We start from the raw sequence: 55,224 nt of genomic DNA, 5'->3' as shown, positions 1-55,224 counted from the left end.
CAGCGAATCGCCTGGCCAGCCCGGGTCCAGGCGTTTGAGCAGGGCATCGGCCTCGGCCACGATTGCGCCCATTGCCGCATAAAGTTCCGGCTCGTCCACGAGTCGGCCGTTGGGCACATCGTAAAGCGCGGTCAGCGGGTTGATCGCCGCATTGGCAACGAGCTTGCGCCACTGGGGACGGCGAATATCGTGCGCCCAGTGCAGGCCCGGCCAGCAGCGGGCCAGGCTTTCGAACCAGGCCGGCGCGGCGCCGCCATCGCCCATCCAGCTTTGGTTTTCGGCTACCACCCGATGCACGCCTGCATCGCCCGTCACGGCGTTGGTGGTCACCGCTTCGATAAGCCGTGCGTCGGCGGGCAAGTGTCCGTCGAGGCTGCCCATGCCGTTTTGCAGCCGTACGACCGTCGCCCTCGGCGCAAGGACCACATTGGCGAGCGCGGCGGCGGTATAGGGCGTCTTGCAGGCCACGATCAGATGGCTGATGGGTGGGCCGTCGGCCGAGGGTGTCTGCACCGGCAGCCTCATGCGCTGTTCGCGACCATCGCCTGCGAACGCGATGCGGGCCTCGCGCACCGGTGCTGCGTTTGGCTTGAGCACGGTCACGCCGTGGCCGGCGCGCTGGAGATACCAGGCGGCGAGCGTGCCGATATGGCCGGCGCCGGTCAGGAACCAGTGGGGTGTGTCCATATCGATGTGGGGCACGGCGTTTGCGTGTTGGCGGATCGGGTAGGCGGGATGGCCATTATCGCGGCATCGGCGGGCTGGCATGAAACCACGGCGTGGTCGTTTGCCCGATGCGGCTGAGCGTAAAAGACTTTTGCAAAAAAAGCAGTAATGAATGGCAAGCCAATTGCTGTATCCCCAGCGCCTGTCCCTCGTTGCGCTCGGGGGCGTGAAAAACCGTTTCACGCAGCGCATCGCGCGGGTGCAGGCCCAACTTTTTGTACCTTTTTGGGGACCCAAACATGAAAAACATCTGGCCGCATGCGGCCGGCCGTTGGTTCGGCTTGCTCTTGCTCGTTGTGCTGTTCGGTTTGACCGGTTGCAACGATTCCTCGGACGACGACAGCGTGGGCGACGCGCCCGCCGCCGAACGTACCACGCCCGATGCCGTGCCCACGCAAGTCGCGGCCGATCCCGCGGACGAGGGGCCATATACGGTGGCCGAAAACGAATACAACTTCGGCCGTATGACGGTCATGGACTGGAAGAACGGCGACTCCTACGGTTCCGATATCCATGGCTATATCCAGTACCCGCAGGATGCCGAGGGGCCATTTCCGGTGCTGCTGTTCCTGCACGGGCGCCACGGCACCTGTTACGACGGACGTGGTATCGATGACGACGACTGCGAAAACCCCATTCCCAGCTTTCGTGGCTATGAATATATTTCGCGCAATCTGGCATCGCACGGTTATGCGGTGATCTCGGTCGACGCCAACGATATCAACGATAACGACTCGGGCCCCAGCAACGGCGATACCGGCAGCCTGGCCCGCGCCCAGTTGGTGGTGCGTCATCTCGATGCGTTTCGGGATATCAACCAGGTCGGCGGGCAGGGGTTGTCGCAGCTGATGGGCAAGCTCGACATGAGCGAGATCGGCATCATGGGGCATTCGCGTGGCGGCGAAGGCGTGAACATGACCGTGCGCTACAACCGCGAACAGCTGAACCCGCACAACATCACGGCCGTCTATTCGCTGGCACCTACCGATTACAACACCCAGGGCGTGAACAACGTCACCCTGGCATCGGTGGCGGGCTATTGCGATGGCGACGTGGAAGACATGATGGGCAATTTCGCCTACGACACCAGTCGCTATGCCCTGGCCAGCGATCCCTATCCGAAGTTCCAGCTGATCCCGATGGGCGCGAACCACAACTACTTCAATACGGTGTGGGCGAGCGATACACGGCCCGACGACTGGACCTATATCGATCCCGAAGGCGACGACCCCTGGTGCGGCGAGAACGCCGAAGGCAATGGTCGCGACACCCCGGCGCTACAGCAGGCCCACGGGTTGTTCTTCATCGCCTCGTTCTTTCGCTACTTCATCGGTCATGAGCAGGCATTCGGCCCGCTCTGGTCAGGCCAGGCGCCGGTGCCTTCGAGCATTTGCCCGAACGGTGAACAATCCTGCGACGATCGCTACCTGCTCAGCGTCATGGCGCCGGCCAGGGACCGGCTGATCATCGACGACACGCTCGACCCGGCGAGTCTGACCATCAACAACCTGGGTGGTTCGAACTACTTCTACAACATGTCGACCTTCGGCACCTGTCAGACCAATGGCCGGCCCGGCGAAGGCTGTGCCGTGGCGGTACCGACGTTCAACATCGCCGAAATGCTCTATATGTCGTGGGATATCCCGGCCTTCTATCGCACCCAGCTGCTGGATACCGATGTCACCGCCTATCAGGTGGTGTCCATGCGCGTCGGTATTTCGCACGGCGATGCAGATAACGAAGGCGGCCAGGACTTCGATATCGTGCTCGAGGACATGGACGGCAACCGCGCAAGCGTGACCGCCAGTGACTATAGCGATGCGCTGTTCTACCCGCCGGGTGGCGATTTCTACGACGACACCAACCGCGGTTCGCAAAAGACCACGCTCAACGCCGTGGATATCCCGCTGACCGCGTTCGAAGGCATCGACTTCCGGCATCTCAAGGCGCTGGAAATCGAGTTCAACCGGTCGCAGGCCGGCACGATCCAGCTCACCGATCTGGTCTTCCAGCGTGTCGACGCATAACGCACGCTAGCCTCACGACAAGGGCTTGCGCCTGCGTAAGCCCTTGTCATTGGTCGGCCGTAGCTGCCGATGCACGCTGCGGTTGGCCGATCTGCGACAATACGTTTTCTTGATTTACTGTGGCAGAACGCCTGTATGGCCGTGGATTGTTCGTCGACCGTCGCCGCCCTGCTCGAACGTCACGGGCAAACTTTTGCCGACGAGCTGGGCGTGAACATCACACGCAATACGCCCTCGCCGTTGTTCCGGCTTTTGTGTCTGGCCATGCTCACCAGCGCGCCGGTACAGGCCGATATCGCCATGCGTGCGGCCCAGGCCATGGCCCGGGCCGGCTGGACGACAGCCGACAAGCTGGCCAAAAGCCGCTGGTCGCAGCGTGTGGCGGTACTCAACGGCGCCGGCTATGCACGCGTGGACGAAAAGACCGCGACCCAGTTGCAGGACTTCAACGACACGCTGTTGCACGACTATCGCGGCGATCTAGGCCGGCTGCGCGCGGCAGCTGACGGCGACACCGACCGCGCGTTGAAAAAGCTCAGGGTATTCAAGGGGATCGGCAAGGTGGGTGCAGCGATCTTTCTGCGCGAGGCCCAGGCTGCCTGGCCCGAGTTCTACCCGTTCGCCGACAAGGCGACATTGAAGGCAGCGAGCGCGCTTGAGCTGGGCGACGATGCAGGCACGCTGGCACAGCATGTGTCGCAGGCCGATTTCACACGGCTGGTTGCCGCACTCGTACGCACCCAGCTGAACAACGATTTCGACGACGTACGTGCCGCAGCCCGCGAAACGGGTTCGCGTTAAGGCGCGTGCTTGAGCGAACGCCCGCTGTTTTACAGCCGCGCGAGCAACTCCTGCTTCTTGGCAGCGAATTCCTCGTCGCTGAGCAGGCCCTTGGCCTTGAGATCGCCCAGACGTTCGATCGCGTCGAACACCTGGCTGTCGCGGGGGGCTGCGTCGGCGCTTTCGCGCGCGCAGGGCGCGCCTTGCCCGCCCGGTTGATCGCTGGCGGGGGCGCTGCGTTCAACCACCGGCAGGCTGGCAAGCGCCACCGGGCCATGCTGGCTGGTAAAGCGTAGGCTTGCCAGATCGTTGCCCTGTTGTTGCGAGATACCGGTGATACGGTGCTCGCCGGTATCGTGGATGGTCAGCTGATTACCCTTGCGCAGAGCCAGACGCCGGGGGCCGGCGAAATAGGCATAGTGCAGGTCGTTCTGTTGGCCGGTGGCATTCGGTGAGCCCAGCTCAGTCGGCCACCAGTCTGCGCTGTCGGCCCACGACGCGTAGGCGAAATCGTCGCCGCCCGTGTCATGACTGGACTGAAACTGGTGTTGGCTGGCGAATGCGCCGGCGGGAGCACGGACGTCGCGATGCTCGCCCAGGGCATGGCAAAGCGCATCGATACGGGCCTTGAGCTCGTGGTTGAAGGCGTCTTCGATCATCAACAGACCGCCACGCATCCATTGGCCTGCGCCACCGAGTTCGGGGTGGTTGAAACTGGCCATGCTGCCATGGCCTTGCGCCAGGGCCCGCTTGAGCACGCCGACGGCCTCGCGACTGAAGCCATAGCGCTCGGCCAGTTCGTCCAGGCTCGGTTCGTTGTGGGTTTGTGTGGACATGAGATCGCTCCAACCAAGGGGAGATCGAGTCTATGCCCGGGCCAACGGGGCGCCTATCCGTAGCAGCGCGGAGCCCGAAACCGAACCCGAACCCGGTGTTCGGTGAGGAAGTTCGGCATCGGCCATGCCGAGCCTGGTTCGGCCGCGTGTGTGACGCTAGTTGTCGTCCACGAAGTCGGCGATCAGCGCCGCCACCTCGCGTGGGCACTCTTCCTGGACGAAATGGGCCGCGTCGAGTGTTTCCAGGCGGATATCGTCGAACACGTCGTCCAGATGATGGGTAAAGGCGTCGATGATCACCGGGTCGTGGCGACCGTAGATATACAGCCCCGGCATGGCGAAGCGGGTTCCGGCGATTTCGGCCCAGCGCGCGGTATCGGGTTTATAGCAGCGATAGTAGGCTGCGCCCGTGGCCGGGGTATCGGCGATGGCATAGCAGCGCACATATTCGGCAAACGCATCGGCCGGGAATGGGCCGCGCGTCCAGGTCTTGAGGAAATGCCCGAGCCAGGCCGCCTCGTTGCCGGGGATCATCGCTTCGGCAAGATGCGGCTCGGTCTGGAAGAACTGGTACCAGAACGAGCGGCCCCCCGACTTGCGCAGCCGGGCCTGGGCCTCGGCGTTGCCGCGGGCGTTGGTGAGCACATGGATATTGAGCAGCGTGAGCCGGCGTACCCGCGTAGGGGCTGCCAGTGCCATTTCCTGGGCCACGGCGCCGCCCCAGTCGTGGCCGACGAGATTGAATTGCTGAATATCGAGCGCGTCCAGCAGGCCGAGCATATCCGCGGCCAGTGCCTGTTTGGTGTAGGCGCGCTCGTCGAGCGTGCGCTCGGAATCGCCCAGACCGCGCAGGTCCGGCATGATCAAACGGTAGTGCGTCGGTAGATGCGCGGCCACGCCCTGCCAGCAGTAGCTGCTTTGCGGCCAGCCGTGCAGCATGACGATCGCCGGCCCGTCGGGTGGGCCCGCGAAACGCACATGAAAACGTCCGCGTTCGGTTTCGATCATCCGGTTGTCGGCGCCAGCCATGCAAAAATCCTTGTTGTCGTGATCGGTCGACGCGCTTACGCGACGGCCGGTGTTGCGTTGTAGCCGTTTATTCGTAGCGCCGGCCGTCGTATTCCAGCCAGCCGCCAGCGTGTCGGCCCTGCGGATCGTGGTGGGTCCAGTGCACGACGCCGCCCTGGGGGTTGTATTCGTAAATGCCGTGAAAGCGTACGCGATCACCGGCGGCAAGGTGCGCGATCCGCGGGGCGATATCGATATTGTGGGCAATCAGTAGCGTCTGGCCACTGGCCAGTTCCAGGATGAAACGCTGGTGACGACTGCCACGCTCGTCGTCGGCGAGCACGGTCTTGACCCGGCCTTCGCCGGTAACCGGCACGTCGTTGGCTTGCTGGGCAAAGGCACGCGCGATTGCATCCGAGCGGGTCTGCGCGCGCTCGGGCGTGGCCGTGGTCCCACGCGGGGCGTCGGGCAGCAGCTGTTCGCCGCCCGCAATCAGGGCAACCGCCACGGCGATCGTGAACAGGAGTCGTTTCATGGTCACACTCGGTGCCGGGTCAAGCAGGGCGTCGCGCGGTCGATAGCAATAGTAACGACGCCAGATATCGCAGCCATGGGATTATGCCGTGCGTCGTTTTCTGCCACCACGCGATTGCATGCCATGATCAAGCCTCGTCATCGCCGACCCGTGTCGAGCCCGTTGCGACTGGTGATACAGGTCATGGTCGCGGTTGTGTTGTGCGTCGGCATCACCGCGGCCAGCCATGCAGCGCAATACTATGTGTCCCCGCAGGGCGACGATGGCAACACCGGCAGCCGGCATTCGCCGTGGCGCAGTATCGCTGTTGCCCTGCGTCATGCCCGGGCGGGCGATACGGTCTATCTGCGTGCCGGGCGCTACCACGAAACCGTGCACATGCCGCGCTCCGGTTCGCGTCGCCACGGCATGATTACGCTACGCAACTATCCATTCGAAACCGCCGTCATCGACGGCAGCCGCTCACGTGTGACCCACGGCGAACAGGGGCTGGTGAGCATTGCCGATCGCAGTTATATCCGTATTCAGGGGCTGCATCTCACTGCGTTTCATGCCGACGACGAATCCGTGCCGATGGGGGTGTTGGTGACCGGGGCGGGCGAACATATCGAACTCATCGACAATCACATCAGCGCGATCGAAACACGCCAGTCCGGCTGCGAGGGCAACGCGCTGGGCATTGCCATCTATGGGCGGCGCTCGGACGCGGCGCTGCACCATATCCGTATCGCGGGCAACGAAGTCACCCAGCTCAAGACCGGTTGCAGCGAGTCGATCTCGGTCAACGGTAACGTGACCGATTTCGAAATCGTCGGCAACACGGTGCACGACAACAACAATATCGGCATCGACGTGATCGGCCACGAAGGCATGGCCGCCGATCCGGCGGTCGATATCGCCCGCAACGGTCTGATTGCCGATAACATCGTCTACAACATCAGCTCGCGTACGAACAGCGCCTATCCGGACGGCGAAATGGCCGCCGGCGGTATTTATGTCGATGGCGGGCGCGATATCGTGATCGAGCGCAACCGGGTGTTCGCCAACGATATCGGCATCGAGCTGGCCAGCGAAAACGCCGGCCATGCCACGCGCGACGTACTGGTGCGCAATAACCTCATCTACCACAACCACCGCGTGGGGCTGTCGATCGGCGGTTATGACCCTGAGGTGGGCACGACCGCGGACTGCCGTATCGAATACAACACCTTCTACAAGAACGATACCGCCATGAGCTGGGGCGGCGAGGTGGTCATCCAGTACAACGCCCGCGACAATGTCTTCGAGAACAATATCGTCTACGCCAACGCCCAGGCGGTATTCATCAATTACTACGTCGACTCCAGCGCCAGCCCGCTGCAAAGCGATCACAACCTGTTCTATACCGAGGCCGGGCGCCGGGCCGGCCAGTGGCAATGGCGCGGCAAGCACTACGACGGCATGGGCGGTTATTCGCGCGCCTCGGGTAACGACCGCAACTCGTTGTTCGGTCATCCGCGTTTCGTATCCGCGCGCTATGTGCCGGATTTCGCCCAGCGCCTGCCGCGGTCCCCGGCCGTGGTGGCGCGAGCCGAGCCCGATCGCGCCGTCCGGCGTGAGGGTGAGCGCGCCCGCGTCGGTGGCGCCGATGTAGGTGCCTACGAATACTATTGAAGCGTTACCGACACGGCGTTTCGCGCCGACTGCCGATACGCAGCAAGGGCGAAGATCGCATAGCTGACGAACCAGCACAGGGCCAGACTCACCAGGTCGTGGGAGAGGAAATGCGCCCCGCGCAGCTGTTGGGTCAGGCCATAGACGGGGCCGATGATAGCGGCCGGCCACAGCCATAAGCCGGGCCGACGTAGACCCTGGTAACGGGCAAAGAAATACAGTGCGACCAGGCAATAGCCGCCAGCGGCATGGCCGGCCGGAAAACAGCCGCTGACTTCGCCTGGGTAGAGCGTGTAGGCACTGCCGGTCAGATCGCCGCCGTAGCGTTGCAGATCCCAGGGGCAGGGCAGCGCCAGCCAGTGCTTGCCCAGCGATACCAGCAGCAGGCTGGCGGTGACCGCCGTACACAGACACACCAGACCTCGGCGCAAGTGCCGCGTGCGTGCGGTGAAAAAGCAGCCCGCGGTGAACGCGAGCAGGCCCACGCCCCAGGCAATCGAGAACTGTTGTCCGTATTTATGTAGCAGTTGCGATGTCAGCCAGGCATTGCGCCATGCCCAGTGATCGCCTTCCAGGTAATACAGCGCATCGGCCCAGAGCGTATCGAGGCCGAATATGCGAGTCAGCACAAGGCCGATGACGACTCCGGCCAGGGGGTACAACAGTAACGGGGCGTCGCCAACGAAATCGCGGCGATAGAGGGTGGCCGAGCAGGGCGCAGTCATGGGCATACCTGACGAATATCCGCTTATGCGCAGCAGCCTGGCCGAGCGGGCGTTCGATGTATGTCGGCTCAATGTGCGTAATTCGTGTCCCAATAGGGACAAACGAAAAACTAACGGAAACTGAACGACGCGGTTATCAGGCGTATCGATAATGCGCGGATGCATACAGGCACCGCGATAGGCCCTTGCTAGCGGCCCGTGGTCTGTCTTTCCCCCGGCGAGTAGACGAGTCTCATGATCGACGAACGCGCTGTAACCCGGCCCTCTCTTGCCGTGGTTATTCCCTTTTATAACGAACAGGACAACGTCGCCCATGTCATCGGCGAAGTACGCGATGCGTTGGGAACGAACGGCGATTATGAAGTGATCGCCGTGGACGACGGCTCCAGCGACGATACGGTCGCCATGCTCGAGCTGGTCGCCGCTCGTGTGCCGGCACTGCGTATCGTCACGCTCGCCCAGAATCGCGGCCAGAGCAGCGCGCTCGCCAATGGCGTACGCGCAGCCCGTGCCCCGCTGATTGCCACCCTCGACGGCGACGGTCAGAACCCGCCGAGGGATATCCCGCGTCTGGTACAGGCCTATCAAGACGAAGGCGCGGACGCCCCGGTACTGGTCATGGGCTGGCGTCAACAGCGTAACGACAACCTGCTGCGACGCTTGTCGTCGCGCTTTGCCAATCGTGTACGCAATGCCCTGCTCGGCGACGGCTGCCCGGATACCGGCTGCGGGCTCAAGGTGTTCGCGCGCGATGATTTTCTGCGCCTGCCGGCTTTCGATCATATGCATCGTTTTCTGCCGGCGTTGTTCGTGCGTGATGGCGGCCGGGTGATCAGTGTGGCCGTCACCCATCGGCCGCGTCGCAGCGGGCACTCCAAATACGGTGTGCATAACCGGCTGTGGGTCGGGCTGATCGATCTGGCCGGCGTGCTGTGGCTACAACGCCGCGCCTGTCGCGCCGAGCAGGAGAAATCCCGTGTTTGAAGCGTTGCAGACACAGGATTGGGCCTGGATCGCGCTCGGCTTGCTCGGCCAGGGGCTGTTTTCGGCGCGTTTTATCGTGCAGTGGATTGCCAGCGAGCGCCGGCGCACGAGCCATGTTCCGGTCGCCTTTTGGTATCTGAGTATTGCCGGCGGGCTGACCCTGCTCGGTTATGCCATTTATCGCGGCGATCCGGTATTCATTCTCGGGCAGAGCACCGGCGTGTTCATTTACGCGCGCAATCTGTATCTGATCCGCCACGGCCGCTCGCAGTCGGCCTCGGCGTAAACGGTGCCGCCCATGCAATCACAATCGCTGCGCCAGCTTGCCATCCTGTGTCTGATCGTCGTGCTGGGGCTGGCCGCGGCCGGTCGCGGCATGAGCGATATACCGCTCGACAGCCATGAAATCTATGTCGCCCAGACCGCCGAGAACATGCTTGCCAGCGGCGACTGGCTGGTGCCGCGGCTCAATGGCGAATACCGGCTGACCAAACCGCCGTTGAGCTACTGGCTGGTCGCCGGCGCCAGTGCCGTTGTCGGCCACAGCGAGGTCAGCCCCGCGATCGCGCGCCTGCCATCGGTGCTGGCCAGCGTCGGTATTGCGCTGCTGGCCGTGTGGCTGGGGACACGGCTGTTCGATCGGCGCGTGGGCCTGCTGGCCGGGCTTTTGTGTGTGGCCTCGTTTTCGGTGTTCAAATACGGACACAACGCGCGTCCGGACATGCTCTATGCCTTCTGGACCACGGCCGTGTTCGCCGCCTGGGTGGGGCTGTGCCAGGCCACACCGGCCCGCGAACGCCGGTGGGCATTCGGGCTGTGGACGCTGTTCGCCCTGGCCACCCTGACCAAGGGCCCGCAGGCGCCCGCGATCATGCTCGCCGGCGCGATCGTGTACGAGGGCTGCTTCGGTAGCGGTTGGCGTGCCCAGTGGCAGCGGCTGCACCCGATTGCGGGGGTCGTGATTCTGACCGTGTTGATTGTGCCCTGGTATCTGCTGCTGCGCGCGGCAATCGGGGCCGACACCCTGGGTAATTCACAGCTCTCCGGTAGTCTGCTGAGCGTGAGCCCGGGCCGGCTGCTGTCGCCGTTCTATTGGGTTCGCACGCCGATGTTATGGCTGCCCTGGGCCCTGTTGTTGCCGGCTGGCGCCATCCAGGTCTGGCGCGACCGGCGCGGGCCGTCCGGTCTGCTGGCCTTCGGCGTGCTGGTGGCCGTGGTGGTCTTTACGCTTGGCCCGCAATATCGCGAAATCTATATGCTGCCTTGGCTGGCGCCGGCGATGATCGTATTCGCGGCGGCGGTGGTGCATGTACCGATCGCCCGCGCCTGTCTGGTGGTGTTGTGCGCGCTGGTCGCCATTGCCCTGGGGTGGCTGCTCTACAAGGGCGGTTTGGCAGCGTTGGCCAGTGTCGTCGTCGCGGCCGGCGTGCTTGGCGCGGCTGCGTTTTCGCTGCGGCGTGGTCGGCTGCTGGGCTCGGCGGGGTTGATTGCGGCGGCGTTTGCCATCGGGCTGTTCCAGGCCGGGGCGATGCCCTCGCTGTGGAGCAGTTCGCGTTATGCGCAGCTGGCCTTCAGCAACCGCCTGGCCGCGACCATCGAGGCCGATACGCCGGTGGTGGTCTGGGATATCGATCCTGCGCACTATTCCTATTATCTGGATCGGCCCGCACGTGGTTACGAAGTTCTGGCGGCCGTCTGCGAATGGCTCGACAGGCCCCATCCCCGGAGCGTGCTCGTCTATCCACAACAGCGGCGCGACGAGCTCACCGCGCGCCTGCGCCTGACCCCCGTGCTGGGTGCGCGCGATTCCGAATTCCAGGCCAGTTGGGTGCCAGCGAATCAAGGCTGTCACCCGCCCGATACAGGAGCGTAAGCGGTGTATCTGCTCATAGTCGAAGACAACGATGATCTCGCCGCGAATATCGGCGAATACTGCGAGGAACGCGGCGATACCGTCGACTACGCCGGCGACGGCCTGACCGGCCTACACCTGGCCGCGGTCAATCGCTACGACGTGCTGGTGCTGGATCTGAGCCTGCCGGGCATGGACGGGTTGTCGCTATGCGAACGCCTGCGCCTGGATGCGGGCAACGACGTGCCGATTCTCATGCTCACTGCCCGGGATACCCTGCGCGACCGGCTCAGCGGCTTCGAAACCGGCGCCGACGACTATGTCACCAAGCCGTTTTCGTTGCCGGAGTTGTATATGCGTCTCAAGGCGCTGGTACGGCGTGCCTCCGGCGCCAGCGGTCATCTCACGGTGGCCGATCTGGTCTTCGATACGCGCAGTCTGATCGTGCGCCGGGGTGGCCGGCGACTGGAACTCACGCCCACGGGCCTGCGTATTCTCGAATTGCTCATGCGTGCCTCGCCCGCGGTCGTGCGCACCGCCACGGTCGAGCGTGCGGTCTGGGGCGACGACCCGCCCGATAGCGAGGCCGCCTTGCGGGGCCATATCCATCAGCTGCGCGGCATCATCGACAAGCCGTTTCCCGAAAAACTGCTCAAGACCGTACACGGCATAGGCTATCGACTGGCCGACGATGACAAGCTTTAGTTTCCGTCTCGGACTGCGTCCGCGTTTTCTGCTGGCCACCCTGGTGCCGGTACTGGTGGTGCTCGGCGGCATGATCTATGCCGTATCGTCGTTTCTGGACGTACTCGAACACGACATGACGCATGGTCAGCTCGCGCGCGAGCTCGATCGGGTGGATGCGCTGTACCGGCGCGACCCGCAGTTGCTGGACCTGCTCGGCCCGAACCTGCGGACTTATGTCACCCCCAAAGGGCAGACCGACGGTCTGCCGGAGAGTGTGAAATCGCTCGGCGCCGGTCAGTCGCATGAGGTCTGGCTGCCCGGCGCGGCCTATGAATACCAGGCCACGCGCCGCGATATCGGCGATCACAGCCTGTATGTGCTGCTGGATCTCACGCCGGAAGAACGTCTGGAAAAGGAATTGATCGGGGTCGCCTGGATTGCCGGGCTGGGCGCACTGTTTCTGGCCGTGCTCGTGGCGCTGTGGTTGTCGCAGGTGGTGATGCGTCCGGTGCGTCGGCTGGCTGCGCGCGCGGCGGCGATCGTGCCCGGCGAGCAACGCCCGGATCTGCGCCCGGCGACTGGCGATCGGTCGCTGGATATCATCGTCGAGGCATTTGATGGCGTGCTCGATCGCTTTGATGCCTTTGTTGCGCGTGAACAGGCTTTTACCGAAGACGCCAGCCACGAACTGCGCACGCCGCTGGCCACCGCGATCAGTTCGCTGGACCTGATCGCCGAGGATCGCCACCTGTCGGACAAGTCGCAGCTGCGCCTGGCCCGGGCACGCGCGGCCACCACGCGCATGCACGAGCTCATCGAGTCGCTTTTGCTATTCGCCCGCGAACAAACCGACGAAACCAGCAATACGCCGGTCAGCCCGGTGGTGCGTGAAGCGATCGCCATGCAGGCGCATCTGTTTTCGGCCGCGTCGGCGCCCGATATCGCATTCGAGGCGGATGCCGAAGTCCATGTTGCTGCGCCGTCGAGCATGCTGTTGTCGGTGATCAACAATCTGTTGCGCAACGCCATCGAGCATGGCGGTGGTGCGCGTATCGACGTACGCCTGACGCCCGATGCGCTGCATATTCGCGATCACGGCCGCGGGATTGCGCCCGCCGCCTTGTCGCGGCTGTTCGATCGGCGCTTCAAGGGCGAGCACAGTCGCGGCCAGGGCCTGGGGCTGTATCTGGTCAAACGCATCAGCGAGCGCTTTGGCTGGCAGGTGGATGTGGCCAGCACGCCTGGCCAGGGCACCGAGTTCGTGCTGCGCTTCGATCACGAAGCCCCGGCCTGAAGCCGGCGTGCACGCCCACGAAATACCAACGCCAACGCGATAAATCCGCCACGCCGTAAACGCCATGCTCGCCCGACTGGATGATACGAGCGGGAGTGGATGTCATGGCGTCGAGAATCTTGCAGGGCGTAGCGCGCTTGCGTGCCGCGGTTCGCGCGTTGCCGCGCCCAACGAGTGGCGTGGCCGGGCTGACGCTGGTCGTGGCCCTGTTCATCAGCCTCTTTCTCAATACCGTGTTCTGGAAGGCGGTAATCGCCGAGGCGGATATCGGTGTGGCGCGCAACCTCGGGTTCGGTCTGGCGCTGGCCGCGGCCATGGTCGGTTTCTTCGTACTGCTGATTTCGCTGTTCGGCGTGCGCTATGTGTTCAAGCCGGCGATCGTGGCGCTGCTGTTGATCGGCTCGGTGGCCAGCTATTTCATGTCGACCTATGGCGTGGTCATCGACGACACGATGATCCACAACATGCTCGAAACCGATCGCGGCGAAGCGTCCGGGCTTTTCAGCTTTTCACTGGTTTGGCATCTGCTGCTTACCGGCGTGCTGCCGGCGCTGGTGGTGTGTGTCTGGCGCGTGCGCTATCGGCCGTTCTGGCGCGAAGCCGGCCTGCGTATGCTCACCGTGGGGCTGGCCGTGGCCGTGCTGGGGGTGAGTGTCTACAGCCACTACAAGGATTTCTCCCTCGTGCTGCGCCAGAACCGCGAACTGCGGTATCTGGTCAACCCGACCTACCCGATTTATGCCGCGCTCGAAACCCTGACCCAGACCGCCGAGGCGGCGGATCGCAGCGTCACGCCGCTGGGTACGGATGCCCACCAGCAATTGCGCGCCGGCGCGCCGCGGCGGGTGGTGATCGTGGTGGTGGGCGAGACCGCGCGTGCCGCCAACTTTTCCCTCGATGGCTATGACCGCGATACCAATCCGCGCCTGAGTCAACGCGATCTGGTCAATTTCACCGACTTCAGTTCCTGCGGAACCTCCACGTCGGTGTCCGTGCCCTGCATGTTCTCGCGCCAGGATCGCCGCCATTACGACGGTACCGATGCCCGTTACAGTCAAGGTTTGCTCGATGTGCTCACGCATGCCGGGGTGAAGGTGCTCTGGCGCGACAACAATTCCGGTTGCAAGGGCGTATGCGACCGCGTGCCCAGCGAAGACCTCTCCCAGGCCGACGATCCCGAGCTATGCCGCGACGGCGAGTGTTTCGACGATATCCTCGCGCGCGGTCTGGCCAAACGCATTGCCGATACGCGCGGCGATCTGCTGGTGGTGTTGCATCAGAAAGGCAGTCACGGCCCGGAATACTACAAGCGTTATCCGGATGGTTTTGCCCGCTTCACGCCGGTGTGTGAAAGCAATCGGCCACAGGATTGCGATCGCCAGAGCATCATCAACGCCTACGACAACAGCATCGTCTATACCGATGCCGTGCTCGACAATCTGATCGCACTGCTCGCCCGTGATGCCAAGCAGCACGGCGACGCCACGGCGTTGTTCTATATGTCCGATCATGGCGAATCGCTGGGCGAGGACGGGCTGTATCTGCACGGTTTTCCCTATGCCCTGGCGCCGTCTTATCAGACCCACGTGCCGGCGCTGGCCTGGCTGTCGCCCGGCTTCGATATGGATCGCGCCTGCCTGGCGGGGCTGCAGGACAACGCCTATTCCCAGGACAACCTCTTCGATACCGTGCTCGGTCTGTTTGCCGTGAAGACCCGGGTCTATCAGCCCGATATGGATATCTTTCGCGCTTGTCGGCGTACCCCGGACGCGAGCAAGGCGACCCAGACAGCGCTCACGGCCGGGCCAGCGTCGCCGGGATGAGGTTGGGTTTGGGCGCGGCACGCAGCACACCGGCCGGCACCGCGAAGCCGTTGTCTTCGATCGCCGCGCTCGATTCCAGGGTGCGTTCCCAGGTACGCAGAAAATGCTCGGCCGAGTCGAACAGGTTGCGCATCTGTTCGGCGTTGCCTTCCTGGCGGATCTCTTCGACCATGCCGCTTAGCATGCCGTAGTGGGCGCTGCCGTCGATATCCAGCGACCAGGTGCGCCCGCGCCCATCCGGCGCGCGGGTGCGCGGGTGCGCGGCTGTTCGAAGACCACGCCGGCGATCGTGTCGAAATCGTCGATCTCGTCGAAGATTTTGCCGTCGAACAGGGTGTAGGGGTAGCGTACTTCCTGGCCGGTGGCGATCGTGCTGCGCCGGGCGGCCTGTTTGGACAGGCCATTGGTATCGGTCCCGAAACCAAAGCCGTAGAGCGGCTTGTCGGCGTCGGCCATGTCGGCGGTGGCAGCGTCGTAGATCAGGCGCAGTTCTTCCATCTTGTTGAGCATGTCGTGCCCGTTGTCCATGCTCGGGTAGATGAAACCGCCGCCGCGCAGCACCCGCCGGGCCTGATCGTTGGTGATGCCGCCGAAGGTGCCGTGGGTGGAGACCAGCGGATAGACCGGCGTCTGGGCCTCGGCCAGTTCCAGCAACTGGTTTTTCATTTCCAGTTCCATGTGGTCGAAATCGAAGATCATGCCGGCGCGCATGATCTGTTCGAATGCGTACTGGCCGATCGGTGTCAGCCAGCGCGCGTTGCACTGGTAGGTATCCGGGTAGAAGGGCACCAGCCCGCCGGGGCGCCCGCCCTGACCGGTGAAACTCGTCAGCGGGCCGAGCCCCGGAATGGTCTGCAATACGATGCCGCCGTGGTCGCTGAACAGATAGCCACTGAAATCGGCCGTGTTTTCGGCGTCGGGGCAGTCGTAGGTGGTCCAGAATTCGCCGGTGGGCAATTCCGGCGGATCGGAGAACAGGCGACCGAGATAATCGCTCAGGCTGAGTTTGCCCAGCGGCTCGAGATTGATGAGGCCGTCCTGATTGTTGCTGCTCGGATCCTGCAGCTGGCTGATCGCGTCGCTGTTGATGAAGGCGGTAATCGCGGCCAGATCGTCCGAGGGCAGGCCGCCGCTGTTCTCGCGGTTGCCTACATTGAGGATGAAATCGTTGAACAGGCCGTTGCCGCCGAAGGCGTTGTCGAATTCGTGGACGGTGATGATCTGGCGTACGCCCAGATCCTTGAGCCGGGTCAGCTGGGTGAGGATTTCGTTGTCTGCCCCGGTTTCGGTCATGGCACAGTCGTAGCTGTTTTCCAGCCCGCCTTCGCCGGTTTCCTCGAATGGCTCCTGGGTACGCAGCGGGCTGTAATTGAGCTTGCAGTCGAACAGATTGGAAATCTCGATGCCGAGCACCACAGCGAGCTTGCCGTCTTCGATGACCGTACGGGCCTGTTGCGGGTCGAGCACGATCCGGAACCAGCCCTTGCCCGGGCCCCCGTACTGGGCGTCGATATAATCCTGCATCGCATACATGGTGCCGATTTCGCGCTTGGCGCTGATCATCGAGTTGCAGTTGCGTAGCGGATTGGCGCCGTTGAGGTTGCGCAACAGCTCGCAGAGCGTCTGGTTTTCCACCAGGTCGTTGACGGCGACCCGAAGGCCGGCCTTCCAGGCGCGTTCCAGCCATTTCCAGTAGATCGCTTCGTGGGTGAGCGAATCCGCGGCCGGCCAGTCGGGAAAGGTGGGCCAGCCGGCGGTTTGGTGGCCATCGAAGTCGCCGACATAGAAGGCGCCGAGCACGTCCAGGCTGCCGTTCGGCCCGTGCCGCTCGGCGCCGTCGCCCAGGGCATCGGTCACACCGAACCGACTGAACGGCGCGCCCCATTCGGCGCCGCCCAGAAATTCGGTTGCACTGATATGCACATGGACATCCGCCATGCCCAGCACGCGCCCGTCGGCGGTGGTGCCCTTGAAGGTCTCGCCGATCGTGTTCGACTGGGCTTCCGGGAATTCGGCGCAGTCGCCTGCGGCGCGCCGCGCGAAGGTGAAGCTTTGCGACGGCGCCGAGGCGCTGGCCGCGGCCGTGGTCAGCTGGCCGTCACTGTCGATGGCCAGATTCGTATCGGCGCTGTCGGCTGCCAGCGTGAACGCCGGGTAGGTGGTCTGCGGATCGGCGAAGTTGCGATACCGATCGAGCGCGTCGACCTCGGGTTCGAGCCAGGCCACGGGCGTGGCCGGATAGGGTGTGGTATCGCCCACACCGAGCACGGTCCAGATATCGTCGTCGGTCGGCGCTTCCAGGGTATGCGTACCCACGGGCGCGGCTGCGGAGAGCAGCCGGCTCTGGCTGTCGAACAGCAGATACTGGCCCAGGGCGGCCGGCTTCATGAAAAAGGCTTCGCCGGCTTCGGCGGTCACGGCCGTGGCGCGATAGCCGCCGGTATCGTTGCGTACGAGGTAGGCATTGCGTCGGTTGGCGCGAATGGCAAAACACTGGTTGTTCAGTGCGTAGCGGCTGCGTACCACCGGTTCACCAATATCGGCGTCGTCGCCGCCATTGCCGCCGTTGTCGGGATCGCCGCCGTCGCCCCCATTGCCGCCCGGGCTGTTGCCGGTGGAGGTCGTCTCGAGGGTGATTGAATCATTGTCGTCCGGGCAGCCGGTGAGCATGAAAAGCGCCGTGATCAATACAACGATGAGCCCGATGTGCGTTCGCATGGCCTGTCCCCCGGCGCCTGGTGATACAGCCCGGCGCCCGGGCCGTGCTGTCGGGCCCGGCGTCTATACGCGCTTTCGGGCCGAATTTACCGTCATTCGAATCTAGCGCGCGGCCCGCGGGCGAGCTACGGTAAAAATCTACTGTTTCGCCTGGGCGCAGGGCGCAAAGGGGGCATCGATGCGGCGGTCCGTGATTTTCATTACTGCGAATGTCGTCGTGCTTGGCGGGCTTGCCTGGGTGCTCGCGCCCCGCTCGGCAAACGACGCGCCTGCGCCAGACAAAACGGTACACGCGGCCTTTGTGGTGCGCCAGGCAAAGCGCGTATCCGGCCCGCCGGTCATCCGCACGCAAACCGGCGCGCATCTGCAAATCGAAGTCGAAAGCGATCGCGACGACGAGTTGCACCTGCATGGTTACGATCGCAGCTGGCCGCTATCGGCCGGTGAGCTGGCGAGCGCCTCGCTCGTGCTCGATCGGGCCGGGCGCTTTGCCCTGGAGCTGCACCACGCGGATATCGAGCTGACGACGCTGGAAGTTCAACCGCAGTGAGCCGCCGGCAAGGCCTGGCCGGCTGGGGTACGGGCGTTGTCGCAAGCGCCGTTCTGCTGGTGGCGCAGCCGGCCTGCGCGCATTCCTTTGGTCAGGTGTATCGCCTGCCGGTGCCGGTCTGGCTGTATCTCTATGGGGCCTGTGCTGCGCTGGCGCTGTCGTTCGTGGTGATGGTGTTCTGCCTGACCGGCGAGCCCGCGCGTACGCCGGGCGGGCCAGCGCCCGGCCTCGAACTGAGCGGGCCGCGGCTGCCGCTCGCGCGCGGGGTGATCGGTCTGTGTGCCGGGGCGGTAGGCGTGGCCATGCTCGTGCTGTGTATCGCCAGTGGGCTGTTCGGCGTGCCCGGGGCCTATGCGAATTTCAGCATGACCGCATTCTGGATCGTGTTCCTGCTCGGTATTGGCTACACGGTCGCCCTGGTGGGCGATATCTATCGTTGGCTCAACCCCTGGCTGGCGCTTGTCGAACTGATCGAGCGTATCTGGCCGGGTTTTACGCGTGGTCGCTATACCTATCCGAGCGCGCTGGGTTATACGCCCGCGCTGGCGTTCTACATGGCGCTGGTATGGCTGGAACTCATGGGCCCCGGTACGCCGTTCTCGCTGGCGATCGCGCTGGGGCTCTACAGCGCCTTGAACCTCGCCGGCGTGGGCTTGATCGGCGCGCGCGACTGGTTTCGCTACGGCGAGCTGTTCAGCGTGCTGTTTGGACTGCTCGCGCGCATGGCGCCACTCGCCGGCCCGGACGGGCGGCCGGGGTGGTCGCATGCGCCGTGGCTGGCCCTGCGGAGGGTGCGTATCGAGCGTGTCAGCCTGTTGCTGTTCGTCATGTTCATGCTTTCATCGACCGCATTCGACGGCCTGCACGAAACCGCGGTGTGGCGGCGGCTGTTCTGGGTCGACATGTATGCGAACGTGTTCTCGCTGTGGCTGGGAAGCAATCCCATTGCGGCATTCCCCGCGTTGCTGCGCCTGTATCAGCACTGGCAAACGCTCTGCCTGCTGGCCTCGCCGTTCGTCTATCTGGGCGTGTACCTGTTGTTCGTGGCGTGCATGCGAGTCGCGGTGGCCAGCCGCCTGTCAGTAATGAGCCTGGCTTGTCGATTCGCGCCGGCGCTGCTGCCGATCGCGCTGGCCTATCACGTGAGCCACTATTACACCCTGCTGCAGACCCAGCTGCTCAAGATTGTGCCGCTGGCCTCCGATCCGTTTGGCTTTGGCTGGAATCTGTTCGCCACGGCCGAATGGTTCGCGCGGGTCAACGTGCCGGACCCGAGCACGGTCTGGCATGTTCAGGTGGCGGTGATCGTGTTCGGGCATATCGCGGGCGTGTATCTCAGCCACCGGATCGCGCTGACGGTGTTTAAAACCCGGGTGCGCGCCGCCATCAGCCAGCTGCCGATGCTGCTGCTGATGTTGGCGTTCACCGTAGCCGGCCTGTGGATTCTGGCCCAGCCGATCGCCGCCGGCTGAGCAGCGCGTCAGTCGATCAGTTCGAAGCTCACGCCGGCGCGTTCGTGCAGGCGTTCGATCAGCGCATCACCCATGAGCGTGGCCGGGGTCCAGAAGCCGCCGTCGGTTTCGCCGCGCTGGCTCAGACAGATCGCGGCCTCACTGAGCATCTTGGAGGTCGAGCCATAGCCGGGATCGCGATCGCCCACGACCTTGGCCTTGAGCTTTTCGCCGGCCGCAGTGGTGCCGAACAGGCGGATATCGTAGAAGCCCTTGGCCTGGGCCTCGGCGCTCGGGCCTTCGCCCGGCTCGGGCAACACGAAGCGTTGCAGCAACGCGCGCGTGGGCTTGATGGCCACGCCCATGAGAAAACCGCCCAGGCCCGCGGTCAGCCCGTAGGCGTTGAGCCGGCCCTTGGTGCCGCGTCCGGTCATCATCGCTTCGTCGTACTTGAAATCCGCCCCGTAGGCCTGGCCCGACAAGGCGTTGCTGCGCTGGACCACGCGCGTGTTGCAGCTGGCCATGATGAACGGCGCGATCCAGCTGTTGGCATCGGCATCGAAGGACGCGCCCTTGGGGTTGGGCTGGCGCACCTCGGGACGATAGCCCTCCGGGCAGATCGAATAGGGGTTGGCCAGTTGCTTGCGCAGCGCCGGATTGGCGCGGACTTCCTTGGCGAAATTCACCAGGCTGGCCACCGTACCGCCCGAGAACGTGCCGCGCATGGCTTTGACGCGCATCTTGACGCGCGTACAGGGCGCGCCGAAACGCTCGCGCGCGTTGCGCTGCAGAAAATGCACGCCCAGATCCGAGGGCAGGGAATCGAAACCACAGCAGTTGACGATACGCGCGCCGCTGGCCTTCGCCCGTGCCTCGTACTTGGCGAGCATGGCCGCGATCCAGTGCACCTCGCCGGTCAGATCGCAATAGTCGGTGCCGCTATCGGCACAGGTGGCCACCAGTTTTTCGCCGTAGAGCGCATAGGGCCCGACCGTGGATACGACCACGCGCGTCTGTGCGCACATCGATGCCAGCGAATCCGCGTCGTCGGCATCGGCCACGATCATGCCCACGTCGGGGGCGCCGATATCGCGGCGCACGGTATCGATCTTGTTTTGGGAGCGACCCGCCATCGCCCAGCGCACCTCGCCGTCGTCGCCGTAGCGTTCGGCCAGATAACGGCAGGTCAATTGTCCCACGAAGCTCGTTGCCCCGAAAACCACGATATCGAAAGCAGGCGTATCCATAGCTGACAGCACCGATGAACAGGATTGGAACAATCTACTAGACAATGCGGATTACCGGCGATCGGAGACGTTGCTTGGCCGCCTGCCGCGCCTCGCGTAAGCTTGCCGCAGCCTCAATCCAGGGTCCGCCATGGTCTCTCAAAACGACTCCTACGACCGCGCTGCCCGCAGCGCGGAAAATGCCGCCGCCGGCGACGACACCATCGATTTCGGCTACGAGCGCGTAGCCCGCGGCGAAAAGCAGCGCCGCGTGGGCGCGGTGTTCGATTCCGTCGCCGACAACTACGATCTGATGAATGACCTGATGTCCATGGGCATCCATCGGGCATGGAAGCGGTTTACCCTCGAACTGGCCGCAGTGCGCGAGGGCGAACACGTGCTCGACCTGGCTGGCGGTACCGGTGATCTGGCCGCGGGCTTCGCGCGCCGGGTGGGCCCGAGCGGGCGTGTGCTGTTGTCGGATATCAACGGCGCGATGATCGCCAACGGCCGGCGCCGGCTGCTTGATCGCGGCGTGGCCGGAAATATCGATTACTGTCTCGCCAATGCCGAGAAATTGCCATTTGCCGACAACAGCTTCGACTGCGTGTCGATCGGCTTTGGCCTGCGCAACGTCACCGACAAGCCGGCCGCGCTCGCCGAAATGCAGCGTGTAACCCGCCCCGGTGGGCGCGCCATCGTGCTCGAGTTCTCCAAACCGGCCGTGCCGGGCCTGGACAAGCTCTACGACATCTATTCGTTTTCGGTGCTGCCGTGGCTGGGCAAGACGGTCGCGCGCGATGAAGCCTCCTACCGCTATCTGGCCGAATCGATTCGCATGCACCCGGATCAGGCTACGCTCCAGTCGATGATGGAAACGGCCGGGCTGGTGCGTTGCGGCTATCACAATCTCACCGGCGGCATCGTCGCCGTGCACCGCGGCTATGCGCCCTAGACCATTGGCGGCACGCCTCAACTCACTACGCCCGGATCTGCCATGACGGAAACTGCCCTGCGGAGTCTGCCCACGCCTGCGCTGGGCGCGGCCGAAATCGCGCTCAATCGTTATCTCGGCAGCGATGCCCGCGCGCTGGAACACTGCGCCGAACTGGCCGGGCGTTCGCTTGAACTGCGCTTTGCCGATCTGGGCCTGCGGCTGGTGTTCGTGGCCGAACGCCACGGCATGCAGCTGCGCGGTGCGCCGCAAACCCAGGCCGATGTCTGTCTGACCGGCACTGCCGCTGCCTTCGGGCGGATCGTGTTTTCCGGCGGGCGCGAAGGTATTACCGGCGGCGGTCTGCGTATCGAAGGCGACGTGGGTGTGGCCCAGCGCTTTGCCGATCTGTTCGCCAGCGTGGATTTCGATATCACCGATATCATCGACGCGCGGCTGGGGCCGGTGCCGGCCTATTTCGTTGGTCAGGGCATCAAACAGGCACGGGCGCTTTTTTCGCGCGCGGCCCGCGAATTGCCGGAACAGACCGCCGAATATCTGCGCGAGGAAACCCGCGACGTAATCGGGCCCTTTGAGCACGAGAAGTTCGTGACCGAGATCGAAACCCTGCGCGACGACACCGAACGGCTTTCGGTACGTGTGACACGTTTGAGCCAGGGCAAGCCATGATGTTCGATCGCAGCCGGCGCATGCTCGAAATCATCCGGACCGCGCGCCGGTACGGGCTGGGCGAACTCGCCGGCGATACCGCGCCGACCTGGTTGCTGGGCAAGCCGCGCGATTTCGACGAGCCATTGAATGTGCGCCTGCGTCTGGCCCTGGAAGAACTCGGGCCGGTCTTCGTCAAATTCGGCCAGACGCTATCCACGCGCCGCGATCTGTTGCCGGACGGCATGGCCGAGGAACTGGCCAAGCTCCAGGACGAGGTACCGCCGTTCGAGGGCGCCGAGGCCCGGCGGCTGATCGAATCCGCCTACGGGCATTCGCTGGATCGATTCTTCGAATATTTCGAAACCGAGCCCATGGCGGCGGCCTCGATCGCGCAGGTGCATCGGGCACGTCTGCACGCTCGCGAAGGCGAAGCCGAGGGCCGTTCGGTGGTGGTCAAGGTGCTGCGCCCGGATGTGCACGAGCGCATCGAACGCGACGTAGCCGTGCTTTACCGGCTGGCCGGCCTGGCCGCGCGTTTTCATCCCGAGGCCAAGCGGCTGAGACCCGTCGAGATCGTGGCCGAATACGATCGCATCATCACCGACGAACTGGACCTGATGCGCGAGGGTGCCAACGCCAGCCAGCTGGGACGTAACTGGGCCGGTTCCGATCTGATCGTGCACCCGGAGATCCATTTCGACTACAGCACCGAAAGCGTGCTGGTCATGGAACATATGCACGGCGTGCCGATCGACGATGTCGATACGCTCAAAGCCGCCGGCGTGGATTTCAAGGTGCTCGCCGAGCGCGGCGTCGAAATCTTCTTCAAGCAGGTCTTTCGCGACAACTTCTTTCATGCCGACATGCACCCCGGCAATATCCTGGTGCAGCCCGAAGTACCGCATCGGCCGCGCTATGTCGGCCTGGACTTCGGCATCGTCGGTTCGCTGACCGCGGACGATCAGCGCTATCTGGCCGAGAACTTCCTGGCCTTTTTCAACCAGGACTATCGCAAGATCGCCGAGCTGCACGTGGAATCGGGCTGGATGCCGGCCGATACCAGCATCGAGGAATTCGAAGGCGCGATTCGGACCGTCTCCGAGCCGATCATGAACAAACCGCTGGCCGAGATTTCCTTCGGCCTGTTTCTGGTACGCCTGTTCAAGATCGCGCGGCGCTATCGCTATCAGGTCCAGCCGCAGCTGGTGCTGCTGCAAAAGACCGTGCTCAATGTCGAAGGTCTGGGCCGCGATCTCTACCCGCAGCTGGATCTGTGGGCCACGGCCAAGCCGGTGCTCGAGCAATGGATGCGCAATCGCGCCAGCCCCCGCGTGGCCGGCGAACGGCTGAAAAACCAGCTGCCACAGATCATGGACAGCCTGCCACGCATGCTGCCCACGCTCATGAAGCGCCTGGACGAGGGCACCAACCCGGCTGCCCGCGAACTCGAACGCGCGCTCACCGATATCACCCAGGAACTGCGCAGCGCGCGCCGGGCCATGCGCTGGACAGTGGTGGGCACGGGGCTGGTGGTCTCCGGCGTGTTGCTGGTGATCTATCCACCGGCGCCGGTCTGGGTCGGCATCGTCGGCGCGCTGGCCGGGTTCGGTTGCTGGGTACAGGCCTCGCGCGGCTAGCGCGCTAGCGCATGCGTGCATCGGCGCTCGAGCCCGGGCCGGTCGACGATCGGCTCTGGCTGCGAGCGGCGGATGCGCTCGACAAGCCGATTCTCTATCGCTGGCAGGTCGCGGCCTATCGCGAACATATCGAGACGCTGTGGGGCTGGGATGCCGAGTGGCAGGCACGCGACTTCGACAAGCTTTTCGCCGCACTCGGGCCGCTGGTCATCATGCAGCGTGATGCCGGCGAGCGCTGCGCGGCGGGCTATATCCAGACCCAACTTCGGCCTCGATCGCTGCATTTGGCCAATATCGTGCTGCGTGCCGAGATGCGCGGGCAGGGCATCGGCACGCGCGTGCTGCGCCATCTGCAATCGCAGGCGGCTGCCCGGGACATGGCGGTGACGCTCAAGGTGTTTTGCAGCAATACGCGCGCTCTGGCGTTCTACCGCCGGCTGAATTTCCAGGAAACCGGGCGCACGAAAACCCATGTCGAAATGCGTTGGTTACGCAATCTGCCCGAGGTATGACGCGATGACCTGGTTACCCGCGATCGAACGTCGTGGCCGGCATGTCATGCTCGAACCGCTCGTGCGCGATCATGTCGATGCCTTGTGTGCGGCCGTGCGCGATGGCGAGGCCTGGCGGCTCTGGGTGGCCGATGTGCCCAGCCCGCAACAGATGCGCCGCTATGTCGAAACGGCCCTGGCGGCGAGCGATCAGCGGGCCTTCGTGGTGCGTGAACGCAGCGGTGACATCGTGGGCACCACGCGTTTTTATGGCGTGGATGCAGTCAATCGGCGTGCCCTGATCGGCTTCACCTGGTATGCCGCACGCGTTCGTGGCACGGCGGTCAACAGCGAAAGCAAGTATCTGTTGTTGTCGACGCTGTTCGACGAGAACGATGCCATCGCGGCGGCGTTTCGCACCCACAGTCTGAATATCGCGTCGCGGCGTGCGATCGAGGCCCTCGGCGCCAAGCAGGATGGACTGTTGCGAAACCACCGGATCCGTGCCGACGGTACGCTGCGCGATACCGCGGTGTATTCCATCATCGCCGCCGAATGGCCGGCCGTACGCGCGAACCTGCGTTCTCGCCTGGCCGCCTACGCCTGACCGCGCCCGGCGGCGCACTCGTTACCGATTACGCAGAATATGCAGGCCCTTGAGCAGGTTCAGGGCCTCGTAGAGCGGGTAATCCGTCTGCGCGAGATCGGCGCTGCTGGTGGCCTCGTCGGACGGGCCGGGCACCCGCTTGCTATCGGCGGTGTCGTTGGACAGCGCACCGGCGAGATCCGCTTCGGAGAACGGCGTGACCTCGCTGGATTCGGCGGCGGTTACGTTGACGTTCTGAATGCCCACGTCCGGTTCGATGCCCTCGGCCTGGATCGAACGCCCGCTGGGCGTGTAATAGCGCGCCGTGGTGAGCTTCAGGGCCGCGCCGTTGGCGAGCGGCACGATGGTCTGCACCGAGCCCTTGCCGAAGGTGCGATTGCCCATGATCACCGCGCGGTTGTCGTCCTGGAGCGCGCCGGCCACGATTTCCGAGGCCGAAGCCGAGCCTTCGTTGACCAGCACCACGATCGGCGCGCCGTCGAGCATGTCGCCCGGCGTGGCGGTGAACTGCTGATCGGTATTGGGCGCACGCCCGCGAATGGACACGATATCGCCGCTGTTGATGAAGGTGTCGGCTACATCCACGGCCGAACTGAGCACCCCGCCGGGGTTGTTGCGCAGGTCGAGCACGATACCGCGCAGCGGCCCGTTCGCCTCGTCCTTGAGATCGGCGAGTTCGCGCTGCAGGCTGTCGCCGGTCTGGCTGGAAAACTGGGTGATACGTACATAGCCATAGCCGCGATCGAGCATGCGCGACTTCACGCTCTCGACCCGGATGACGGCGCGTTCCAGGGTCACCTTGAACGGCTCGTCGCGCTGTTCGCGCAGGATGGTGAGGGTGACTTCGCTGCCGGCATCGCCGCGCATGGCCTTGACCGCGTCCATCAGGCTCATGCCTTTGACCGCCTGATCGTCGATACGGATGATCAGATCGCCGGCCTGGATGTTGGCCTTGCTGGCCGGCGTGTCGTCGATGGGGGCGACGACCTTCACGAAGCCGTTGGACATCTGCACCTCGATCCCCAGGCCGCCGAACTTGCCCGAGGTCGAGATCGAGATTTCCTTGAACTCTTCGGCGTTCAGATACGCCGAATGCGGGTCCAGGCCGTCGAGCATGCCGCGAATGGAGTTTTCCAGCAGGGTCTGGTCGGAGACGTCCTCGACATAGCCCTGTTTAACGCGGTTGAGGATTTCGACGAACGTACGCAGTTCGTCGAGTGGCAGGCCCTGGCCCTCGCCCTGGGCCTCGGCGTTTTCGGCATTGCTGGCGTCGCTGCGCTCGGCCAGCCCGCCCTGGGCAACGCTCACGATCACGCCGATGACCACGCCCAGCGCAATCAGCAACGAGCTGCGGGTTTTCGATCGCATGAATCCTGACTCCCCTGGGACGGCCCCACCCGCACGCGCGCAATAACGCGCCGATAATCAACGACTGATGCGGGAATAATGCAGTCGAAAAGATAGCATATCGCGGCCGTTTTCCGATGCGGTTAGCCGGCCAGCCAACTGGCCGGATTGATCGGCGTACGTCCGCGGCGCAACTCGAAATAGGCGCCATTCTGGGTATGGCCGCCGCTATGGCCGGCCTTGGCCACCGCCTGACCGCGTTCCACGCGGTCGCCGACTTCCACATAGGTGCTCTCGGCGTGGCCGTAGAGCGTGTAGTAGTCGTTGCCGTGATCGATGACCACGATTAGCCCGTAGCGATGCATATAACCGACATACACCACCCGCCCGGCGGCGACCGCGCGTACCGGCGTGCCAGCATCGGCCCCCAGCCATTCGCCCTGCCATTTGAGCGGCCCGCCGGCCTTGGCCGTGCCGAAGCGGGCGAGCACGGGGCCGCTGACCGGCGGCTGCATGCGGCCCTTGAGCTGGCCGAAGGGCGTGTCGTCGGCAGGTTCGGGCGGCAGATCGGACAGCTGCGTACGCAGCCGGCCCATGAGACTGCGCAGGCGTTGCTCGTCGGCTCGCATTTCGGACAGGCTCGCCTGCTTGCCGGATAGCTGGCGGTCGAGCGCGGCGATTGCCTGTTCGCGCTGGGCCTGATTGGCCTTGAGGCTGGCCAGCGTGTCCTGGCGTGCCGCGCGCTGGCGGGCCAGCTCGGTCTGTTCGTTTTCCAGCGCGTTCTGGCGTACGGCCAGATCGGCCAGCGCGCTGCGCAGGGCGGTGACCTGTTCGCTGCGTGCATTGGCGAAATATTCGTAGTAGACCAGCATGCGACCGAGCTTTTCCGGCGACTGGCCGGACAACAGCAGGCGCATCTTGTCCATCTGACCGCTGGCATGGGCGGCGCGTACCTGTTCGCGCAGGCCGGCGAGCTGGTCGCCGAGTTTTTCGCGCTCGCGATCGCGGCGCCGGGTCAGTTCGGCCACGCGCTTGCGCGCATTGGCGATCGCGTCGTCGAGTTCGCGCAGGCGTTTGGATGCGGCACTGATATCGGCCTCGGCCTGGGTCAGCTGTTTGGACAGATCGCTGCGCTGGCTTTTGTCCTGGGCGATCTGCTGGCGCACGGTATCGATACGATCGCGCAACGCATCCAGCTCGGCGCGGGCGTGTTGCGAGCGCGCGTCGTCGCTCTGGGCCAGTGCAGGGCTGGCCACGCCGAAAGCGAGCAGGCAGAGGCCGGCAAAAACAACAACGCGCATGGCGCTAGTGTATGGCCCAAGCGCCGGATCGTCATGCCCGGTGTGCCCCTGTCGCGGCCGCTATGGCACGTGTTGTCGGCGAGCGGCATGCCCGGTATGCAATAATCGCGGCGCAACGCGCAGTCTGCGCATTTCTCGATCGTGAATTCACCGGCCCGCGCGGGCCGATTTGGACCGTACACGCCATGAATCTGGAGCAGATACAGGACTTCATCACCAATCACCCCTATCTGTGGAGTGCGCTGGTGCTGGCGCTGATCGCGCTGGCGGTCAACGAAGCGCTGCGCACGGTCAAGGGGCACAAGCCGATTCCGGCCAACGAGGCGGTTCGGTTGATGAATACCGAGGATGCGATCGTGGTGGATACGCGCTCGGCCGCGGATTTCAAGAAAAGCCATATCCTCAACGCCAAGCATGTGCCCATGGCCGGCATCGAGGAACGGGCCAAGGAAATCAGCAAGAACACCGATCGCACCATCATCTGCTACTGCGGTATCGGCAACGTCGCGCCCCAGGCGGTCGCGAAGCTGCGTAAGCTCGGCTATACGCGCGCCTATGCACTCAAGGGCGGTATCAATGCCTGGCAGGGCGACGGCATGCCGGTGACCAGCAAGTAGCGCGACGCCGCGCGACAGCGATTCCAGACAACGAGGAGGCGAAATGGCAGAAGACAACGGCCAGCAGGCCAGCGAAAACGGCCAGGCCCAGCGCCAGGTCGCGCTGCAGAAGATCTATATCCGTGATGCATCCATCGAGGTGCCCGACGGTCCGCGCGTGTTCACCGAGCAATATCAGCCCGAGGTCAATGTCGACCTGAACACGCGTATCGAAAACCTCAGCCGGGAAACCCATCAGGTCACGCTGACGGTGACGGTCACCGCCAAGCAGGCCGAGCGCACGGCCTATATCGTCGAGGTGCAGCAGGCTGGCGTGTTCCAGATCGACGGCTTCGACGACGATGCCGAGCGTGGCCATCTGCTGGGCGCGTACTGCCCCTCCATCCTGTTTCCCTATATTCGCGAGAGCGTGGGCGACATGGTTCAGCGCGCGGGTTTTCCGCATTTTCTGCTGCAGCCGGTCAATTTCGACCGTCTCTATGCCCAGCACCAGCGTAACGACGGCAGCCCGACCAACGTCGGCGACGCCACGCATTAACGCATCATGAGTGCCGCGGGCGAAAAGACCGATCGCTGTATCGCCGTATTGGGGGCAGGCTCGTGGGGCACGGCCCTGGCGATTCAGCTGGCCCGCAACGGCAACCGCGTGCCCCTGTGGGCGCGCGATACGGATGCCATCGCCGCGATGGCGGCCGATCGCGAAAACAAGCGCTATCTGCCCGGCTGTGCGCTGCCCGACTCGCTCACCCCCGAAGCCGATATGGCCGAGGCAGTCGGTACGGCCGACGATGTGCTGGTGGTGGTGCCGAGTCACGCGCTGCGTGAAACGCTGGAGCGGCTCGCGCCCCTGCTGGGCGAACAGCGGCGGGTGATCTGGGCCACCAAGGGCCTGGAGCCGGAATCGGCCCTGCTGCCCAACCAGGTCGCCGCCGAAGTGCTGGGCGCGGACCGGGTCACGGCGGTACTGTCCGGGCCGAGCTTTGCCGGCGAAGTCGGCCAGGGCATGCCTACGGCCGTCACTATCGCCTCCACCGACGATGCCTTTGCCCGCGATATGGCCGGTGCGTTTCACGACGGCGTGTTCCGTGTCTATACCAGCCGTGACGTCATCGGTGTCGGCGTGGGCGGCGCGGTCAAGAACGTGCTCGCGATCGCGGTGGGTATCTCCGACGGGCTCGGCTACGGCGCCAACGCCCGCGCACTGCTGATTACCCGCGGTCTGTCGGAAATGATGCGCCTGGGCGAGAAGATGGGCGGCGAGCGCACCACCTTCACCGGCATGGCCGGTTTGGGCGATCTGCTTCTGACCTGTACCGACGATCAGTCGCGCAACCGTCGCATGGGCCTGGCCCTGGCGGCCGGCAATGATGTGGAAGGCGCGCAGCGCGAAATCCAGCAGGTCGTGGAAGGCGTGCGCGTGGCGCGTGAGGTCTATCGCATTGCCCAGCAGCTGGGCGTGGAAATGCCGATCGCGACCCAGGCATTTCGCGTGCTCCACGAGGATGTCGCGCCGCGCGATGCGGTGCGTACATTGACGGATCGACCTTTTCGGTCCGAAAAAGACTAAAATATGACAGTCGGCGGTGGCTTTGTCCCGCCGCTGCGTGTTTGACGACCGCACCAAGAACCATTCAAAAGACGACCGCGCCATGGCGAACTGGGTAACTTTCGGCCGTTTTCTGCTGCTTTTCGTGCTGCTCGGGATTATTTATTCCGGCGTGCCCACGCTGCAGCTGATCAACGCGCCGCTGACCGTGCTCATCATTGCCCTCGATGGCGTCGATGGCTGGGTGGCACGCAAGTACAACGAGGAATCGCTGTTCGGCGCGACCTTCGATATCGCCATCGATCGAATCGTGGAAACCGTGCTCTGGGTCGTGCTCGCCCATCTGGGTTTCATTGGCGTATGGATTCCGCTGCTGTTCATCATTCGCGGTAATCTCGTCGACGCCATCCGCAGCAAGGGCGCGGCCTCGGGCACGGCCGCTTTCGACATGATGCAGTCGCCGATCGGGCGTTTTCTGGTCGCCGGGCGCTTCATGCGTGGTTTCTATGCCGTGCTCAAGGCCGTGACCTTTGCCTGGATTCTGTTCTGGCAGCCGTTCCCATTCCTCGCCATGGATTTCTGGGCCGACTATGGCTGGTTCTGTGTGGGCGTGGGGCTGGTGCTGGCCTGGGCGTCGGCCGCGATCTGTGTTGCCCGCGGTTTGCCGGTGATCATCGAATTCTGTGTCAACGAGCGCCCGGGCGCGCCGGCAGGGCGGGCCTGATGCGCCTGGTGTTGTTCGATATCGACGGCACGCTCGTGCCCGGTTCCAGCTCGGAAGCGCGCTTCGCGCGCTACCTGTGGGACCGCGGTGCGCTGGGCCCGCGCCAGCTGCTCGCCTTTGTCTGGTTCTGTGTGCGGTATTTCCCGCGTTACGGGCGCCATGTCATGCAGAAGAACAAGGCCTATCTGAGCGGGCGGGGCAAGGCCGAAATCGCCGCGCTTGCCCGCGATTTCGTGGCCGAGCGGCTCATGCCGGCGCTGTATGCGCCGGCGGTCGAGCGCCTGCGCATGCATCAGGCCGCCGGCGATCGGGTGGCCTTGCTGTCGGGCACGCCGCAGTTCATTGCCGATGCACTTGCCGACGCCCTGGGCGTGGACTACAGCCATGCCTCGCTGTGCGCGAGCCGCGCGGCGCTTTATACCGGCGCGCCGCCGATCCGTCATCCCTATGGGCCCACCAAGATCGATGCCGCGCAGGCGCTGGCCGAACAGACCGGCCTGCCGCTGGCCGGCGCGGTGGCCTTTGGCGACTCGATTACCGATGCGCATCTGTTTCGTGTGGTCGAGGAGGCGGTCGCGGTCCAGCCGGACAAGCGCCTGAGCGAAGAAGCCCAGGGCGCAGGCTGGGAAGTGCTGCTCGACCGCATGACCGCCCCGGGCAAGCCCGACGCCCACGAAGGCGAATCGCGCTACTGAAACGGCTGTACAAATAACGCCGGCACAGCGGTGCGCGGCGGTATACTTGCGCGTCGCGGTTCGCGGCTGCAAAGCCGGCAGGATGCGCTCGTGTTCTGCCGCGTAGCAGCGTTGCCCCGTCGCCTTTTTGGAACAGCTCAAACATGCAATTCCATTCTGATTCGCTCGCCGTCGTCGCGGTTGCGTTTTTCCTGACGGCGATCCTGCCGGTCAAGGTTTCGGCCAGTGTGTTCGGCGCGAGCAACGACTCATTCGGCGCCGCGTTCATTGCCTTGCTAGGGAATCTCTGCATAACCTCTCGCGGTTCGCGTTCGAGTCCTCAAATGCGTTGCGACAAGGCGTCCGAGCGCAGCGCCTGCCTGATTGGCAGGTCAAGCTCGGGAACGCAGTCGCGGCGCATTTGAGGCCGAACCCCTTCGGGGTCGGGGCTTTGCGCGCGCCTGGTCGGCGTCGAGGCAGACGCACCGTGCAACCAGCACGCTACGCCTACCTCTCCTTGCCAGCCACGCGCAAAGCACGCCGGCGCGACCACGATAGGTTGTGCAGAGATTCCCTAGTGAGCGTTCCGCTGGCTTATCTCGGCCAAGCCTATCTGGGCCTGGGCCTGTTTGGTGCTTATCTGGGCATGGCGCTGGCCTGCGCGCTGGTGCTGCGTACATTCATGATTGGCGCGCTCGTCGTTCCGGTTCTGGCCTGTATCATCCTGCTCGCCGTGGTTCAGCTGCTATCGCGTGCGGGTTTGCTCGGATTCAGCTGAAGCCAAGTTGTCGCCAGGCCTCGAAGGCAACCACCGCCACGCTGTTGGATAGATTGAGGCTGCGATTGTCCGGGCGCATGGGCAGATAGATTGCCGCGTCGGCGCGTTCTACGAGCGCGCGCGGCAGCCCGCGCGTTTCGCAGCCGAACAGCAGGGCATCGTCGTCGCGATAGGAAATGGCATCGTAGCGGGTGTTGCCGCGTTTGGTCGCAGCGAATACCCGTGTTTGCGGATAGGCCGTACGCCAGGCGTCGAAGTCGTCCCATTCGTGGATGATGGCGCGTTCGCGGTAATCCAGGCCCGCGCGGCGCATATGCTTGTCGTCGATGGCAAAACCCAGCGGGTGGATCAGATGCAGGGTCGCGCCGACGTTCACGCACAGGCGAATCACGTTACCGGTGTTGGGCGGGATTTCGGGCTGGTGCAGGACGATATGCATACGGGCGCGGTATTCAGTCGGTCGGTTTCAGGGTTTCGCAGTTCCAGCATTGCTGAAACTGGGCAGCGAGGTATTCGCCGCAGCTCGGGCATTGCCAGGGGCGGCCGTCGTTGAGCGTGCCGCGTTCGAAGGCGCGAATGAGCGCGCGGGCGGCATCGTAGTCGCGGCCTTGATCCACCCAGACGCTGGGATAGACGTTGGCGGGCAGCTCGCCCATGCCGCCCCATAGATGCTGGCTGCGCACATGCGCGGCAATGCCGTGATTGACGAGTACGTCCTTGGCGATTTCCGCGTTGACCGGGTCAGCGGCCAGATAGACTTCACGCGCGCTCATGGGGCCGTTCGTCGGGCCGCAGCTGCCGGTCGCGCGACATTAATTGACTTGGGCGCCGGCTTTGCTAATGTGATCCGACTGATTGTGATGGGGGTTTGGATCATGAGCGTTTTCTCTGCGCGCCGTGCGCTGATTGTTGTCGTGGCTGCGCTGGGTCTCGGCCTCGCCAATCCGGCGGCCGCCATTGATGATTATGCCGAGCCCGGCAAACCGTCTGCAGCTGCCATGGGCGTGGATGCGCTGCTCGTTCGCCCCGTGAGTCTGGCGGCCACCGTGGTGGGTACCGGTCTGTTCGTTGTCTCGCTGCCGTTTTCCCTGCTGGGTATGAATGCGGGCGATGCCGCCGACCGGCTGGTCAAGGAGCCGGGCAAATATACCTTCGTACGCCCGTTGGGCAATTTCCAGGAAAACAGCCCCGAGCGCTGATTCAATCGTCTGACCCGCCGTGTTCGCGAAAGCCGGTCTCTTTGTAGAGGCCGGCTTTTTTCGTGGTTGTCCTTGCGGGGTTCGGCGTGGCGTGGCACCGCTGCCGCTCTGCGCCGTCGTAGCACGTGCACGACGGGTGCCAATACGAACATCGCCGCGCGTAGCGATCGCGCGGCGATGTTGCCGGCTTAGTTCGGCGAAAACTCGTCGAGCAGAACGCCGGGCGCCACGCTGATCTGTACGCGCTGCCCATCGGCATCGTCGGCGCGCTCGCCGGCACGGATGTCGATCTTGTCATCGGGTACGCCGTGCGCGGCGAGGAAGTCGGATACGCGGGCCGCCTGGGCCACCGAGCCGCCGGTATCCCGGCTGTCGGTGAACGACGGGCCATGGATGATCACCTGCTGTACCCGGTCGCTGGCCAGCGCACCCGCTAACCGGCGTAATACGCGCTGGCCCTCGCCGGTGACCTGCGGCCGGCCGTTATCGAGCTCGACCACGTTCATGAGTTCCACGCTACGCGAGGACGCATCCGCTACGGTCGCGGTCGGCGGCTGGCTCGGTGCCTCGGACTCGGCCGAGGGCTCCGGCAGTTGCACCGGCGTGTTGTCGAAACTGCGCGATGGCGCGGTTTCGAGCTGGACCGGCGCCGGGTTCGGGCGTGCGCGTGGCGGCTGGGCCGGCTGTGCGGTGCTTGGACGGCGCTTGGCCGCCGGTGCTTCGGCAACGGTCGTGCTGCCCTGTGTCGGGTTTACCCGGTAACGGATCGTGAACGCGATATCGTTGACCTGTTTGCCGGTCCAGTTGAGCGTGTTTTCGCGTTTTTCCCAGGTGCCCTGGCGGTTGGCCTCGTAGGCGAGGATATCGATATTGCGCGGCAGCACCCAGGTATAGGAAAACGAGGCGAAATCGTCGGGGGCATTCCATTTGCCCAGATGGCCGTCCTCGCGCGTGACCCCGTCCCAGCTGTTGAAGACGTAGACGTTGTTGTCGTTGCGTTCGACTTCGGCATCGAAGGCGCCGGTATTCATCAGCGCGAAACTGCCACTTTTGAAGTGCAGCCGCGTGCCCCCGTCGTCGAGCGGGGTGGACTCGTAATCCGCCGGCACGATGAACACGGCATCGCCCGGCGCTTCGTCCGGGCCCAGATAGAGCACGCGCTCGGCAAGATCCGAACGCAGCGTCTTGTAGCTGGTGAAGTGCAGCCCGTCCGCGCCCAGTACGATGATGTCTTCGCGTTCGACGGCGGCCAGCGCCTGCGTGGCGCAGACAGCCAGCACCAGCATCGCGGTCAAGCGACTCCACATCAGCCTATTCATCCTTGTCCCCATCCCCCTGGACATCATCGGCGCCCGACATTTCCAGTGTCGTCGGGTCCACGATCCGGACTTTACCCCATCCGAGCCCGCGAATGGCGGTTTCGATCTGATCGAGATCGCCGACCACCACCCAGGTAAGCCCGTCGCTATCGATCATTGCCTTGGCTGCATCCGCTAACGCCGGGTCATCGAGCGCGCGGATACGGCGCACATAGTCCTCATAATAATCATCCGGCAGATTGAACACGACCGAGTCGGTCAGCGTCGAGGCCAGCGCCGAAGCGGTTTCGTTCTCGCCCGGCAGGCTGCGGGTAAGATTGGCCCGCGCGGCCGAGAGTTCGCTTTCGCTGATCGGGCGGGCGTCGCGCACGCCGGTAAGCTCCTGACGCATTTCCTGCATGGCCGGCGCGGTCTTGTCGATCTGCACGGCGGCGTAGGCCACGAACGGTTGCTGTGCGCGCGCGTCCATGAGCAGGCTGCGCGCGCCGTACGACCAGTGCTTGTCTTCGCGCAGGTTCAGGTTCAGGCGCGAATTGAACATGCCGCCGAGTACCGCGTTGACCGTTTCCATGGCGATCTCCTGATCGCTGGATTTGGGCGGCGCGACATTGCCGGCGATCACCGTGGCCTGATTGCTGCCGGGACGGTCGACCAGATAGATATGCGTCGCGTCGGGCGGGGTGATCTCGGGCAGACGTTTTGTCGGCAGCGGCGTGTCACTGGCCGCCTTCCAGTCGCCCAGATGCGCTTCGAGCATGGGCTTGAGCTCGGCCATGGTGGTATCGCCCACGACCACGAGCGTGGCGTTGTCCGGGCGCAGCCAGGTGTGGGCGAAGCGGCGTATATCGTCGACCTTCAGTTGTTCGATCGCCGCGCGCGTGCCACTGCCGGTCAGCGGGATGCCGTAGGCGTGGTCCTTGCCGTAGAGCAGCGGGCCGAGCGTGCGCAGGGCCAGGCTCGTGGGCTGGCGTTTTTCCTGGGCGATACTGGCCAGGCGCTGTTTTTGCAGACGATCGAACTCGTTGGCCGGAAACGCGGCGTTACGCAGCACATCGGCATAGATATCCAGCGATTGATCGAGCGTGGAGGTCAGCGTGGACAGGCTCAACGTGGCCGAATCCAGGGAGGTACTGGTGCCCAGTTCCGCGCCGAGCCGGTCGAGGTCGACGCTGATGGCCAGCGCATCGCGGCTGTTGGTGCCTTCGTCGAGCATGGCCATGGTCAGGCTGGCGGTGCCCGGTGCATCGGCCGGATCGCCCGCATAGCCGGCGTCGAAGACCATGCGCATTTCCACCATCGGCGTGCTGTGGCGCTCGGCCAGTCGGATCTTCAGGCCGTTGGATAGGGTGGCGTGCTGGACGTCGGGCAGATCCAGGGCCGGCGTATCGCCGATATCCGGCAGCTGCTGGCGGTCGACATCTTCGCCGCTGGCCTTGCGATCACCGAAGGGCTCGACCGAGAGCACGTACACACCGTCGGTCAGCCAGCGCGAGGCCGCCATGCGGATGTCGTCGGGCGTGGCCTTGCGCAGGATATCGAGTTCCTGCTTGTAGGCGCCCGGATCGTTTTCGTAGATCTCGCCCTGGGCCAGGATATCGGCCTTGCCGCCGATACCGCCCACGCTTTCCACGCCGCGAATGAACGAGGCGCCAAAGCGTGCCCGGGCACGTTCGACCGCGTCCTGCGGCGGGCCGTTCTGGACGAACGCGCGCAGGCGCGCATCGAGCATGGTTTCGATTTCATCCAGACTCACGCCCGGGCGTGCGGTGGCGCTGACGATGAATTGCGAACCGATTTCCTTGTCCCAGACGAAAGCGGATACGTCGGTGGCGATCTGCTTGTCGTAGACCAGGCTCTTGTAGAGCGGGCTGTTCTTGGAGCCGGCCAGCAGATCGGCGGCGATCTGCAGACGCGTGGTATCGGGCGCGCCCGCCGGCGGAATATTCCAGACCTTGTAGATACGCGGCTGCGGCACGCGGTCGTACATCACCTGGCGGTGCTCGCCGGTCATCTGTGCGACCCAGCGCTTTTGCTGGGATACCGGCGGGCCGGGTTCGATGCTGCCGAAATACTGTTCGACCTTGGCCTTGGCGGCTTCCGGTTCGATATCGCCGGCCAGTACCAGTACGGCGTTGGACGGGCCGTAATAGGTTTTGAACCACTGCTTGACGTCTTCCAGCGAGGCCGCGTTGAGATCGGCTTCGGAGCCGATCGTCGACCAGGAATAGGGGTGGCCGGCCGGGTAGGTGTTCGGCGGAATGGTGTCGAACACGCGTCCGTACGGCTGGTTTTCGCCCTGGCGTTTTTCGTTGAGCACGACGCCGCGCTGTTCTTCGAGCAGGTTCTGGTCGATTGCACCCAGGAAATGGCCCATGCGATCGGATTCCATCCACAGCGCCATGTCGAGCGCCGAGGTGGGCACACTGGCGAAATAGTTGGTGCGATCGGCGTTGGTGGTGCCGTTCATGTCGGTCGCGCCGGCCCGCTCGAAAGGCTCGAAATATTCGCCTTGCCAGTGCTCGCTGCCTTGGAACATCAGGTGTTCGAACAGATGCGCGAAACCGTGCTGGCCCTCGGCTTCGTTCTTGGAGCCGACGTGATACCAGATATTGACCGCCACGATCGGCGTCTTGTGATCGCTATGCACGATCAGCGTCAGGCCGTTGTCGAGCACGTATTTCTTGTAGGGGATATCCACCGGCGGGATATCGATACTGGCCTGGCCCGTGGCGTCTTTGCTCTGGTTGGCCGGGGTTTCGTCAGCCGTTGCCTGGGTGGGGGACGCTGCGTTGTCCTCGGCGGGCTGCGTCGGCGCGTCGGGTGGCGCCGGGGCCGCCTGCTCGGTGGTAGCGGGTGGCGGTGTTTGCGGCGCTGTCTTGGCGGTCGCTTGTTCGGCCTCGGCCGCGGGTTGTACGGGGGCGTCGGCGGGGGTGTCTTGCGCCGATTTCGTGTCTGCCGCATCGATTTTCGGCTGCGGGGCTGACGGCGTACCCGATGAGAAGCTATTCTCGATTCGGGTCCAGGCACGTTCGAACACGTTGGCCTCGTCGCTCGAGTCGCCGGCATTGCCATTGTCACAGCCAGCGAGCAGGCCAGCGGTCGCCAACGTCAGGCAGAGCAGGAATCGTATCCGCATGAAGAGTCAGTCCTTATGAGCCAGATGCTGCGCGAGCGCGCTGCCGCGAGCTTATCAGGGTGCCTGGGCGCTGGCATCCGAACGTCGTCAGGTCAGCAGCGATGAGTCTGATGAGTGCGCCCCATAGTCGCCGTCAGCTGACCCCGCGGGCCGTGGTACTGGGTCTGTTGCTGGCGATCGTGCTTTCGGCGGCGAATGCCTATCTGGGTTTGTTTGCCGGGCTGACGGTGTCGGCGTCGATCCCCGCCGCGGTGCTGTCGCTGGGTATTCTGCGCCTGTTTGCCGATGCCAACGTGCTCGAGAACAACATCGTGCAGACTGCGGCGAGCGCGGGCGAGGCCATCGCGGCCGGCGTGATCTTCACCCTGCCGGCGCTGGTCATGCTCGGCTACTGGAGCGATTTTCCCTATTTTCAGACCTTGCTGATCGCCGGCGTGGGCGGCCTGCTGGGCGTGCTCATGACGGTGCCGTTGCGGCGCGCGCTGGTCGACGATTCGTCGTTGGCCTTTCCGGAAGGTCAGGCCACTGCGGCGGTACTCAAGGCCGGCTACGGCGGCACCGCGGCCGCGGGGATCGGTACGCTTTTGAGCGGCGCCGCGCTCGGCGCGATCGCCAAGCTCGGCGATAGCGGCCTGCGGCTGTGGCAGGGCACGGTGGATACGGCGGTTGCCATCGGCCAGAACAGCAGCCTTTATGTGGGCAGCTATCTGTCCCCGGCCTTGCTCGCGGTGGGCTATATCGTGGGTATCAATATCGCCTTGCCCATTCTCATCGGCGGCCTGTTCGCATGGTGGGTCGCGATTCCGGCGGTCATGGCCTTTGGCGGCGTCGATGTGCCGGCCGGCGTGGCCGGCGCACAACAGATCTGGAGCGATCAGATTCGCTATCTGGGCGTGGGTGCGATGCTGGTGGGCGGGCTGGCCGCCTTGTGGACATTGCGCGGCCAGTTGTTCGGGGCGTTCAAGCAAACCAGCGATACCGTGTTGCCCAGCGAAAAGGACTTGCCGCGGGCGTTGTTGCTGGGACTGCTGGTCGCGCTTGCGATTCCGATGAGCGCGCTCTATAGCGTCCTGCTGGGTTCGGTGGTCGCCGGGGTGCTGGTCGCCCTGGTCATGCTCGGCGCGGCCTTTTTGTTTTCCGCGGTCGCGGCGTATATGGCCGGTCTGGTCGGCTCAAGCAACAACCCCGTCTCTGGCGTGACCATTGCCACCATCCTGATCACCGCACTGGGCTTGTACTTGCTATTCGGCGATGAACAGGCAGGTCCGGCCAGCGCGCTCATCGTGGGCGCCGTGGTCTGTTGTGCAGCCGCGATCGGCGGCGACAACATGCAGGATCTCAAGGCGGGCGCGATCCTCGGTGCCTCGCCCGCGGCCCAGCAGATCGCCCAGATGCTGGGTGTGATCGCGGCCGTATGCGTACTCTCGCCGGTGTTGTCGTTGTTGCTCAACGCTTATGGCATCGGCGTGTCCGATGCCGCGCATCCGAATGCGCTGCCCGCACCCCAGGCCAGTCTGATGGTGGCGGTGGTGCGCGGCGTGTTTCACGGTGGGCTGCCCTGGGCCTGGGTCGTGGGTGGCGGCGTGTTGGCGCTGGCTACGCTCGCGCTCGACGCGCTGCTGGAAAAACGCGGCAGCGGTTTTCGTATGCCGGTACTGGCGGTGGCGCTCGGGCTGTATCTGCCGTTGTCGTTGTCCATGGCGATCGCCGTGGGCGGCTTCGTGGCCTGGCTTGCCGGTAACCGTGGCGCGCCCGAGGGCCGCGGGTTGCTGGCGGCTGCCGGTATCATCACCGGCGAGGCGTTGATGGGCATCTTCATCGCGCTGCCGGTGGCGTTTTCGGGCAGCAGTGATGTGCTGGCACTGGATATGCCCGGCCTACCGCTCGCCTGGCCGGGGGCTTTGCTCATGGTCGGCCTGGGTGTCTGGCTATGGCGCCTGGCGCGCCAGGCCGAGCCGAAACCGGCCGACGGTCAACGCGACTGACGCTCTACAATTGCGCGTACACGGCGCCGGCCGTGTTGCATCATCTGTTTTCGACCGGACCCGCTATGACGCGATGGGCAGGATGGCTGTGTGTTCTCGGATTGTTCGCGACTAGCGCGGCCCAGGCCGCGCCGGGACTGGCGCAGTTACAGGCCCAGGCGCGGGCCGAAAACCTGGCCGCGAGTCCGCTGTGGCGCGCGCTGCTGCACTATGAGCCCGACTGGCTCGGCGAGGGTGTGCACAGCACCGTGGTTACGGACTGGTTCTTTCTCGCGCCCGACGGACGCCGTGACCCGGCTGCGGAACTGGACGCGACGCTGGCTGCGTTTGTCGAAGACCGCCAGATAGCCGATCGCGATCGCTCGGCGGCCTGTACCTTCATCGCCCGGCGCCGTTTTCTGGTCGATCGTCTGGGTCTGGATGAATACGCGCTCGGCGGCGCGGATTGCGAGAAATACCAGCGCTGGCGCGAAGCACTGGCGCCGCGTCAGGTGAGCCTGATCTTTCCTACCGCCTTTCCCAACAGTCCGTCGTCGATGTTCGGCCATACCCTGTTGCGCATCGATTCTTCGCGGCGGGCGCGCAATACCGAGTTGTTGTCGTATGCGGTGAATTTCGCCGCAGCGGCCGGCGACGATGCCCAGGGGCTGGCGTTTGCCTGGAAAGGCCTGACGGGCGGCTATGCCGGTATCTTCGGGCTGTTTCCCTACTACGAGAAGGTCAAGCAGTACGCCTGGATCGAGCATCGCGACGTGTGGGCCTATCCACTCAACTTGAACGCGGCGCAGACCAATCGACTGGTCGATCATCTCTGGGAGATGGACGGCGTGCGTTTCGCCTATTTCTTTCTCTCCAAGAACTGCTCCTACCAGCTGCTGAGTCTGCTCGAAGTCGCCCGCCCCGAGCTCGAACTCACCGAGCAGTATTCCTGGTATGCGATTCCGGCCGATACCATTCGCACGATCGCGGACGTGCCCGGGCTGATGGGCACGCCGCGTTTTCGCCCGTCGCTGGAAACCACGCTGCGCTGGCAGGCTGATCAGCTCAGCGCTGACCAGCGCACGCTCGCACGTGCCGTCGCGGCCGACGACGTGGCCCTGGACGGCCCGGAACTGGCCGCGCTCGATCCAGCCGACCGCGCCGCGGTGCTCGAGGTCGCTCACGACTATCTCTACTATCGCCTGCAAAGCGATCCGGCCAGCGCGCCGGCCGATCAGGCCCATGCCAACGCCATCCTGCTGGCGCGCAGCCGGATTGCGCGGCCGTCCTCGTTTGCGCCGGTGCCCACGCCCGAGACGTCTCCCGATCAGGCGCATCGCACCCTGCGCGTGGCCGCGGAAACGGTCTACGAAGTCGATGAACTGTCGCTGGGCCTGCGGATTCGCCCGGCCTATCACGATCTGCTCGACAATCCGGGTGGGTATACCGACGGTGCGCAGATCAACTTTCTCGACTTGGGCCTGCGTATCGACCCCGACGAGGGCGAGCTGCGTATCGACGATCTGACCCTGCTCAATATCGTCTCGCTGTCGCCGCGCGACGATCTGTTCAAGCCGGTGTCTTTCCAGGTCAATACCGGGCTGCGCCGGCGCCCCTCGGCTAATGTCTTCGACAATGTCGACAACAATCTCGGTTATTACCTGCAAGGCGGGCCGGGGCTGGCCTGGGGCGACGACGAGTTGCTGGGCTATGTATTCGGCCTGGGCTCTGTGGATGCCAACAGTGCGCTGGCGCCGGGATATGCGCTGGGCGCGGGCGCGAGTGTCGGCGTGCTCGCCTATCCGACGCGCCGGCTGCAGCTCAAGGCAGAAACCGGCGCGCTCGAATATGTGGCCGGCGAGGCGGGCTATTATCGCTGGGCGCGCTTTGCGCAGCAGTTCAACCTGAGCCGCGATCTGGGTTTGCGCAGCGAATTCGGCTGGGAGAACACCGCCTTGGATAGCGGGCTGCGTGCGACGATCGGCCTGCAGGCGTATTTTTAGCCCAATGCATTCTTATTCGATCGCGAACGGCCGACTCGAACAGGCACGCTGGCTGGCCTCGCCCAATCACGATGCGCGCCCGGCGGATACCGTGGTGGATACGCTGGTCGTGCACGGTATTACCCTGCCGCCGGGGCATTTCGGCCGGGGGCAGGTCGATGCGCTGTTTACCAACACGCTGGATGTGGCGCGCGATGCCTTCTACCGCGAGATCGCCCATCTGCGGGTGTCGGCGCATTTGCTGATCGCACGCACGGGCGCGCTGACCCAGTATGTGGATTTCGACGCGCGTGCCTGGCATGCCGGCGAGTCGATGTTCGACGGGCGTGCACGGGTCAACGACTTCGCAGTGGGTATCGAACTCGAAGGCACCGACGACTGCCCCTATACGCCTGCCCAGTACCGAGCACTGGCCGGCGTAAGCGCGGCCCTGATGCAGGCTTATCCGGCACTCACCCGGGCGCGTATCGTCGGCCATAGTGATATTGCGCCGCAGCGCAAGACCGACCCCGGCCCGGCCTTCGACTGGCCGCTTTTGTTCGACCTGCTGGAGCGGGCATGCATCTGATCATGATCGTCATCGCGCTGTTCGTCGAGCGCGCGCTCGGCCAGCTCAAGCGCTGGCGCGATACCGATGGCTTTGCCCGCTATGTGGCGCTGATCGAAAGCGTGGCGCTCGGCCGGCGCTGGTTACAGCATCCGGCCGGGGTGCTGGTGATTCTGCCGCCGGTGCTCGTGGTCGCGCTCGTTCAGTGGGCGATCGCCGAATACCTGTGGCTGGGTTTCGAGCTGGCGTTCGGTGTGTTCATTCTCGTGCTCACCTTCGGCCCGCGCGATCTCTGGGAAGACGTACATACCATCGTGCGCGCCCGCGACGAACGCGATTTCGCCCATGCCGAAGCGCTCACGCTCGATCTGTGCCGGCGCTCGGACGGCCGCCTCGCGCCCGATACCCACGGACGCACGGTGGTGGGCGCGGTGCTGGTTCAGGGGCATGAACGCATTCTGGGCGTGCTGCTGTGGTTTTTCGTGGCCGGCCCGGCCGGGGCGCTGTTCTATCGCAGCGTGCGCGAACTGCCGGCGCTGGCAGCACGGGGCAGCGCCTCCCGGGCCATGCAGCGCACGGCCGAATACGTACACGGGCTGGCGGCCTGGATTCCCGCGCGCCTGACCGTGTTGGTGTATGCGCTGGTGGGCGCGACCCGCAGCGCGATCAGCGCCTGGCCATCGGCGCGTGCGACCACCCATGCCAGCGCATCGGCCAGCTGGCGCCTGTTGGCCGCGGTCGGGCGTGGCGCGATCGGATTGGCGGGGCCGAAGGCCGAAACACGCTACGGCCGCGGGCTGGACGATACCCTGCTCGAAGCCCTGGGGCTGATTTGGCGGGCGCTGTTGGTCATGCTGGCGATTCTGGCGCTGCTGACCATCTTCGGCATATTGCGCTAGCATCGGCGCCCCAGCCTCGAACCAGGACGCCGTTTTGACCGATCTGCAGCCGTTTCTCGACAAGGCCGTCGAGGCCGCCCGCGCCGCCGAGACGATTATCCGCCGCTATTACCACGGCGACTTCGAAGTCGAGCACAAGGCCGATGCCAGCCCGGTGACCATCGCCGACATCGAATGCGAGCGCGCGATCAAGGCGGTATTGTCCGAGGCATTCCCCGATCACGGGTTTCAGGGCGAAGAGCTGGGCCGCGAACAGGCCGATGCCGACTATGTCTGGCTGATCGACCCGATCGACGGCACCAAGAGCTTCGTGCGCGGCTATCCGTTCTTTTCCACCCAGATCGCGCTATTGAAAAAGGGCGAGCCCCAAGATGAGTTAATAGTGGGCGTCTCCAACGCACCGCTGTTCAACGGCGGCGAAATGGCCTGTGCGGCCAAGGGGCTGGGGGCGACGCTCAACGGCGAGCCGATACACACCTCGGATGTCGATACGCTGGCCAAGACCAGCCTGTCGCTGGGCAATATCGCCTCGCTGGCGGCATCCCCGGCCTGGGCGCCGGTCGGCAAGTTGATCGGCCAGGTGCATCGCATCCGTGGCTACGGTGATTTCTATCATTACCACCTGCTGGCTTCGGGCCGGATCGATGCGATCCTCGAATCCGATCTGAATATCCTCGATATCGCGGCACTCACGGTCATTCTGCGAGAGGCCGGGGGCGATATCACCGAACTGGGCGGCGGCGCGATCGACCTGCTCACACGCAGCGTATTCGCGACCAACGGCAAGCTGCGCGATGCCATCGCGCCCTATGTCGCCGGCTGGGACGAGGCCCGCGACGCGCCGGCGGGTTAGGGCAGCGGGGCGTTACGCTTACGCCGCAAGACAAAGGTCCGTTCCGCAAATGAACGCGAAGCGGCGCGCATGAAGCAGGTTGCCTGAAGGATGTATCGACGCCGAGACTCACGGACGAATTGACGATCGATCAGGCGATTCGGCGCGGCCGCCTCTAGCCGGAAAACGAAGGATGGGGTCCGCAAATGAACGCAAATAAACGCGAATTAAGAAGTGCCTACTCAATGGGTATCGCGTAATAACACCGCTTTCAATACGGTCATCGATAGCGCTGACTCACAGCTGCAACGGCCTTCATTTGCGTTTATTTGCGTTCATTCGCGGACGAATGCCTTTCCGGACCCGCCCGTGTGCTTGTTGCTGCCCGAAAAGGGGCTGACCGCAATGGCCAACCACCCGTCACTTGCGTTGGCGGATCAACATGCGCCGGGGTGGCCTACTCGGTAGGCGATAGCTGAAAGGGCGGTTGCTCGCCGCGTAGGCTGATGATTGGCCAGCCGGCCTCGCGCGCGGCCGCGGCCAGGGTGTCGTCCGGATCGACCGCGATGGCGCGATCGGCCCAGCGCAGCAGCGGCAGATCGTTGAGCGAATCGGAATAGAAGTTCACTCGCTCGAAGGTCTCGGCCTGGTGGGCGACCCACGCCTTGGCGCGTTCGATCTTGCCGGCCTGAAAGCAGGGCACGCCGGCGATTTCGCCGGTATAGACGCCGTCGACGATCTCGGGATCGGTGGCGATGAGCGTATCGATACCCAGCAGCGTGGCGATCGGCTCGGTGATGAAGCGGTTGGTGGCGGTAATAATGGCAATCGTGTCACCGCGTTGGCGATGATAGTCGAGCAGTGCCGGTGTATGCCGCGCGACGCGCGGACGAATGATGCGCTCGACATAATCGGCGCGTAGCGCATGCATGGTATCCAGCGAATGGGTACGCAGCGGCGCGAGCGCGAAGCGCTGATAGGCGTGGATATCGAGATTACCCTCTTGGTACTGGGCATGAAAACGCTCGTTTTCACGGGCGTAGTGCTCTGCGTCGACCACCCCTTCGTCCACCAGGAAGCGCCCCCACAGGTAATCGCTGTCGTCGGCGAGCAGGGTATTGTCGAGATCGAATAGCGTCAGTTGCAAAGTGAAATGCCTTTTTTCGTTTTTGACCGATTTATGAAAGAATCAATTGGGTATTTATACCGAGGGCGTAGTCGTGATTGATGCGCAGGGTTTTCGGGCCAACGTCGGCATCATCTTAAGCAATCAGCGCGGCCAGGTGTTCTGGGCCAAACGTATCGGCCAGCAATCCTGGCAGTTTCCCCAGGGCGGGATTCATGCCGGCGAGAATGCCCAGCAGGCTTTATTCCGCGAACTCGAAGAAGAAGTCGGGCTGCGGCCCGAGCACGTCCGCATGATCGGCTCGACCCGCCGATGGCTGCGCTATCGCCTGCCCAAGCGGTATGTGCGCCGTAATCGTCAGCCGTTATGCATCGGCCAGAAACAGAAATGGTTCATGCTTGAGCTCATCGCTCCGGAGTCCTGCGTGCGCTTCGACGCTTGCGACAAGCCCGAGTTCGACGGTTACCGCTGGGTCGACTACTGGCAGCCGATCGATGAGGTGGTGTTCTTCAAGCGCCAGGTTTACCGCTTGGCGCTGGATGAACTCTCCCGCTGCCTAAAGACTCAGTAATCGCCGTATTTCCGGCCTCCGGTCTGCGCTGTTCGGCGCGGGCCAGGAGCGTGTGTGCATGTTCGACGTTAACAGTGCAGACTGACATTGTCAGTGTGCGCTGTAATAAACGCGGTGATTGACACTCATTCTCATTCGCGTTTTACTACACGTCGGAGGTAGCCCATGTACGTTTGTGTTTGTAACGCGGTAACCGACTGCCAGATTCGCGATGCCTACGGCGAAGGCGCGTGTAGCATGCGCGAATTGCGCAAGCGTCTGGGCGTGGCTGGCTGTTGTGGTCGCTGTGCGCAATGCGCGCGCGATCTGCTCAACGAATGTCACCAGCAGCACCAACGCCGTGCGGCGCCCATTCGGGTGATTGCCCAGGCCGAACCCCTGGCGGCAACCGGTTAGCCACGGCGGGTGGGCCTGCCTCGCAGGTACGTCATGCGTAGGCGGTGTCGGCGTTGCGCGAATGCCTTGATTGTACGGCGTGGCCGGGTCGGCTAAGCTTGTCGACCAGTTTATCGGCCCAACGTACAGGAAGAGCCATGAAAGGCGACCCCAAAGTCATCGAGTATCTGCAGAAGTCGCTCAAGCTTGAGCTGACCGCGATCAACCAGTATTTCCTGCATGCCCGTATGTACGAGGACATGGGTTTCTTCGAGATCGGCAAGAAGGAATACCAGGAGTCGATCGAGGAAATGCAGCACGCGGATCGCTTCATCAAGCGCATCCTGTTCCTCAACGGCCTGCCGAACCTGCAGGATCTGGGCAAGCTGCGTATCGGCGAAAACCCCAAGGAAATGCTCGAGTGCGACCTGGCCGCCGAATACGAAGGCCATGCGTACTACAAGGAAGCGATCACCTACTGCGAACAGGCCGGTGATTACGTCACCCGTGAACTGTTCGCCGAGATCCTGGCCGATGAAGAAGAGCATATCGACTTCATCGAAACCCAGCTCGACATGATCAAGCACATGGGCGAGCAGAACTACAACCAGTCGCAGATTGGTGTGGACATCAACCAGACGCCCGACGCTGGCGAATAGCCGCTGGCGCTGCGGCGCATGAAAAAGCCCGCCGGCGGTTGTCGGCGGGCTTTTTTGTGTCTGCGCGTTGTGGTGGTGTCAGAAGGGTTTGACGATCGCCAGGATCACGATCACCACAAGAAACACCGACGGGATTTCGTTCATCAGGCGAAAATACCCGGAACTGCCGGTATTGCGGCCTTCACGGAATTTCTTGACCTGGATCTGGCACCAGCCATGAAAGCCGATTAGCCCCAGCACAAACAGCAGCTTGGCGTGGATCCAGCCGTTGGCTGCCATCCAGGCGCTGCCATAGGCCACGAGCAGCCAGACCCCGAACAGGATGGTCAGGGCCGCGCCGATGGACATGAGTATGCCCAGGCGTTTTTCCATGGTGCAGAAACGCGCATGCCCGACCTCGTCGCTCGTATCGGCGTGATAGACGAAGATACGCGGCAGATAGAACAGACCGGCAAACCAGGTCACCATGAAGATCACGTGGAAGGCCTTGACCCATAACAGCATTCGAAACTCCTGTAGAAAAGCCGGGTTCGGCTCTAGGTTTGGACTTGGGAAATGGTAGGGCTCGGGCGACGTCGCGGATGCACGCTAGGGCCGATAGGTACCGTCGATGGCCTCGCGCGTGAGCACGCCATAGGTAATGGCGTTGCTGCCGACGACGTTGCGTTCGACGATCAGTGCCTCGGCCTCGTTGCGATTGACCATATCAAAGGCTTCCTGAAGGCTGGCGCGCACGTGAATGGAGTAGGCATCCATGCGTTTGCCCGGAATCTTGTACAGATCGATCTCTTCGAGGTGCGCGTTTTCTTCCTGATTGAGAAAACGCGCCACATCGCTCGGGCGCATCAGGCTGGCGCGATGCTCGCTTGAGCGAATCAGCAGCCAGTCGATCTTGTTTTCCAGAATCTCGTCGAGCGCGGCGCGGTCGATCTTGGGTTCCACGATACGAAAGCGTCGGTTCATCGCCGACAGCACGCTGGCGCGCCGCAGATACTGCGAGATCGGGTCGTTGCGATAGTCCAGCCCGCGCCGGCGCAGCAGCAGGCGAAACAGCGATTCCGATACCGAAATACGGCGTGATACCACGAGTGCGGCAATCACCACCAGCATGCCCGGCAACACCAGCCCGGTCTGGCCGGAGAGCTCCAGAATCACCACCAGCGCCGATAACGGGGCCTGCAGAACCGCGCCCATCATGGCGCCGATGCCCAGCAGCGCATACAGGCCGGCATCGGTGGCATGGCCGGGCAGAATCAGCGCGCCGGCAGTACCGAGCGCGCTGCCCAGCGCAGAGCCGATCACGAAGGTGGGCAGAATCACGCCACCGGGAACCGCGGCGGCGGTGGCGAAACTGGTGGCCAGCAGTTTCGCCACGCCGATACCCAGCGCCATGGTGACCGCATAGTGGCCGGCCAGCGAGCTGTTCACGGTATCGAAACCCAGGCCCATGATCTGGGGGAACTGAATCGCCAGTAGCCCGGTCACCAGGCCTGCCAGCGCGATGCGCAGGCTGATACGCACCTTGGCCAGTATCGGCACGAGCGCGCCGCAAAGACGGGTGAACCCGGCACCGGCCACGCCCAGCAACGCGCCCACGAGCGCGAGATAGGGCAGTTCCACCGGCGAAAAGCCGGAGTATTCGGCCATTAGCCGCGGGTGGACGTCGGTAAGCGTAAACGTCACCAGCGAGCCGGAAACGGCGGCCAGAATGATGGGTGCGAAGCCGGCGATGGTGTATTCCATCATCACCACTTCCATGGCGAAGATCACCGCCGCCAGCGGCGTATTGAACGAGGCCGCGATACCCGCGGCCGCACCACAGCCCACCAGGGTGCGTACGCTGTTGTTGGGTAGATCCAGTCGGCGCCCGAGCCAGCTGCCGGTGGTCGCGCCCGTATGCGCAGCCACGCCTTCGCGGCCGACGGACTGGCCCGTGGTCAGCGCCAGTACCGACATGGTGAACTCGGCCAGTGCCGACTTCACCGGCAATACGCCCTGGTAATAGACCAGTCGTTCGATGATATGCACGATGCCGTATTCGGCGGATTTGAGCACCCACTCAACGATCAGCCCGAGTAAGAGCGCGCCGATCAGCGGTACCGCCACCCGGAAGGCCACGCTGGTTTCGGTGAACGCGCCGGCACTGGCACCGAATAATTCGAACAACGGATCCTGCAGCAAGTGAATGCCGGTATGTAGCGCCAGAATCACCAGACCGCAGAGCGCGCCGGTGGCCGCGCCGAGCAAACACAGCAGGCTTAGCCCGGGGGTGTTCTCGACATCCGCGAGATGCTGGCGCATCGAGTCCATACGACCCTGCCAGGCTTCGCGCAGCGAACGGCGCAGCGAGCGTTCAGCGGCCATGGATCGATCGTGGGCGTACGTGCAAGAGCTCGTATTTCCGGGTGGCGAGAAACCAGGATTGGGTCGCGAGCGCGCAGGGCTGCGACATGCGCGTTATTATGCGCGGTTTCGCGGCTTATTTCAGCAAACATCATGACCGAGAAACAACGCATCGCAATCGTCGGCGGTACCGGCTATGCCGGGGCCGAACTGCTGCGCCTGCTCAGCGCGCATCCGAATGCCGAAGTGGTCGCGGTGACGTCGCGTGGCGATGCCGGCACGCCAGTCGCCGATGTCTATCCGCAGTTGCGCGGCGTGATCGATCTCGACTTCGTGGCCCCGGATGACCACGCGTTTGCCAATTGCGACATCGTGTTCTTTGCCACGCCGCATGCAGCGGCCATGCATGATGTGCCGGCGTTGCTGGATGCCGGCAAGCGCGTGATCGACCTGTCCGCGGACTTCCGGCTCAAGGATGTCGAGGAATGGAGCGCCTGGTATGGCGTCGAGCATGCCTGCCCGGAATTGATCGAACGCGCGGTTTACGGCATGCCCGAGCTCAACCGCGCAGCCATCGCCGATGCGAATCTGGTGGCTGCGCCGGGCTGCTATCCCACGGCGATCGTTCTGGGGTTCAAGCCGCTGGTGGAAGCCGGGCTGGTCGATGTCGAGCGGCTGATCGCCGATGCCAAGACCGGCGTGTCCGGGGCGGGCAAATCGCTCAAGCCCGGTTTTCTGTTCGCCGAAATGCAGGAATCGTTCAAGGCCTATGGCGTGGCCGGGCATCGGCATCTGCCGGAAATCCGCCAGTCGCTGGCAGCGCTGGCCGGTGGCAACGTCGGTCTGACCTTCGTGCCGCATCTGGTACCGATGATCCGCGGTATTCATGCCACGCTTTATGCCCAGCTCGCCGCGCAGGGCCACGACCTGCAGGCAGTGTATGAACGCGCCTATGCCGACGAACCGTTCGTGGATGTTCTGCCGGCCGGCGCGATGCCGGAAACACGGCACGTACGCGGCGCCAATATGTGCCGCATGGCCGTGCATCGGCCTGGCGACGGCGATACCGTGGTCGTGTTGTCGGTGATCGACAATCTGGTCAAGGGCGCAGCCGGTCAGGCCGTGCAGTGCTTCAATCTCATGATCGGCGCCGACGAAACCTGCGGGCTCGCGGTGCCGGGTGCGCTGCCCTAGGGTAAGGCCCGCAGCGCGCCTAATTCATCGGTAGGGCTTGAATAGCCCGAGCTTGCACCGATGTCATATGATAGGAACCATCCGTTCAACGGAAATAGAACGCTTATGAGTACCGCCACACACGCCATGGAAGAAGACCAGTCCGCGCTGGTGTTTACCGATGCCGCGGCGATCAAGGTCAAGGAACTGCTCGAAGACGAGGACAATGACGCGCTCAAGTTGCGCGTATTCGTCTCCGGTGGCGGCTGCTCGGGCTTTCAATACGGCTTCACCTTCGACGAGAACGTCGAGGACGGTGACACGCTCATTGAAAAACAGGGCGTGACCCTGCTCGTCGATCCGATGAGCGTGCTCTACCTTTCCGGCGCCGAAATCGATTTTTCGGATGGGGTAGAAGGCGCGCAGTTCGTGATCCGCAATCCCAATGCGACGACCACCTGCGGCTGCGGTAACTCCTTCGCCGTTTGAACCTCTGCGCGCCTTGCCCCTCGTGAGGGGCAATTCGCCGCAGGCGAATGGGGTGCACAAAGATGCGAACGTTTTGCGCTAGCAAAACCCGCGCGCAGCGCGGCGCAGTTCGTGATCCGCAATCCCAATGCGACGACCACCTGCGGCTGCGGTAACTCCTTCGCTGTTTGAACCTCAGCGCGCCTTGCCCCTCGTGAGGGGTGTCGCCGCAGGCGAATGGGGGGCACAAAGATGCGAACGTTTTGCGCTAGCAAAACCCGCGCGCAGCGCGGCGCAGTTCGTGATCCGCAATCCCAACGCAACGACCACCTGCGGTTGCGGCAACTCCTTCGCTGTTTAAACCAAAGCGCGCCTTGCCCCTCGTGAGGGGCGATTCGCCGCAGGCGAATGGGGGGCACAAAGATGCGAACGTTTTGCGTAAGCAAAACCCGCGCGCAGCGCGGCGCAGTTCGTGATCCGCAATCCCAATGCGACGACCACCTGCGGCTGGGTAAGGCTTTCGCTGTTTGAGCGACCCGCTGCAGGAAGCGATTTCGTCGCGGACGAATCAGCGTTGCACGACAAGACGGCAGATTTTGCTATGCAAACGCCCGTATGGCGCGGGGCGGCTGACGACAGAAGAGACGCGCGTGCTTGCTGTCAGTTATCCAGCAGGGCGGCCTGGTAGATTCCGCCGAGCGCCACGGGGGCGCTTGCGCCGGTCACGCCGGGCACGTTGCCGCTCAAGCCATTGACGGTGCGCATGGCCAGCCACGCGAAGGCCACGGCTTCGACCCAGTCGGCGTCGACATCGTAGCGGTCGGTAACGGCCAGTTCGCGTGGCGCGAGCAATTGAGCCAGGCGGCGATAGAGTTCGCTGTTGTGTGCGCCGCCGCCACAGATGAGCACTTCTTCGTCGCCGGGGCCGTATTCGTCGATGGCCTGGGCGACGCTACGCGCGGTGAATTCGCAGAGCGTGGCCTGAACGTCGGCCGGAATGGGTCGACTGGCCAGGCTGTCGATCTGGGCGCGCAACCAGTCGAGGTTGAAATATTCGCGACCGGTGCTCTTGGGTGCGGGGCGGGCGAAATAGCGGTCGGCCATCATGTGTGCGAGCAGCGTATCGTTGACGCGGCCACTGGCGGCCCAGCGCCCGTCGGCATCGTAATGCCGTTTGAGATGGGCAGCGGTCCAGGCATCCATGAGCGCATTGCCCGGGCCGGTATCCAGGCCGGTGACCGCATGCGGGTCGTCGACCGACTGGCTGGGCAGCACCGTGACATTGGCGATGCCGCCAATATTGACGACTACGCGGTGGCGCTGGGCATTGGCGAACACGCTGCGATGAAAGGCGGGCACGAGCGGCGCGCCCTGGCCGCCGATGGCGATATCGCTGTTGCGAAAATCCCCGACGACGCGACAGCCGGTACGCGCCGCGATACGGCTGGGCGAGCCGAGCTGGAGGCTGAAGGGGTAGCGGGCGTCGGGCTCGTGGCGCACGGTCTGGCCGTGGCTGCCGATTGCGTCGATCTGGTCGGCGCCGACCTGCGCTTTGTCCATCACGGCAATCGCCGCCCGCGCGAACCATTCGCCCACGCGCTGATCCAGTTCGCCGAATTTAGATAACGACACGCCGGCGACCTGTTGCGACAGATGAAGCAGGTCGTCGCGCAGTCCGGCTTCGGGTGGCTCCGCATGCGTCGCCAGGATCTGCGGCCGATTGCCGGCGGCATCGAAGCGCACGACCGCGGCATCCGCGGCGTCTACGCTCGTGCCCGACATCAGGCCGATATAGTAGCGGGCGTCGTTCATATCAGCGCGTCGCGATGGGATGGCGGATGGCTGCTGCAAGCATCGCAGCGTCGGCTGCGTGCGCTGGCAGGCGGAGTCTGCATCCTGCCAGACACGACCGGGCTTTGCTGTCAGTTGGCCGAGTTCGGCTCGTTGTTACCGCTCGTACCGGCGCTTGCGATCTCGGTTTCGGTGAGCGTGTCCAGCTGCGTGAGCAGTGGCGCCGAGTGTTTGCGAAAATCGGCCATGTACTCGCCAGGCAGGGGCAGCGCCTTGGGCAGATCGACGCGTTCCGGGTCCTTGGGATTGCCGTCGACGCGGAATTCATAGTGCAGGTGCGGGCCGGTGGCCAGGCCGCTCATGCCGACATAGCCGATGACGTCGCCCTGCTTGACCTTGCTGCCGACACCGAAGCCGCTGGCGAAGCGCGACATGTGGCCATAGCGGGTGGAAAGATGCGAGTCGTGGCGCACGATGATCATGTTGCCGTAGCCGCCGCGTCGACCACGGAAGACGATACGGCCATTGCCGGTGGCCTTGATCGGCGTGCCGCTGGGTGCGGCGTAGTCGGTGCCCTCGTGGCGACGAATGCGATTGAGAATGGGGTGGTTGCGCGACAGATTGAAACCCGAGCTGATACGGGTGTAATCCACCGGGGTACGAATAAAGGCTTTCTTCATCGCGCGCCCGTCGGGGGAGTAATAGACCGTGCCCTGGTCATCGCCGGCTTCGGCATAACGCACGGCGCGTACGTCGCGGCCACGGTTGATGAACGAGGCCGCCAGGATATCGCCGTTGGCGATCTTGTCGCCGTCCTTGTAAAGCTCGTCGTAGACGACCACGAAACGGTCACCGGGCCGGGTGTCGAAGGCGAAATCGATATCCCAGCCGAAGATTTCGACCAGCTTCATGATCTGGCGGTCCGACAGGCCGGCCTCCAGCGCATCGACATAAAAGCTGGTGTCGATGATGCCGCTGGCGAAGGCATTGCGATGCTCGACATCGGCCAGCGCCATTTCGCCGCGAAAGCCGTTGCCCTGCGGGCGAACCTGCAAGGTGTGCAGCGGATCGACAGGGAAATCCAGCGCGAGTACGTGGCCATCGGCATCGGCCTTGACCCGCATCGTGTCGCCGGCCCGCAGCCCGCGGGTAAAGCGCTTGCCGTGCTCCTTCATATGCGCGATCGCCAGCGAGTCGGCATACGACAATTCGTTGCGGCTGAACGCGATCGAGAGCGTGTCGCCCTTGCGGATGGTCACATCGTGCCAGCGCGGGCCGCTGTCCCGCGGCGTGGCGATGGCGGCATTGTCATGTTGTTGTGCTTTATCTTGTACGACACCCGTGTCGACAATATCCGCCAGGCCAGTTGTGGCGTCGATATCGCCGGTGTCGGTTGCTGCGCGATCGGGGTCGATTGGCGCGACCGGCACCTCAAGGGCATTGGCATCATCGTCGCTGAGCGCGAGGTCGTCCTGCGACAGTCCGCTTGCATTGTCGGAACGCAGCGCCTGCGATACCTGCGTGCGGCCCGGGCCGATCGATGCATCGACATCGGCTGCGGCCATGTCGTTGTCGCCGTTGTCTCGCGTCTCGACGCCTTGCGGCTCGCGGTCGTCAACGAGCAGGGTCTGTGGGCTGGCCGTCAGCCAGGCGGCACCACCGATAAGTGGCACGACGAGAATCAGGGCCAGGCGGCGAAGGCGCGAGCTCGGCGGTTGGGGCTGTTCGTGCAGCCACAGGTAGTCCGTATCGATCTTGCCCATATAAATGACGCCGAGCCGTGCTGGGAAAGTGGGGATTTGCCGCGGGCACCCCTCTTTACTGCCCGCAGTTATCCGGATAGAAAAGCATAAAGCTGGATGCTTGCCAAGTCCGAAACCGCTAGACTGAGCGGCCGAACCAGTGTAGATCGCGCCAGGGAGTCGTTCGTCGATGCAGGATATATGGGCCGAAATTTGTCGGGGTTGTGACGAGATCATTCCCGAGGAGGCGTTTCGTACACGCCTCGAGCAGGCAACACAGGCGGGGGAGCGTCTCGTGATCAAAGCCGGCTTCGACCCGACCGCGCCGGATCTGCATCTGGGGCATACCGTGCTGCTCAACAAGATGCGTACGTTCCAGGATTTGGGCCACGATGTGGTGTTTCTGATCGGCGACTTCACCGGCCGTATCGGTGATCCCACCGGCAAGAACGTCACCCGCAAGCCGCTCGATGAAGCGCAGGTCGCCGAGAATGCGGCAACCTACGAAGCCCAGATATACAAGGTGCTCGATGCCGAGCGCACCCGTGTGGTGCTCAACTCGACGTGGCTGAACCAGCTCACGAGTGCCGACATGATCAAGCTCGCCTCGACACATACAGTGGCACGCATGCTTGAGCGCGACGACTTCAACAAGCGCTACAAGGCAAACGAGTCGATCGCCATTCATGAGTTTCTCTATCCACTGATCCAGGGCTACGACTCCGTAGCGCTCGAAGCGGATGTGGAGCTTGGCGGGACCGACCAGAAGTTCAACCTGCTCATGGGGCGCCATCTGCAGCAGGTATACGGGCAGAAGCCGCAGGCCGTTCTGACCATGCCGCTGCTCGAAGGGCTCGACGGCGTCAACAAGATG

The 55,224-nt window shown here is 64.0% G+C and carries 55 protein-coding genes and 2 pseudogenes (2 of these 57 running past the window's edge); 37 read left to right on the top strand and 20 right to left on the bottom strand.

What is annotated here, in order from left to right; translation table 11 throughout:
* Nucleotides 1-687: the 5' portion of a ketopantoate reductase family protein gene (locus S4A8_RS06355; protein ID WP_353219490.1), read on the bottom strand. The gene continues 204 nt to the left of window position 1, outside the view; the window shows 687 of its 891 coding nt (coding positions 1-687); its start codon is at nt 685-687; its stop codon lies beyond the left edge, outside the window.
* Nucleotides 688-742: 55 nt separating this feature from the next.
* Nucleotides 743-937, bottom strand: coding sequence for a hypothetical protein (locus S4A8_RS06350; protein ID WP_353219489.1), 195 nt, complete (start codon nt 935-937; stop codon nt 743-745).
* 28 nt (nt 938-965) lie between these two features.
* On the opposite strand from S4A8_RS06350, the gene S4A8_RS06345 reads away from it, so the two are divergent.
* Complete coding sequence (locus tag S4A8_RS06345) at nt 966-2,753, top strand: alpha/beta hydrolase family protein (protein ID WP_353219488.1); 1,788 nt, start codon at nt 966-968, stop codon at nt 2,751-2,753.
* Nucleotides 2,754-2,963: 210 nt separating this feature from the next.
* Nucleotides 2,964-3,554 (top strand): hypothetical protein, encoded by a 591-nt coding sequence (locus S4A8_RS06340; RefSeq protein ID WP_353219487.1) that lies wholly within the window; start codon nt 2,964-2,966, stop codon nt 3,552-3,554.
* Nucleotides 3,555-3,583: 29 nt separating this feature from the next.
* Here S4A8_RS06340 and S4A8_RS06335 read toward each other — a convergent pair whose 3' ends face one another.
* From S4A8_RS06335 to S4A8_RS06325, 3 genes are all read right to left on the bottom strand, one after another.
* Nucleotides 3,584-4,369, bottom strand: a complete 786-nt coding sequence (locus S4A8_RS06335; RefSeq protein ID WP_353219486.1) for an SHOCT domain-containing protein — start codon at nt 4,367-4,369, stop codon at nt 3,584-3,586.
* Nucleotides 4,370-4,525: 156 nt separating this feature from the next.
* On the bottom strand, nt 4,526-5,398 hold the full coding sequence (locus S4A8_RS06330) for an alpha/beta fold hydrolase (RefSeq protein WP_353219485.1): 873 nt from the start codon (nt 5,396-5,398) through the stop codon (nt 4,526-4,528).
* Nucleotides 5,399-5,465: 67 nt separating this feature from the next.
* A complete protein-coding gene (locus S4A8_RS06325) occupies nt 5,466-5,918 on the bottom strand; it encodes a DUF3465 domain-containing protein (RefSeq protein ID WP_502950707.1) in 453 nt (150 codons plus the stop codon).
* 117 nt (nt 5,919-6,035) lie between these two features.
* On the opposite strand from S4A8_RS06325, the gene S4A8_RS06320 reads away from it, so the two are divergent.
* Nucleotides 6,036-7,565 (top strand): right-handed parallel beta-helix repeat-containing protein, encoded by a 1,530-nt coding sequence (locus S4A8_RS06320; RefSeq protein ID WP_353219483.1) that lies wholly within the window; start codon nt 6,036-6,038, stop codon nt 7,563-7,565.
* On the opposite strand, the gene S4A8_RS06315 is transcribed toward S4A8_RS06320, so the two are convergent.
* On the bottom strand, nt 7,559-8,290 hold the full coding sequence (locus tag S4A8_RS06315; RefSeq protein ID WP_353219482.1) for a phosphatase PAP2 family protein: 732 nt from the start codon (nt 8,288-8,290) through the stop codon (nt 7,559-7,561). The two genes, S4A8_RS06320 and S4A8_RS06315, sit on opposite strands and share 7 nt — an antisense overlap.
* Before the next feature lie 234 nt (nt 8,291-8,524).
* Here S4A8_RS06315 and S4A8_RS06310 point away from each other — a divergent pair, with 234 nt between their 5' ends.
* The 6 genes from S4A8_RS06310 (at nt 8,525) to S4A8_RS06285 (ending at nt 14,930) form a co-directional block, all read left to right on the top strand.
* Nucleotides 8,525-9,274 (top strand): glycosyltransferase family 2 protein, encoded by a 750-nt coding sequence (locus S4A8_RS06310; RefSeq protein ID WP_353219481.1) that lies wholly within the window; start codon nt 8,525-8,527, stop codon nt 9,272-9,274.
* Nucleotides 9,267-9,560 (top strand): lipid-A-disaccharide synthase N-terminal domain-containing protein, encoded by a 294-nt coding sequence (locus S4A8_RS06305; RefSeq protein ID WP_353219480.1) that lies wholly within the window; start codon nt 9,267-9,269, stop codon nt 9,558-9,560. Before S4A8_RS06310 ends, S4A8_RS06305 begins: the two co-directional genes overlap by 8 nt.
* Nucleotides 9,561-9,572: 12 nt before the next feature.
* Entirely contained in the window at nt 9,573-11,147 is a 1,575-nt protein-coding gene (locus tag S4A8_RS06300) for an ArnT family glycosyltransferase (protein WP_353219479.1), read from the top strand.
* A 3-nt stretch (nt 11,148-11,150) separates the two neighbouring features.
* Complete coding sequence (locus S4A8_RS06295; protein ID WP_353219478.1) at nt 11,151-11,831, top strand: response regulator transcription factor; 681 nt, start codon at nt 11,151-11,153, stop codon at nt 11,829-11,831.
* Nucleotides 11,818-13,107: a sensor histidine kinase gene (locus S4A8_RS06290; RefSeq protein ID WP_353219477.1), complete on the top strand. Its 1,290-nt coding sequence runs from the start codon at nt 11,818-11,820 to the stop codon at nt 13,105-13,107. Before S4A8_RS06295 ends, S4A8_RS06290 begins: the two co-directional genes overlap by 14 nt.
* Before the next feature lie 104 nt (nt 13,108-13,211).
* Complete coding sequence (locus S4A8_RS06285; protein ID WP_353219476.1) at nt 13,212-14,930, top strand: phosphoethanolamine transferase; 1,719 nt, start codon at nt 13,212-13,214, stop codon at nt 14,928-14,930.
* On the opposite strand, the gene S4A8_RS06280 is transcribed toward S4A8_RS06285, so the two are convergent.
* A complete protein-coding gene (locus S4A8_RS06280) occupies nt 14,902-15,102 on the bottom strand; it encodes a hypothetical protein (RefSeq protein ID WP_353219475.1) in 201 nt (66 codons plus the stop codon). The genes S4A8_RS06285 and S4A8_RS06280 overlap by 29 nt on opposite strands.
* A 5-nt stretch (nt 15,103-15,107) precedes the next feature.
* Nucleotides 15,108-17,648, bottom strand: a complete 2,541-nt coding sequence (locus S4A8_RS06275; RefSeq protein WP_353219474.1) for a hypothetical protein — start codon at nt 17,646-17,648, stop codon at nt 15,108-15,110.
* 190 nt (nt 17,649-17,838) lie between these two features.
* Between S4A8_RS06275 and S4A8_RS06270 the strand changes: the two genes are divergently transcribed.
* Both S4A8_RS06270 and S4A8_RS06265 read left to right on the top strand, forming a co-directional pair.
* Nucleotides 17,839-18,198, top strand: a complete 360-nt coding sequence (locus tag S4A8_RS06270) for a hypothetical protein (protein ID WP_353219473.1) — start codon at nt 17,839-17,841, stop codon at nt 18,196-18,198.
* Nucleotides 18,195-19,670 (top strand): hypothetical protein, encoded by a 1,476-nt coding sequence (locus tag S4A8_RS06265; RefSeq protein ID WP_353219472.1) that lies wholly within the window; start codon nt 18,195-18,197, stop codon nt 19,668-19,670. Before S4A8_RS06270 ends, S4A8_RS06265 begins: the two co-directional genes overlap by 4 nt.
* Before the next feature lie 8 nt (nt 19,671-19,678).
* Here the strand turns inward: S4A8_RS06265 and S4A8_RS06260 are convergent, their stop codons facing one another.
* Nucleotides 19,679-20,896 (bottom strand): saccharopine dehydrogenase family protein, encoded by a 1,218-nt coding sequence (locus S4A8_RS06260; protein WP_353177393.1) that lies wholly within the window; start codon nt 20,894-20,896, stop codon nt 19,679-19,681.
* 130 nt (nt 20,897-21,026) lie between these two features.
* On the opposite strand from S4A8_RS06260, the gene ubiE reads away from it, so the two are divergent.
* From ubiE to S4A8_RS06235, 5 genes are read left to right on the top strand one after another with little or no spacing between them, the layout of a single operon-like run.
* Entirely contained in the window at nt 21,027-21,830 is an 804-nt protein-coding gene (ubiE, locus tag S4A8_RS06255) for a bifunctional demethylmenaquinone methyltransferase/2-methoxy-6-polyprenyl-1,4-benzoquinol methylase UbiE (RefSeq protein ID WP_353219471.1), read from the top strand.
* A gap of 42 nt (nt 21,831-21,872) precedes the next feature.
* On the top strand, nt 21,873-22,499 hold the full coding sequence (locus S4A8_RS06250; RefSeq protein WP_353219470.1) for a ubiquinone biosynthesis accessory factor UbiJ: 627 nt from the start codon (nt 21,873-21,875) through the stop codon (nt 22,497-22,499).
* Complete coding sequence (ubiB, locus tag S4A8_RS06245) at nt 22,499-24,118, top strand: ubiquinone biosynthesis regulatory protein kinase UbiB (protein ID WP_502950710.1); 1,620 nt, start codon at nt 22,499-22,501, stop codon at nt 24,116-24,118. The genes S4A8_RS06250 and ubiB overlap by 1 nt, the downstream gene beginning before the upstream one ends.
* 11 nt (nt 24,119-24,129) lie before the next feature.
* The gene (locus tag S4A8_RS06240; RefSeq protein WP_353219468.1) at nt 24,130-24,630 is read left to right on the top strand and encodes a GNAT family N-acetyltransferase; all 501 of its coding nucleotides are present in this window, start codon (nt 24,130-24,132) and stop codon (nt 24,628-24,630) included.
* 4 nt (nt 24,631-24,634) lie between these two features.
* Nucleotides 24,635-25,216 (top strand): GNAT family N-acetyltransferase, encoded by a 582-nt coding sequence (locus S4A8_RS06235; protein ID WP_353219467.1) that lies wholly within the window; start codon nt 24,635-24,637, stop codon nt 25,214-25,216.
* A gap of 21 nt (nt 25,217-25,237) precedes the next feature.
* Here S4A8_RS06235 and S4A8_RS06230 read toward each other — a convergent pair whose 3' ends face one another.
* Together S4A8_RS06230 and S4A8_RS06225 are read right to left on the bottom strand one after the other, a co-directional pair.
* Complete coding sequence (locus tag S4A8_RS06230) at nt 25,238-26,584, bottom strand: S41 family peptidase (protein ID WP_353219466.1); 1,347 nt, start codon at nt 26,582-26,584, stop codon at nt 25,238-25,240.
* Nucleotides 26,585-26,706: 122 nt separating this feature from the next.
* Nucleotides 26,707-27,864, bottom strand: a complete 1,158-nt coding sequence (locus S4A8_RS06225) for a murein hydrolase activator EnvC family protein (protein WP_353177384.1) — start codon at nt 27,862-27,864, stop codon at nt 26,707-26,709.
* 185 nt (nt 27,865-28,049) lie between these two features.
* On the opposite strand from S4A8_RS06225, the gene S4A8_RS06220 reads away from it, so the two are divergent.
* The 7 genes from S4A8_RS06220 to S4A8_RS06190 all read left to right on the top strand — a co-directional run bounded on the left by S4A8_RS06220 (nt 28,050) and on the right by S4A8_RS06190 (nt 32,203).
* On the top strand, nt 28,050-28,481 hold the full coding sequence (locus tag S4A8_RS06220) for a rhodanese-like domain-containing protein (RefSeq protein WP_353219465.1): 432 nt from the start codon (nt 28,050-28,052) through the stop codon (nt 28,479-28,481).
* A gap of 43 nt (nt 28,482-28,524) precedes the next feature.
* A complete protein-coding gene (secB, locus tag S4A8_RS06215) occupies nt 28,525-29,019 on the top strand; it encodes a protein-export chaperone SecB (protein WP_353219464.1) in 495 nt (164 codons plus the stop codon).
* Nucleotides 29,020-29,025: 6 nt separating this feature from the next.
* Entirely contained in the window at nt 29,026-30,048 is a 1,023-nt protein-coding gene (locus S4A8_RS06210; protein ID WP_353219463.1) for an NAD(P)H-dependent glycerol-3-phosphate dehydrogenase, read from the top strand.
* 82 nt (nt 30,049-30,130) lie between these two features.
* Nucleotides 30,131-30,751, top strand: coding sequence for a CDP-alcohol phosphatidyltransferase family protein (locus tag S4A8_RS06205; protein WP_353177376.1), 621 nt, complete (start codon nt 30,131-30,133; stop codon nt 30,749-30,751).
* Nucleotides 30,751-31,446, top strand: coding sequence for an HAD family hydrolase (locus S4A8_RS06200; protein ID WP_353219462.1), 696 nt, complete (start codon nt 30,751-30,753; stop codon nt 31,444-31,446). Before S4A8_RS06205 ends, S4A8_RS06200 begins: the two co-directional genes overlap by 1 nt.
* A 143-nt stretch (nt 31,447-31,589) precedes the next feature.
* Complete coding sequence (locus S4A8_RS06195) at nt 31,590-31,850, top strand: hypothetical protein (protein WP_353177374.1); 261 nt, start codon at nt 31,590-31,592, stop codon at nt 31,848-31,850.
* 152 nt (nt 31,851-32,002) lie between these two features.
* The gene (locus S4A8_RS06190) at nt 32,003-32,203 is read left to right on the top strand and encodes a hypothetical protein (protein ID WP_353219461.1); all 201 of its coding nucleotides are present in this window, start codon (nt 32,003-32,005) and stop codon (nt 32,201-32,203) included.
* Here the strand turns inward: S4A8_RS06190 and S4A8_RS06185 are convergent.
* Both S4A8_RS06185 and S4A8_RS06180 read right to left on the bottom strand, forming a co-directional pair.
* Complete coding sequence (locus S4A8_RS06185) at nt 32,196-32,642, bottom strand: tRNA (cytidine(34)-2'-O)-methyltransferase (RefSeq protein WP_353219460.1); 447 nt, start codon at nt 32,640-32,642, stop codon at nt 32,196-32,198. The genes S4A8_RS06190 and S4A8_RS06185 overlap by 8 nt on opposite strands.
* 13 nt (nt 32,643-32,655) lie before the next feature.
* The gene (locus S4A8_RS06180) at nt 32,656-32,976 is read right to left on the bottom strand and encodes a putative signal transducing protein (protein ID WP_353177369.1); all 321 of its coding nucleotides are present in this window, start codon (nt 32,974-32,976) and stop codon (nt 32,656-32,658) included.
* Nucleotides 32,977-33,078: 102 nt separating this feature from the next.
* Here S4A8_RS06180 and S4A8_RS06175 point away from each other — a divergent pair, with 102 nt between their 5' ends.
* Nucleotides 33,079-33,402, top strand: a complete 324-nt coding sequence (locus S4A8_RS06175) for a hypothetical protein (protein WP_353177368.1) — start codon at nt 33,079-33,081, stop codon at nt 33,400-33,402.
* A 188-nt stretch (nt 33,403-33,590) separates the two neighbouring features.
* Here the strand turns inward: S4A8_RS06175 and S4A8_RS06170 are convergent, their stop codons facing one another.
* Both S4A8_RS06170 and S4A8_RS06165 read right to left on the bottom strand, forming a co-directional pair.
* Nucleotides 33,591-34,709, bottom strand: a complete 1,119-nt coding sequence (locus tag S4A8_RS06170; protein WP_353219459.1) for an OmpA family protein — start codon at nt 34,707-34,709, stop codon at nt 33,591-33,593.
* A gap of 4 nt (nt 34,710-34,713) precedes the next feature.
* Nucleotides 34,714-37,857, bottom strand: a complete 3,144-nt coding sequence (locus S4A8_RS06165; protein WP_353219458.1) for an insulinase family protein — start codon at nt 37,855-37,857, stop codon at nt 34,714-34,716.
* 110 nt (nt 37,858-37,967) lie between these two features.
* Here S4A8_RS06165 and S4A8_RS06160 point away from each other — a divergent pair, with 110 nt between their 5' ends.
* From S4A8_RS06160 to S4A8_RS06140, 5 genes are all read left to right on the top strand, one after another.
* Nucleotides 37,968-39,842, top strand: a complete 1,875-nt coding sequence (locus S4A8_RS06160) for an OPT family oligopeptide transporter (RefSeq protein ID WP_353219457.1) — start codon at nt 37,968-37,970, stop codon at nt 39,840-39,842.
* 65 nt (nt 39,843-39,907) lie between these two features.
* Nucleotides 39,908-41,824 (top strand): Lnb N-terminal periplasmic domain-containing protein, encoded by a 1,917-nt coding sequence (locus tag S4A8_RS06155; RefSeq protein WP_353219456.1) that lies wholly within the window; start codon nt 39,908-39,910, stop codon nt 41,822-41,824.
* A gap of 4 nt (nt 41,825-41,828) precedes the next feature.
* Nucleotides 41,829-42,392: a 1,6-anhydro-N-acetylmuramyl-L-alanine amidase AmpD gene (gene ampD / locus S4A8_RS06150; RefSeq protein ID WP_353219455.1), complete on the top strand. Its 564-nt coding sequence runs from the start codon at nt 41,829-41,831 to the stop codon at nt 42,390-42,392.
* Nucleotides 42,383-43,270, top strand: a complete 888-nt coding sequence (gene ampE, locus S4A8_RS06145) for a regulatory signaling modulator protein AmpE (RefSeq protein ID WP_353219454.1) — start codon at nt 42,383-42,385, stop codon at nt 43,268-43,270. Before ampD ends, ampE begins: the two co-directional genes overlap by 10 nt.
* A 43-nt stretch (nt 43,271-43,313) precedes the next feature.
* Nucleotides 43,314-44,123 carry an inositol monophosphatase family protein gene (locus S4A8_RS06140; RefSeq protein ID WP_353219580.1) on the top strand — a complete coding sequence of 270 codons (810 nt, stop codon included), beginning with the start codon at nt 43,314-43,316 and terminating at the stop codon, nt 44,121-44,123.
* Between the two features lie 436 nt (nt 44,124-44,559).
* On the opposite strand, the gene S4A8_RS06135 is transcribed toward S4A8_RS06140, so the two are convergent.
* Nucleotides 44,560-45,249, bottom strand: a complete 690-nt coding sequence (locus tag S4A8_RS06135; RefSeq protein ID WP_353219453.1) for a histidinol-phosphatase — start codon at nt 45,247-45,249, stop codon at nt 44,560-44,562.
* Between the two features lie 73 nt (nt 45,250-45,322).
* Here S4A8_RS06135 and S4A8_RS06130 point away from each other — a divergent pair, with 73 nt between their 5' ends.
* The 3 genes from S4A8_RS06130 (at nt 45,323) to bfr (ending at nt 46,833) form a co-directional block, all read left to right on the top strand.
* Entirely contained in the window at nt 45,323-45,799 is a 477-nt protein-coding gene (locus S4A8_RS06130) for an RNA pyrophosphohydrolase (protein WP_353177356.1), read from the top strand.
* 165 nt (nt 45,800-45,964) lie between these two features.
* Nucleotides 45,965-46,195, top strand: coding sequence for a (2Fe-2S)-binding protein (locus S4A8_RS06125; protein WP_353177354.1), 231 nt, complete (start codon nt 45,965-45,967; stop codon nt 46,193-46,195).
* Nucleotides 46,196-46,332: 137 nt separating this feature from the next.
* Nucleotides 46,333-46,833, top strand: coding sequence for a bacterioferritin (gene bfr / locus S4A8_RS06120; protein ID WP_353177353.1), 501 nt, complete (start codon nt 46,333-46,335; stop codon nt 46,831-46,833).
* Between the two features lie 78 nt (nt 46,834-46,911).
* Here the strand turns inward: bfr and S4A8_RS06115 are convergent, their stop codons facing one another.
* Nucleotides 46,912-47,337 (bottom strand): CopD family protein, encoded by a 426-nt coding sequence (locus S4A8_RS06115; protein ID WP_353177352.1) that lies wholly within the window; start codon nt 47,335-47,337, stop codon nt 46,912-46,914.
* 84 nt (nt 47,338-47,421) lie between these two features.
* On the bottom strand, nt 47,422-49,197 hold the full coding sequence (locus tag S4A8_RS06110; RefSeq protein ID WP_353177350.1) for a chloride channel protein: 1,776 nt from the start codon (nt 49,195-49,197) through the stop codon (nt 47,422-47,424).
* Nucleotides 49,198-49,329: 132 nt separating this feature from the next.
* On the opposite strand from S4A8_RS06110, the gene argC reads away from it, so the two are divergent.
* The 4 genes and pseudogenes from argC to S4A8_RS06090 all read left to right on the top strand — a co-directional run.
* Nucleotides 49,330-50,370, top strand: coding sequence for an N-acetyl-gamma-glutamyl-phosphate reductase (gene argC, locus S4A8_RS06105; RefSeq protein ID WP_353219452.1), 1,041 nt, complete (start codon nt 49,330-49,332; stop codon nt 50,368-50,370).
* A gap of 105 nt (nt 50,371-50,475) precedes the next feature.
* Nucleotides 50,476-50,838 carry an iron-sulfur cluster insertion protein ErpA gene (gene erpA, locus S4A8_RS06100; RefSeq protein ID WP_353177346.1) on the top strand — a complete coding sequence of 121 codons (363 nt, stop codon included), beginning with the start codon at nt 50,476-50,478 and terminating at the stop codon, nt 50,836-50,838.
* Between the two features lie 102 nt (nt 50,839-50,940).
* Nucleotides 50,941-51,009: pseudogene (locus S4A8_RS06095) on the top strand (iron-sulfur cluster insertion protein ErpA); the annotation flags it as partial.
* Nucleotides 51,010-51,109: 100 nt separating this feature from the next.
* A pseudogene (locus S4A8_RS06090) lies at nt 51,110-51,178 on the top strand (iron-sulfur cluster insertion protein ErpA); the annotation flags it as partial.
* A gap of 299 nt (nt 51,179-51,477) precedes the next feature.
* Here the strand turns inward: S4A8_RS06090 and S4A8_RS06085 are convergent.
* On the bottom strand, nt 51,478-52,629 hold the full coding sequence (locus S4A8_RS06085; protein WP_353219451.1) for an anhydro-N-acetylmuramic acid kinase: 1,152 nt from the start codon (nt 52,627-52,629) through the stop codon (nt 51,478-51,480).
* A 110-nt stretch (nt 52,630-52,739) separates the two neighbouring features.
* Nucleotides 52,740-54,371, bottom strand: coding sequence for an OapA family protein (locus S4A8_RS06080; RefSeq protein ID WP_353179164.1), 1,632 nt, complete (start codon nt 54,369-54,371; stop codon nt 52,740-52,742).
* A gap of 169 nt (nt 54,372-54,540) precedes the next feature.
* On the opposite strand from S4A8_RS06080, the gene tyrS reads away from it, so the two are divergent.
* Nucleotides 54,541-55,224: the 5' portion of a tyrosine--tRNA ligase gene (gene tyrS, locus S4A8_RS06075; RefSeq protein ID WP_353219450.1), read on the top strand. 525 nt of this gene lie beyond the right edge of the window; only the first 684 of its 1,209 coding nucleotides appear in the window; it begins with the start codon at nt 54,541-54,543; the stop codon falls past the right edge of the window.

The organism is Salinisphaera sp. S4-8, from assembly GCF_040361235.1.
Classification (GTDB): domain Bacteria; phylum Pseudomonadota; class Gammaproteobacteria; order Nevskiales; family Salinisphaeraceae; genus Salinisphaera.
Note: the sequence above shows the minus strand (reverse complement) of the source record. Positions and strands in the feature narration are given on the sequence as shown.

What these genes read in the sequence shown, in the direction of transcription:
- S4A8_RS06345 (WP_353219488.1), top strand. Translation starts at nt 966, where the DNA reads ATGAAAAACATCTGGCCGCATGCGGCCGGCCGTTGGTTCGGCTTGCTC.
- S4A8_RS06335 (WP_353219486.1), bottom strand. Translation starts at nt 4,369, where the DNA reads ATGTCCACACAAACCCACAACGAACCGAGCCTGGACGAACTGGCCGAG.
- S4A8_RS06330 (WP_353219485.1), bottom strand. Translation starts at nt 5,398, where the DNA reads ATGGCTGGCGCCGACAACCGGATGATCGAAACCGAACGCGGACGTTTT.
- S4A8_RS06320 (WP_353219483.1), top strand. Translation starts at nt 6,036, where the DNA reads ATGATCAAGCCTCGTCATCGCCGACCCGTGTCGAGCCCGTTGCGACTG.
- S4A8_RS06315 (WP_353219482.1), bottom strand. Translation starts at nt 8,290, where the DNA reads ATGACTGCGCCCTGCTCGGCCACCCTCTATCGCCGCGATTTCGTTGGC.
- S4A8_RS06310 (WP_353219481.1), top strand. Translation starts at nt 8,525, where the DNA reads ATGATCGACGAACGCGCTGTAACCCGGCCCTCTCTTGCCGTGGTTATT.
- S4A8_RS06300 (WP_353219479.1), top strand. Translation starts at nt 9,573, where the DNA reads ATGCAATCACAATCGCTGCGCCAGCTTGCCATCCTGTGTCTGATCGTC.
- S4A8_RS06290 (WP_353219477.1), top strand. Translation starts at nt 11,818, where the DNA reads ATGACAAGCTTTAGTTTCCGTCTCGGACTGCGTCCGCGTTTTCTGCTG.
- S4A8_RS06285 (WP_353219476.1), top strand. Translation starts at nt 13,212, where the DNA reads ATGGCGTCGAGAATCTTGCAGGGCGTAGCGCGCTTGCGTGCCGCGGTT.
- S4A8_RS06280 (WP_353219475.1), bottom strand. Translation starts at nt 15,102, where the DNA reads ATGGTCGAAGAGATCCGCCAGGAAGGCAACGCCGAACAGATGCGCAAC.
- S4A8_RS06275 (WP_353219474.1), bottom strand. Translation starts at nt 17,648, where the DNA reads ATGCGAACGCACATCGGGCTCATCGTTGTATTGATCACGGCGCTTTTC.
- S4A8_RS06260 (WP_353177393.1), bottom strand. Translation starts at nt 20,896, where the DNA reads ATGGATACGCCTGCTTTCGATATCGTGGTTTTCGGGGCAACGAGCTTC.
- ubiE (WP_353219471.1), top strand. Translation starts at nt 21,027, where the DNA reads ATGGTCTCTCAAAACGACTCCTACGACCGCGCTGCCCGCAGCGCGGAA.
- S4A8_RS06250 (WP_353219470.1), top strand. Translation starts at nt 21,873, where the DNA reads ATGACGGAAACTGCCCTGCGGAGTCTGCCCACGCCTGCGCTGGGCGCG.
- ubiB (WP_502950710.1), top strand. Translation starts at nt 22,499, where the DNA reads ATGTTCGATCGCAGCCGGCGCATGCTCGAAATCATCCGGACCGCGCGC.
- S4A8_RS06240 (WP_353219468.1), top strand. Translation starts at nt 24,130, where the DNA reads ATGCGTGCATCGGCGCTCGAGCCCGGGCCGGTCGACGATCGGCTCTGG.
- S4A8_RS06235 (WP_353219467.1), top strand. Translation starts at nt 24,635, where the DNA reads ATGACCTGGTTACCCGCGATCGAACGTCGTGGCCGGCATGTCATGCTC.
- S4A8_RS06230 (WP_353219466.1), bottom strand. Translation starts at nt 26,584, where the DNA reads ATGCGATCGAAAACCCGCAGCTCGTTGCTGATTGCGCTGGGCGTGGTC.
- S4A8_RS06225 (WP_353177384.1), bottom strand. Translation starts at nt 27,864, where the DNA reads ATGCGCGTTGTTGTTTTTGCCGGCCTCTGCCTGCTCGCTTTCGGCGTG.
- S4A8_RS06220 (WP_353219465.1), top strand. Translation starts at nt 28,050, where the DNA reads ATGAATCTGGAGCAGATACAGGACTTCATCACCAATCACCCCTATCTG.
- secB (WP_353219464.1), top strand. Translation starts at nt 28,525, where the DNA reads ATGGCAGAAGACAACGGCCAGCAGGCCAGCGAAAACGGCCAGGCCCAG.
- S4A8_RS06210 (WP_353219463.1), top strand. Translation starts at nt 29,026, where the DNA reads ATGAGTGCCGCGGGCGAAAAGACCGATCGCTGTATCGCCGTATTGGGG.
- S4A8_RS06205 (WP_353177376.1), top strand. Translation starts at nt 30,131, where the DNA reads ATGGCGAACTGGGTAACTTTCGGCCGTTTTCTGCTGCTTTTCGTGCTG.
- S4A8_RS06200 (WP_353219462.1), top strand. Translation starts at nt 30,751, where the DNA reads ATGCGCCTGGTGTTGTTCGATATCGACGGCACGCTCGTGCCCGGTTCC.
- S4A8_RS06195 (WP_353177374.1), top strand. Translation starts at nt 31,590, where the DNA reads ATGCAATTCCATTCTGATTCGCTCGCCGTCGTCGCGGTTGCGTTTTTC.
- S4A8_RS06185 (WP_353219460.1), bottom strand. Translation starts at nt 32,642, where the DNA reads ATGCATATCGTCCTGCACCAGCCCGAAATCCCGCCCAACACCGGTAAC.
- S4A8_RS06180 (WP_353177369.1), bottom strand. Translation starts at nt 32,976, where the DNA reads ATGAGCGCGCGTGAAGTCTATCTGGCCGCTGACCCGGTCAACGCGGAA.
- S4A8_RS06175 (WP_353177368.1), top strand. Translation starts at nt 33,079, where the DNA reads ATGAGCGTTTTCTCTGCGCGCCGTGCGCTGATTGTTGTCGTGGCTGCG.
- S4A8_RS06170 (WP_353219459.1), bottom strand. Translation starts at nt 34,709, where the DNA reads ATGTGGAGTCGCTTGACCGCGATGCTGGTGCTGGCTGTCTGCGCCACG.
- S4A8_RS06165 (WP_353219458.1), bottom strand. Translation starts at nt 37,857, where the DNA reads ATGCGGATACGATTCCTGCTCTGCCTGACGTTGGCGACCGCTGGCCTG.
- S4A8_RS06160 (WP_353219457.1), top strand. Translation starts at nt 37,968, where the DNA reads ATGAGTGCGCCCCATAGTCGCCGTCAGCTGACCCCGCGGGCCGTGGTA.
- S4A8_RS06155 (WP_353219456.1), top strand. Translation starts at nt 39,908, where the DNA reads ATGACGCGATGGGCAGGATGGCTGTGTGTTCTCGGATTGTTCGCGACT.
- ampD (WP_353219455.1), top strand. Translation starts at nt 41,829, where the DNA reads ATGCATTCTTATTCGATCGCGAACGGCCGACTCGAACAGGCACGCTGG.
- ampE (WP_353219454.1), top strand. Translation starts at nt 42,383, where the DNA reads ATGCATCTGATCATGATCGTCATCGCGCTGTTCGTCGAGCGCGCGCTC.
- S4A8_RS06125 (WP_353177354.1), top strand. Translation starts at nt 45,965, where the DNA reads ATGTACGTTTGTGTTTGTAACGCGGTAACCGACTGCCAGATTCGCGAT.
- bfr (WP_353177353.1), top strand. Translation starts at nt 46,333, where the DNA reads ATGAAAGGCGACCCCAAAGTCATCGAGTATCTGCAGAAGTCGCTCAAG.
- S4A8_RS06115 (WP_353177352.1), bottom strand. Translation starts at nt 47,337, where the DNA reads ATGCTGTTATGGGTCAAGGCCTTCCACGTGATCTTCATGGTGACCTGG.
- S4A8_RS06110 (WP_353177350.1), bottom strand. Translation starts at nt 49,197, where the DNA reads ATGGCCGCTGAACGCTCGCTGCGCCGTTCGCTGCGCGAAGCCTGGCAG.
- argC (WP_353219452.1), top strand. Translation starts at nt 49,330, where the DNA reads ATGACCGAGAAACAACGCATCGCAATCGTCGGCGGTACCGGCTATGCC.
- erpA (WP_353177346.1), top strand. Translation starts at nt 50,476, where the DNA reads ATGAGTACCGCCACACACGCCATGGAAGAAGACCAGTCCGCGCTGGTG.
- S4A8_RS06085 (WP_353219451.1), bottom strand. Translation starts at nt 52,629, where the DNA reads ATGAACGACGCCCGCTACTATATCGGCCTGATGTCGGGCACGAGCGTA.
- S4A8_RS06080 (WP_353179164.1), bottom strand. Translation starts at nt 54,371, where the DNA reads ATGGGCAAGATCGATACGGACTACCTGTGGCTGCACGAACAGCCCCAA.